The organism is Oryzomicrobium sp., assembly GCF_036820405.1.
Lineage (GTDB): Bacteria > Pseudomonadota > Gammaproteobacteria > Burkholderiales > Rhodocyclaceae > Oryzomicrobium.
In genome coordinates, this window is sequence record NZ_DAISLS010000008.1 from 1 (window position 1) to 54,462 (window position 54,462).

Annotated in this window: 60 protein-coding genes and 2 tRNA genes (1 of these 62 only partly in view); 13 read left to right on the forward strand and 49 right to left on the reverse strand. The window is 65.7% G+C overall.

What is annotated here, in order from left to right; all coding sequences use genetic code 11:
* Window positions 1–144: 144 nt before the first annotated feature.
* Window positions 145–1,236, reverse strand: a complete 1,092-nt coding sequence (locus V7Z98_RS08640) for a TRAP transporter substrate-binding protein (protein WP_293266207.1) — start codon at window positions 1,234–1,236, stop codon at window positions 145–147.
* Between the two features lie 196 nt (window positions 1,237–1,432).
* Window positions 1,433–2,824: a metalloprotease PmbA gene (pmbA, locus tag V7Z98_RS08645; protein WP_334157684.1), complete on the reverse strand. Its 1,392-nt coding sequence runs from the start codon at window positions 2,822–2,824 to the stop codon at window positions 1,433–1,435.
* 94 nt (window positions 2,825–2,918) lie between these two features.
* Between pmbA and yjgA the strand changes: the two genes are divergently transcribed.
* Together yjgA and mog are read left to right on the forward strand one after the other, a co-directional pair.
* Window positions 2,919–3,524: a ribosome biogenesis factor YjgA gene (gene yjgA, locus V7Z98_RS08650; RefSeq protein ID WP_334157685.1), complete on the forward strand. Its 606-nt coding sequence runs from the start codon at window positions 2,919–2,921 to the stop codon at window positions 3,522–3,524.
* A 13-nt stretch (window positions 3,525–3,537) separates the two neighbouring features.
* A complete protein-coding gene (gene mog / locus V7Z98_RS08655; RefSeq protein ID WP_334157686.1) occupies window positions 3,538–4,140 on the forward strand; it encodes a molybdopterin adenylyltransferase in 603 nt (200 codons plus the stop codon).
* Between the two features lie 42 nt (window positions 4,141–4,182).
* Here the strand turns inward: mog and V7Z98_RS08660 are convergent, their stop codons facing one another.
* Window positions 4,183–5,700 (reverse strand): hypothetical protein, encoded by a 1,518-nt coding sequence (locus V7Z98_RS08660; protein WP_334157687.1) that lies wholly within the window; start codon window positions 5,698–5,700, stop codon window positions 4,183–4,185.
* Window positions 5,701–5,828: 128 nt separating this feature from the next.
* Between V7Z98_RS08660 and V7Z98_RS08665 the strand changes: the two genes are divergently transcribed.
* From V7Z98_RS08665 to V7Z98_RS08675, 3 genes are read left to right on the forward strand one after another with little or no spacing between them, the layout of a single operon-like run.
* The gene (locus V7Z98_RS08665) at window positions 5,829–6,650 is read left to right on the forward strand and encodes a thymidylate synthase (protein ID WP_293266197.1); all 822 of its coding nucleotides are present in this window, start codon (window positions 5,829–5,831) and stop codon (window positions 6,648–6,650) included.
* A 36-nt stretch (window positions 6,651–6,686) separates the two neighbouring features.
* A complete protein-coding gene (pgi, locus tag V7Z98_RS08670) occupies window positions 6,687–8,363 on the forward strand; it encodes a glucose-6-phosphate isomerase (protein WP_334157688.1) in 1,677 nt (558 codons plus the stop codon).
* A gap of 51 nt (window positions 8,364–8,414) precedes the next feature.
* Complete coding sequence (locus V7Z98_RS08675; RefSeq protein ID WP_334157689.1) at window positions 8,415–8,909, forward strand: dihydrofolate reductase; 495 nt, start codon at window positions 8,415–8,417, stop codon at window positions 8,907–8,909.
* A gap of 640 nt (window positions 8,910–9,549) precedes the next feature.
* On the opposite strand, the gene kdpE is transcribed toward V7Z98_RS08675, so the two are convergent.
* From kdpE to kdpF, 6 genes are all read right to left on the reverse strand, one after another.
* Complete coding sequence (kdpE, locus tag V7Z98_RS08680) at window positions 9,550–10,233, reverse strand: two-component system response regulator KdpE (protein ID WP_293266191.1); 684 nt, start codon at window positions 10,231–10,233, stop codon at window positions 9,550–9,552.
* Window positions 10,233–13,085 carry a two-component system sensor histidine kinase KdpD gene (gene kdpD, locus V7Z98_RS08685; protein ID WP_334157690.1) on the reverse strand — a complete coding sequence of 951 codons (2,853 nt, stop codon included), beginning with the start codon at window positions 13,083–13,085 and terminating at the stop codon, window positions 10,233–10,235. Before kdpD ends, kdpE begins: the two co-directional genes overlap by 1 nt.
* Before the next feature lie 135 nt (window positions 13,086–13,220).
* Entirely contained in the window at window positions 13,221–13,859 is a 639-nt protein-coding gene (gene kdpC, locus V7Z98_RS08690) for a potassium-transporting ATPase subunit KdpC (RefSeq protein WP_293266187.1), read from the reverse strand.
* A gap of 13 nt (window positions 13,860–13,872) precedes the next feature.
* Window positions 13,873–15,960 carry a potassium-transporting ATPase subunit KdpB gene (gene kdpB / locus V7Z98_RS08695; protein ID WP_334157691.1) on the reverse strand — a complete coding sequence of 696 codons (2,088 nt, stop codon included), beginning with the start codon at window positions 15,958–15,960 and terminating at the stop codon, window positions 13,873–13,875.
* A 31-nt stretch (window positions 15,961–15,991) separates the two neighbouring features.
* Complete coding sequence (kdpA, locus tag V7Z98_RS08700) at window positions 15,992–17,782, reverse strand: potassium-transporting ATPase subunit KdpA (RefSeq protein ID WP_334157692.1); 1,791 nt, start codon at window positions 17,780–17,782, stop codon at window positions 15,992–15,994.
* Window positions 17,779–17,871 carry a K(+)-transporting ATPase subunit F gene (gene kdpF, locus V7Z98_RS08705; RefSeq protein ID WP_293266182.1) on the reverse strand — a complete coding sequence of 31 codons (93 nt, stop codon included), beginning with the start codon at window positions 17,869–17,871 and terminating at the stop codon, window positions 17,779–17,781. The genes kdpA and kdpF overlap by 4 nt, the downstream gene beginning before the upstream one ends.
* A gap of 479 nt (window positions 17,872–18,350) precedes the next feature.
* On the opposite strand from kdpF, the gene V7Z98_RS08710 reads away from it, so the two are divergent.
* Together V7Z98_RS08710 and infA (V7Z98_RS08715) are read left to right on the forward strand one after the other, a co-directional pair.
* Window positions 18,351–18,557, forward strand: coding sequence for a cold-shock protein (locus tag V7Z98_RS08710; protein ID WP_293266181.1), 207 nt, complete (start codon window positions 18,351–18,353; stop codon window positions 18,555–18,557).
* Between the two features lie 106 nt (window positions 18,558–18,663).
* On the forward strand, window positions 18,664–18,903 hold the full coding sequence (gene infA, locus V7Z98_RS08715; protein ID WP_293266179.1) for a translation initiation factor IF-1: 240 nt from the start codon (window positions 18,664–18,666) through the stop codon (window positions 18,901–18,903).
* Window positions 18,904–18,991: 88 nt separating this feature from the next.
* On the opposite strand, the gene nfsB is transcribed toward infA (V7Z98_RS08715), so the two are convergent.
* Window positions 18,992–19,645, reverse strand: a complete 654-nt coding sequence (gene nfsB, locus V7Z98_RS08720; protein ID WP_334157693.1) for an oxygen-insensitive NAD(P)H nitroreductase — start codon at window positions 19,643–19,645, stop codon at window positions 18,992–18,994.
* A 166-nt stretch (window positions 19,646–19,811) separates the two neighbouring features.
* Window positions 19,812–19,886: transfer RNA gene (locus V7Z98_RS08725), tRNA-Thr, on the reverse strand.
* Window positions 19,887–20,376: 490 nt separating this feature from the next.
* On the opposite strand from V7Z98_RS08725, the gene katG reads away from it, so the two are divergent.
* Window positions 20,377–22,551: a catalase/peroxidase HPI gene (katG, locus tag V7Z98_RS08730; RefSeq protein ID WP_334157694.1), complete on the forward strand. Its 2,175-nt coding sequence runs from the start codon at window positions 20,377–20,379 to the stop codon at window positions 22,549–22,551.
* A 124-nt stretch (window positions 22,552–22,675) separates the two neighbouring features.
* Here katG and V7Z98_RS08735 read toward each other — a convergent pair.
* From V7Z98_RS08735 to dnaE, 8 genes are all read right to left on the reverse strand, one after another.
* Window positions 22,676–22,751 (reverse strand) — tRNA-Phe (locus V7Z98_RS08735).
* A gap of 120 nt (window positions 22,752–22,871) precedes the next feature.
* Entirely contained in the window at window positions 22,872–24,323 is a 1,452-nt protein-coding gene (locus V7Z98_RS08740) for a putative nucleotidyltransferase substrate binding domain-containing protein (RefSeq protein WP_334157695.1), read from the reverse strand.
* Window positions 24,324–24,408: 85 nt separating this feature from the next.
* Window positions 24,409–26,118 carry a cation acetate symporter gene (locus tag V7Z98_RS08745; protein WP_293266171.1) on the reverse strand — a complete coding sequence of 570 codons (1,710 nt, stop codon included), beginning with the start codon at window positions 26,116–26,118 and terminating at the stop codon, window positions 24,409–24,411.
* Window positions 26,118–26,423, reverse strand: coding sequence for a DUF485 domain-containing protein (locus V7Z98_RS08750; protein ID WP_293266169.1), 306 nt, complete (start codon window positions 26,421–26,423; stop codon window positions 26,118–26,120). The genes V7Z98_RS08745 and V7Z98_RS08750 overlap by 1 nt, the downstream gene beginning before the upstream one ends.
* A 212-nt stretch (window positions 26,424–26,635) precedes the next feature.
* The gene (locus tag V7Z98_RS08755) at window positions 26,636–28,189 is read right to left on the reverse strand and encodes a sensor histidine kinase (protein WP_293266167.1); all 1,554 of its coding nucleotides are present in this window, start codon (window positions 28,187–28,189) and stop codon (window positions 26,636–26,638) included.
* Complete coding sequence (locus V7Z98_RS08760) at window positions 28,155–28,835, reverse strand: response regulator transcription factor (RefSeq protein WP_293266165.1); 681 nt, start codon at window positions 28,833–28,835, stop codon at window positions 28,155–28,157. The genes V7Z98_RS08755 and V7Z98_RS08760 overlap by 35 nt, the downstream gene beginning before the upstream one ends.
* 570 nt (window positions 28,836–29,405) lie before the next feature.
* Complete coding sequence (locus tag V7Z98_RS08765; protein ID WP_293266163.1) at window positions 29,406–29,873, reverse strand: WbuC family cupin fold metalloprotein; 468 nt, start codon at window positions 29,871–29,873, stop codon at window positions 29,406–29,408.
* Window positions 29,874–30,104: 231 nt separating this feature from the next.
* On the reverse strand, window positions 30,105–33,566 hold the full coding sequence (dnaE, locus tag V7Z98_RS08770; RefSeq protein ID WP_334157696.1) for a DNA polymerase III subunit alpha: 3,462 nt from the start codon (window positions 33,564–33,566) through the stop codon (window positions 30,105–30,107).
* Window positions 33,567–33,954: 388 nt separating this feature from the next.
* Here dnaE and V7Z98_RS08775 point away from each other — a divergent pair, with 388 nt between their 5' ends.
* From V7Z98_RS08775 to V7Z98_RS08795, 5 genes are all read left to right on the forward strand, one after another.
* On the forward strand, window positions 33,955–35,778 hold the full coding sequence (locus V7Z98_RS08775; RefSeq protein ID WP_334157697.1) for an ABCB family ABC transporter ATP-binding protein/permease: 1,824 nt from the start codon (window positions 33,955–33,957) through the stop codon (window positions 35,776–35,778).
* 214 nt (window positions 35,779–35,992) lie between these two features.
* Entirely contained in the window at window positions 35,993–36,904 is a 912-nt protein-coding gene (locus V7Z98_RS08780) for a glutamate/aspartate ABC transporter substrate-binding protein (protein WP_334157698.1), read from the forward strand.
* 85 nt (window positions 36,905–36,989) lie between these two features.
* Window positions 36,990–37,730, forward strand: a complete 741-nt coding sequence (locus V7Z98_RS08785) for an amino acid ABC transporter permease (protein ID WP_334157699.1) — start codon at window positions 36,990–36,992, stop codon at window positions 37,728–37,730.
* On the forward strand, window positions 37,727–38,404 hold the full coding sequence (gene gltK, locus V7Z98_RS08790) for a glutamate/aspartate ABC transporter permease GltK (RefSeq protein WP_293266153.1): 678 nt from the start codon (window positions 37,727–37,729) through the stop codon (window positions 38,402–38,404). Before V7Z98_RS08785 ends, gltK begins: the two co-directional genes overlap by 4 nt.
* The gene (locus V7Z98_RS08795) at window positions 38,401–39,129 is read left to right on the forward strand and encodes an amino acid ABC transporter ATP-binding protein (protein WP_334157700.1); all 729 of its coding nucleotides are present in this window, start codon (window positions 38,401–38,403) and stop codon (window positions 39,127–39,129) included. Before gltK ends, V7Z98_RS08795 begins: the two co-directional genes overlap by 4 nt.
* A 147-nt stretch (window positions 39,130–39,276) precedes the next feature.
* Here the strand turns inward: V7Z98_RS08795 and rplQ are convergent, their stop codons facing one another.
* The 30 genes from rplQ to tuf form a co-directional block, all read right to left on the reverse strand.
* A complete protein-coding gene (gene rplQ / locus V7Z98_RS08800; RefSeq protein WP_293266149.1) occupies window positions 39,277–39,678 on the reverse strand; it encodes a 50S ribosomal protein L17 in 402 nt (133 codons plus the stop codon).
* A 28-nt stretch (window positions 39,679–39,706) separates the two neighbouring features.
* Window positions 39,707–40,684, reverse strand: coding sequence for a DNA-directed RNA polymerase subunit alpha (locus V7Z98_RS08805; RefSeq protein ID WP_293266147.1), 978 nt, complete (start codon window positions 40,682–40,684; stop codon window positions 39,707–39,709).
* A gap of 36 nt (window positions 40,685–40,720) precedes the next feature.
* Entirely contained in the window at window positions 40,721–41,350 is a 630-nt protein-coding gene (gene rpsD / locus V7Z98_RS08810; RefSeq protein WP_293266145.1) for a 30S ribosomal protein S4, read from the reverse strand.
* Window positions 41,351–41,362: 12 nt separating this feature from the next.
* Window positions 41,363–41,752 carry a 30S ribosomal protein S11 gene (rpsK, locus tag V7Z98_RS08815; RefSeq protein WP_054621696.1) on the reverse strand — a complete coding sequence of 130 codons (390 nt, stop codon included), beginning with the start codon at window positions 41,750–41,752 and terminating at the stop codon, window positions 41,363–41,365.
* 13 nt (window positions 41,753–41,765) lie between these two features.
* Window positions 41,766–42,128, reverse strand: a complete 363-nt coding sequence (gene rpsM / locus V7Z98_RS08820) for a 30S ribosomal protein S13 (protein WP_293266141.1) — start codon at window positions 42,126–42,128, stop codon at window positions 41,766–41,768.
* Between the two features lie 69 nt (window positions 42,129–42,197).
* Window positions 42,198–42,311, reverse strand: coding sequence for a 50S ribosomal protein L36 (gene rpmJ / locus V7Z98_RS08825; protein WP_082397123.1), 114 nt, complete (start codon window positions 42,309–42,311; stop codon window positions 42,198–42,200).
* 100 nt (window positions 42,312–42,411) lie between these two features.
* On the reverse strand, window positions 42,412–42,630 hold the full coding sequence (gene infA, locus V7Z98_RS08830) for a translation initiation factor IF-1 (RefSeq protein WP_293266136.1): 219 nt from the start codon (window positions 42,628–42,630) through the stop codon (window positions 42,412–42,414).
* Window positions 42,631–42,640: 10 nt separating this feature from the next.
* Window positions 42,641–43,963 carry a preprotein translocase subunit SecY gene (gene secY / locus V7Z98_RS08835; RefSeq protein WP_293266134.1) on the reverse strand — a complete coding sequence of 441 codons (1,323 nt, stop codon included), beginning with the start codon at window positions 43,961–43,963 and terminating at the stop codon, window positions 42,641–42,643.
* Between the two features lie 32 nt (window positions 43,964–43,995).
* Window positions 43,996–44,430: a 50S ribosomal protein L15 gene (gene rplO / locus V7Z98_RS08840; RefSeq protein ID WP_293266132.1), complete on the reverse strand. Its 435-nt coding sequence runs from the start codon at window positions 44,428–44,430 to the stop codon at window positions 43,996–43,998.
* Between the two features lies 1 nt (window position 44,431).
* Window positions 44,432–44,614 (reverse strand): 50S ribosomal protein L30, encoded by a 183-nt coding sequence (gene rpmD, locus V7Z98_RS08845; protein WP_293266130.1) that lies wholly within the window; start codon window positions 44,612–44,614, stop codon window positions 44,432–44,434.
* Between the two features lie 3 nt (window positions 44,615–44,617).
* Window positions 44,618–45,142, reverse strand: a complete 525-nt coding sequence (rpsE, locus tag V7Z98_RS08850; protein WP_293266128.1) for a 30S ribosomal protein S5 — start codon at window positions 45,140–45,142, stop codon at window positions 44,618–44,620.
* Window positions 45,143–45,167: 25 nt separating this feature from the next.
* Window positions 45,168–45,521 (reverse strand): 50S ribosomal protein L18, encoded by a 354-nt coding sequence (gene rplR / locus V7Z98_RS08855; protein ID WP_293266209.1) that lies wholly within the window; start codon window positions 45,519–45,521, stop codon window positions 45,168–45,170.
* Between the two features lie 12 nt (window positions 45,522–45,533).
* Complete coding sequence (gene rplF, locus V7Z98_RS08860) at window positions 45,534–46,067, reverse strand: 50S ribosomal protein L6 (protein WP_293266126.1); 534 nt, start codon at window positions 46,065–46,067, stop codon at window positions 45,534–45,536.
* Window positions 46,068–46,076: 9 nt separating this feature from the next.
* On the reverse strand, window positions 46,077–46,472 hold the full coding sequence (rpsH, locus tag V7Z98_RS08865; RefSeq protein WP_334157701.1) for a 30S ribosomal protein S8: 396 nt from the start codon (window positions 46,470–46,472) through the stop codon (window positions 46,077–46,079).
* Between the two features lie 16 nt (window positions 46,473–46,488).
* The gene (gene rpsN, locus V7Z98_RS08870) at window positions 46,489–46,794 is read right to left on the reverse strand and encodes a 30S ribosomal protein S14 (RefSeq protein WP_334157702.1); all 306 of its coding nucleotides are present in this window, start codon (window positions 46,792–46,794) and stop codon (window positions 46,489–46,491) included.
* 7 nt (window positions 46,795–46,801) lie between these two features.
* The gene (gene rplE, locus V7Z98_RS08875) at window positions 46,802–47,341 is read right to left on the reverse strand and encodes a 50S ribosomal protein L5 (protein ID WP_334157703.1); all 540 of its coding nucleotides are present in this window, start codon (window positions 47,339–47,341) and stop codon (window positions 46,802–46,804) included.
* A gap of 9 nt (window positions 47,342–47,350) precedes the next feature.
* Entirely contained in the window at window positions 47,351–47,668 is a 318-nt protein-coding gene (gene rplX, locus V7Z98_RS08880; protein ID WP_293266118.1) for a 50S ribosomal protein L24, read from the reverse strand.
* 9 nt (window positions 47,669–47,677) lie between these two features.
* Window positions 47,678–48,046 carry a 50S ribosomal protein L14 gene (gene rplN, locus V7Z98_RS08885; RefSeq protein ID WP_293266116.1) on the reverse strand — a complete coding sequence of 123 codons (369 nt, stop codon included), beginning with the start codon at window positions 48,044–48,046 and terminating at the stop codon, window positions 47,678–47,680.
* Window positions 48,047–48,246: 200 nt separating this feature from the next.
* A complete protein-coding gene (gene rpsQ, locus V7Z98_RS08890; RefSeq protein WP_293266114.1) occupies window positions 48,247–48,516 on the reverse strand; it encodes a 30S ribosomal protein S17 in 270 nt (89 codons plus the stop codon).
* Window positions 48,513–48,707, reverse strand: coding sequence for a 50S ribosomal protein L29 (rpmC, locus tag V7Z98_RS08895; protein ID WP_054621711.1), 195 nt, complete (start codon window positions 48,705–48,707; stop codon window positions 48,513–48,515). Before rpmC ends, rpsQ begins: the two co-directional genes overlap by 4 nt.
* A gap of 2 nt (window positions 48,708–48,709) precedes the next feature.
* Complete coding sequence (gene rplP, locus V7Z98_RS08900) at window positions 48,710–49,123, reverse strand: 50S ribosomal protein L16 (RefSeq protein WP_054621712.1); 414 nt, start codon at window positions 49,121–49,123, stop codon at window positions 48,710–48,712.
* Window positions 49,124–49,915 (reverse strand): 30S ribosomal protein S3, encoded by a 792-nt coding sequence (gene rpsC / locus V7Z98_RS08905; RefSeq protein ID WP_293266110.1) that lies wholly within the window; start codon window positions 49,913–49,915, stop codon window positions 49,124–49,126.
* A gap of 9 nt (window positions 49,916–49,924) precedes the next feature.
* Window positions 49,925–50,254: a 50S ribosomal protein L22 gene (rplV, locus tag V7Z98_RS08910; protein WP_054621714.1), complete on the reverse strand. Its 330-nt coding sequence runs from the start codon at window positions 50,252–50,254 to the stop codon at window positions 49,925–49,927.
* A gap of 9 nt (window positions 50,255–50,263) precedes the next feature.
* A complete protein-coding gene (gene rpsS, locus V7Z98_RS08915; protein WP_293266108.1) occupies window positions 50,264–50,539 on the reverse strand; it encodes a 30S ribosomal protein S19 in 276 nt (91 codons plus the stop codon).
* 10 nt (window positions 50,540–50,549) lie between these two features.
* A complete protein-coding gene (gene rplB, locus V7Z98_RS08920; protein WP_293266106.1) occupies window positions 50,550–51,377 on the reverse strand; it encodes a 50S ribosomal protein L2 in 828 nt (275 codons plus the stop codon).
* A gap of 3 nt (window positions 51,378–51,380) precedes the next feature.
* Window positions 51,381–51,677, reverse strand: a complete 297-nt coding sequence (gene rplW, locus V7Z98_RS08925; RefSeq protein ID WP_082397125.1) for a 50S ribosomal protein L23 — start codon at window positions 51,675–51,677, stop codon at window positions 51,381–51,383.
* Window positions 51,674–52,294: a 50S ribosomal protein L4 gene (rplD, locus tag V7Z98_RS08930; protein ID WP_054621717.1), complete on the reverse strand. Its 621-nt coding sequence runs from the start codon at window positions 52,292–52,294 to the stop codon at window positions 51,674–51,676. The genes rplW and rplD overlap by 4 nt, the downstream gene beginning before the upstream one ends.
* A gap of 12 nt (window positions 52,295–52,306) precedes the next feature.
* Entirely contained in the window at window positions 52,307–52,951 is a 645-nt protein-coding gene (rplC, locus tag V7Z98_RS08935) for a 50S ribosomal protein L3 (protein WP_293266101.1), read from the reverse strand.
* Window positions 52,952–53,080: 129 nt separating this feature from the next.
* Complete coding sequence (gene rpsJ, locus V7Z98_RS08940; RefSeq protein WP_054621719.1) at window positions 53,081–53,392, reverse strand: 30S ribosomal protein S10; 312 nt, start codon at window positions 53,390–53,392, stop codon at window positions 53,081–53,083.
* 82 nt (window positions 53,393–53,474) lie between these two features.
* On the reverse strand, window positions 53,475–54,462 hold the 3' portion of the coding sequence (gene tuf / locus V7Z98_RS08945) for an elongation factor Tu (RefSeq protein ID WP_334157704.1). The gene runs 203 nt beyond the window's last position; the window shows 988 of its 1,191 coding nt (coding positions 204–1,191); its start codon lies beyond the right edge, outside the window; the stop codon is at window positions 53,475–53,477.

Consider the following 54,462-nt stretch of genomic DNA (forward strand, 5'->3'; position numbering starts at 1 on the left):
TCACCGCCCAAGCAGCGAGAGGGCGAATTATACGCACCAAATCCAGGACGTCAACACCTTTACCTCCACATGATAAAAAAAGACCCGGCAACACCGGGTCCAGGTACTTCTGTATGGAGGAGCGGGCACTGCCGCCCCGCCTTGTTACTTATTGTTGGCGTACATGAATTGCTCAAGGCTGGCCTCGGTGAGGCTGAACCAGGTGTGCTGGGTTTTGCGGTACTTGTCCCATTCGGTGAAGATCTTCTTCCACGCCGGGTTCTTACCCGCCTCTTCATGGTAAAGCTCGAATGCCGACTTGCGGGCGGCGGCCATCACGTCGTTGGGGTAGCGGCGAACCTTCACGCCCTGGCTGATCAGCTTGGCCAGCGCGATCGGGTTCTTATGGTCGTACTCGGCCTGCATGATGATGTTGGCCTCGTAGGCAGCCGCCTGGAAGGCTTCCTGGTAGACCTTGGGCAGTTTGTCCCATTCCTTCTTGTTAACGAAGAAGTGGATCGTGGGACCCGGCTCCCACCAGCCCGGGTAGTAATAGTTCTTGGCGACCTTGTAGAAGCCGAGCTTTTCGTCGTCGTAGGGACCGACCCACTCCGCCGCATCGATGGTGCCCTTTTCCAGGGCCGGATAGATGTCGCCGCCGGCGATCTGCTGGGGGATCGCACCAAGGCGGGAGAAGACTTCGCCGCCCAGGCCGGCGATGCGGATCTTCAAGCCCTTCACGTCGGCCATGCCGTTCACTTCCTTGCGGAACCAGCCGCCCATCTGGGCACCGGTGTTGCCGCCGGCAAAGGAGACGACGTTGTAGTTGGCATAGAAGTCGTCCAGAAGCTTCTGGCCGCCGCCATAGTAAAGCCAGGCGTTCTGCTGCCGGGACGTCAGGCCGAAGGGCACCGAGGTGCCGAAGCCGAAGGTCTTGTCCTTGCCCACATAGTAATAGGAGCAAGTATGGCAGAGCTCGACGGTGCCCTGCTGGACGGCATCCAGAGCCTGGAGGCCCGGAACGATTTCGCCGGCGGCGAAGACCTGGACGGTGAACTTGCCTTCGGTGAGCTTCTTCAGCCGGTCGGCCAGCACGTCGGCGCCGCCGTAGATGGTGTCGAGGCTCTTCGGGAAGCTCGACGTCAGGCGCCACTTGATAGTGGGCAGGGAATCAGCGATGGCAGGTGCTGCCACGGTGGCGGCGGCACCGGCGGCGGCGCCAACGGTCGCTTTCTTCAGAAAGTCTCTACGTTGCATGGGTGGGTCTCCTCCTGGTGGGAACTGTTTCGTTTCCGGACATGCCGGCAAACGGGCTTTGCGGGCCGCGAATTGCCAAACATGCAATCGATTATATCGGCTTTCGTTTTGCGGAAAAGCCCATGAATAAACGATCTCCAGCAGGAGACACGCGCCGGATGAATCAATCCGTAACGCGTTTCACCGCAAACCCAGCCTAGGCGCCCGCCACCGTCATCCGTTCGATCAGGATCGAGCCGCTCTGTTTCGAACCCCAGACGACCACATCTCTCCCAACCGAGACGATGCGCTGGAACATGTCGCGCAAGTTGCCGGCGATGGTGATCTCTTCCACCGGATGGACGATCTCGCCGTTTTCCACCCAATAGCCGGCCGCCCCGCGGGAATAATCGCCAGTCACGTAATTGACGCCGTGGCCGAGCAGTTCGGTGACCAGCAGGCCCCGACCCATCTGGCGGATCAGCCCCGGCAGATCGTGCTGGCCGGGCTGGATGATCAGGTTGTGGCTGCCCCCGGCGTTGCCGGTGGGGGCCAGGCCCAGCTTGCGGGCGGTATAGACCGACAGGAAGTAGCCGGACAGGATGCCGTCCTGGACCACCTCCCGGTCATGGGTCGGCAGGCCGTCGCTGTCGAACGGGCTGGAGGCCAGCCCCTTGGCCAGATGAGGGCGCTCGCTGATGCGGATGCCCGGGGCAAAGACCCGATGCCCCAGCTTGTCGAGCAGGAACGACGACTTGCGGTACAGGCTGCCGCCGGAAGCCGCGTGGGTGAAGTTGCCGAGCAGCCCGCAGGCAAGGGGCGCCTCGAAGATCACCGGCACCTCGCAGGTCTTGACCTTGCGGGCCCCCAGGCGGGCCAGGGCGCGGCGGGCAGCATAGTCGCCGATTTCTTCCGGTGCCGGGAAGGCCTCCGGGTCCCGGTGGGTCGAATACCAGTCGTCCCGCTGCATGCCCGACTTGTCCTGGGCGATCACCGAGCAGGCGATGTAGTGGCGCGAGGTCGGGTAGCCGCCGACGAAACCCAGGCTGTTGGCGCTGGCGAACTGGCCTTCCTGGACCGACACCGTGGCCCCCTCGGAATTCTTCACCTGGCCGCTGACGGCAAACGCCGCCTGCTCGCAGCGCCGGGCCAGATCGGCGGCGGCATCCACGTCGAGGCGCCAGGGGTAATAGAGTTGCGGGTCGCCCCGGCCGTCCGCCAGCAACTCGGCTTCGGGCAGGCCGGCACACGGGTCCTCGGCGGTGAAGCGGGCGATGGCTAGCGCCGCCTCCACGGTCTGGCGGATCGCCGTCGGCGAGTAGTCGCTGGTCGAAGCGTAGCCCTTGCGGGTGCCGCAATACACCGTGACACCGATGCCCTTGTCGCGGTTGTGCTCCAGGGTTTCGACCTCACCGCAGCGCACCGTCACCGACTGGCCGAAGCCCTCGGAAATGTCGGCCTCGGCCGCGCTGGCGCCCCCCTTCATGGCCACCGCCACCACATCGGCGGCCAGGGTCTTCAGGTCGTCGAGGGAATGGGAGAAGCGGGACGAAGCCTCGCCCCGGGAAACCGGGCGGGCGGGAGAACGCAAGGAACGCTTGGCAGCCATAGGAATTCGGTCAGGTGAGGCAAAGTCGCTATCATAGCAGTCCACTTTTCCAACCCAGCGGGGCGCCGCCCCGCGGCCAGCCCCACCTCAGTTCATGACCACCCGCCGCCGTCACCACGACAATCCCCTGTTCGTCGATCTGGACGCCCCGGACGACGATTACGAAGAGCCGCGCCGCCGCGCCTCCCGCACCAAACGCAAGCTGGAGGTGGAAGCGCTCCAGGCCCTGGGCGTGCGCCTGGTCGAGCTGCCGGCCGACCGGCTGGCCAAGGTGGAGATGCCCGACGGCCTGCGCGACGCGCTGCGCGAAGCCCAGCGCATTACCGACTTCGAGGGCCGGCGCCGCCAGTTGCAGTACATTGGCCGGCTGATGCGCGACGCGGACCCGGAACCCCTACAGGCCGCCATCGACGCCTTCGACGGCGTCTCGGCGGTCGAGAATGCCAAGCTGCACCGCCTGGAGCGCCTGCGCAGCGAGATCCTGGAAAACGAGCGCGCCCTGGAAGACGTGCTGGCCGCCCACCCGGGCGCCGACATCCAGTACCTGCGCCAGTTGCGCCGCAACGCCCTCAAGGAGCGGGAGCTGAACAAACCGCCCAAGGCCTTCCGCACCCTCTTCCAGGTACTCAAGGAACTGGAGGCGGCAGCGAGCGTCCCACCGGCAGAAGAGGCGCAAGACGACCTCGACGCCCCCCTCTGATCCGGAGCACGCCATGGCCCAGCACCACCACTCCCCCCTCAAGATCGGCCTGGTGTCCGTCAGCGACAGGGCATCCAGCGGCGTCTACGAAGACAAGGGTATTCCGGCCCTGCGCGACTGGCTGGCCGCGGCCCTGATCACCCCCTTCGAAACCGAGGTGCGCCTGATCCCCGACGAGCGCTCAGAAATCGAGGAAGCCCTGATCGACCTGGCCGACCGCTCCGGCTGCCAGTTGGTGCTGACCACCGGCGGCACCGGCCCATCGCCCCGGGACGTGACCCCCGAGGCCACCCTGGCCGTGGGCGACAAGGAAATGCCCGGTTTCGGCGAACAGATGCGCCGGATCAGCCTGGAATTCGTGCCCACCGCCATCCTCTCCCGCCAGGTGGCGGTGATCCGCGGCCGCAGCCTGATCCTCAACCTGCCCGGTCAGCCCAAGTCGATCAAGGAAACCCTGGAAGGCTTGAAGGACGAATCGGGCAAGCCCGTGGTGCCCGGCATCTTCGCCGCCGTGCCTTACTGCATCGACCTGATCGGCGGCCCCTATATCGAAACCCGGGACGAGGTGGTCAAGGCCTTCCGCCCCAAGTCGGCGCAAAAACCGCCGGCCGCGTAACCGCGCCGCCGATCCTGGCGGCTTGAGCGATTCTCAAACGGATCAAGCCGCCCGGTGGGCCCGGTAGCGGACCACCGCGTAGCCCCGGCCGGCCTCGTCCCGGCCTACCGGCTCGAGCACCACCCGGGCGCCCTGGATGACGGTTTCCAGGGCCTCGCCATCGGCAAAGGCGCCGGCGCGAACGACGAAGCGCGCCTCGTTGCCCCGGCTGCCGTCGCGCAACCACAGTGCCGGTTCGGGCACCACCACGCCATAGTGTTTCCCCCCCAGGGGCCGCAGGGCCACGGGCTTGACGTTGCGGCTCAGGGTCTGGACCCCGACGCTGGCCACGGTGTCGCTCTCGCGGCGGAAGCGGCGCACCACTCCGAGCAGCCAGGCACCGCCCTCCTCGGGCAACATGCCGACCAGGCTTCCCGCGCGCAATCCATCGTCCCAGCCGGATACCGAGGCGCCGCAGCCCCCCAGGCTGATGTCCTCCACCACCCAACTGGCAGCCCGGTCGAGCACCTCGTCGCTGGCGCCGGAAAACACCTGGCTGCATGCATCCCACCCCACCACCACGGCCATCCGGGCATGGACCCGGTGGCGCTGCTGGGCGCGCAGGGGCGGCACCGGCGCCCAATGCATCGCCAAGTGGCGCAACACCGGCAGCAGCCGTTCCACCCCGTTACCCGGCCCCAGGTCCAGGGCCGGCGGCAGGCGCCCCTGCTCGGCCTGGGCGGTGAAGGACTGCAACGCGGCCAGGGCATCGCCCGGGGAAAAGAAGCGCAGGGTCGGCGCCGCCGCCGGCTCCTGGGCCAGGCGGGTAGGCGGCAAGGGCTGGGCCAAATCCACCCAGTAAACACTATCGGCTCCCGATTCGCGGACGAAGCGAAAATGGGGCCGGAACCAGGCCCCCAGCCGGTCGGCCAGATCGACCTCGGCCGGATTCAGCCCGTCGGTGGCCGAGGTCGCCAGGATCAGGATGCGCAGGTACTCGGCCAGGGGCGAGGTCGCGCCGCCGTCGCCGTCCAGGCGCACCTCGCGCATCGCCACATCCTCCCGCTCGGCGATGCCGTAGGCCCAGCCGAGACGGCGCCAGGCGTCGCCGCCGATAGCGCCGTAGCGGTAGCGGGCCCAGCGGATCGCCGCCCCCTGGGCCTTGAGCAGACGCACCACCAGGGCCGGCAGGTGGGCGGCCAGGGCGCCCATGCCGGGCTGGGCCCGGCCGGTTTCGAGGCGTAGCAGGCAGGATTCGTAGCGGGCTACCAGCAGCCCGCGGAAATCGATATTGAGCAAGGCCAGGCGCCGCTCCTCGCCCCGGGACAGGGAGGAAGCGCCCAGATAGTCATGGGCCAGCTTGGTCAGATGGGGGCGGGCCGCATCGTCCAGGGCGCAGAGCACGTCGAACAGGGCATCGGGGCGCCACGCCTGGCTGTCGGCCAGGGATTCGAGCCAGCCGGCCAGAGCATCCAGGGCCTTGAAGGGATTGCCCGTATCCACCGCGGTGAGGGCCAAGCGCAACCCCGCCGGATCGGCGAGGGGGTGGTCGGCGGCAATTGCAGCGGACAACTCGGGCATGGAAATCTCCGCCCCGGCGGGCCGGGGGTGGTCTGTCGGAACGGCTGTTGGCGGGCCCGGCTCGGGAGGCATGGCCGGGCAGGGTACAATCTTGCCATTCATTATAGTGTCGCCCCGATTCCAGCCGCATGAAACCCTATCTCGACCTGATGCGCCACGTGCTCGAGCACGGCCAGAAGAAAACCGACCGCACCGGCACCGGCACCCTGTCGGTGTTCGGCTGGCAGATGCGCTTCAACCTGGCCGACGGCTTTCCCGTGGTCACCACCAAGAAGCTGCACCTGCGCTCCATCATCCACGAACTGCTGTGGTTCATCCAGGGCGACACCAACATCCGCTACCTCAAGGACAACGGCGTCTCGATCTGGGACGACTGGGCCGACGAGAACGGCGAACTGGGCCCGGTCTACGGCAAGCAGTGGCGCCGCTGGGAAACCGCCGACGGCCGCACCGTGGACCAGCTCGGCCAGCTGGTCGAAGCGCTGAAGAAGAACCCCGACTCCCGCCGCCACCTGGTGTCGGCCTGGAACCCGGGAGAGGTGGACCGCATGGCCCTGCCCCCCTGCCACGCCCTGTTCCAGTTCTACGTCGCCCCGGGCGACCCGGAGGCTGCCGATCCGCGCCCCAAGCTGTCGTGCCAGCTCTACCAGCGCAGCGCCGACATCTTCCTCGGGGTGCCCTTCAACATTGCTTCCTACGCCCTGCTCACCCACATGGTGGCCCAGGTGTGCGACTACGGCGTGGGCGATTTCGTGCACACCCTAGGGGACGCCCACCTCTATTCCAACCACCTGGAGCAGGCGCGCCTGCAACTGTCCCGGGAGCCCCGGCCCCTGCCGACCTTGCACCTCAATCCGGAGGTGCGCGATCTGTTCGCCTTCCGCTTCGAGGACATCCGCCTCGACGGCTACGATCCGCATCCCCACATTCCCGCGCCGGTGGCGGTGTAACCGCCGCCCCGATCGACCACAACACTGACGACCACCATGCCCGCTCAGGACGTCTGCCTCCTCCCGATTACCCACACTGCGGCCTGGCAGGCCCTGTCCGCCCACCGCGACGCCCTGCACGGACGGCATCTGCGCGATTTCTTCGCCGCCGAGCCGGAGCGCTTTTCCGCCATGTCCCATTCCCTGGGCGACCTGCTGGTGGATTTTTCCAAGCAGCGTATCGACGCCCGGGGCATGGCCCTGCTCGCCGACCTGGCGAGGGCTGCCGACGTTGAAGGCTGGCGGACCCGGCTGTTCGCTGGCGAGACGATCAACGCCAGCGAAAAGCGCGCCGTGCTGCACCCGGCCCTGCGCCACCTGGACCCGACGCCCTTCCCTTCCGCCGCCCTCGACGTGATGCCGGAGGTACGCCAGGTGCGCGACCAGATGCGCGACTTCGCCGAACGGGTGCGTGCCGGGCTGTGGCGCGGTTATACCGGCGAGGCGATCCGCCACGTGGTCAACATCGGCATCGGCGGCTCGGACCTGGGGCCGAAGATGGCGGTGCGCGCCCTGTCCGCCTTCGAGCATCCGGGGCTGCACCTGCACTTCGTCTCCAACCTGGACGGGGCCCAGCTCGCCCCGCTGCTGGAGACCCTGGACCCGCGGGCGACCCTGTTCATCGTCGCCAGCAAGACCTTCTCCACCCAGGAAACCCTGATCAACGCTCAGACCGCCCGGGAATGGCTGCTCTCGGCGGTGGGCAATACCGCCCACCACCAGGCGGCCCTGGCCCGGCACTTCGTCGCCGTCACCGCCGAGCCCGCCCGGGCCGCCGAATTCGGCATTCCCGGCGACAACGTCTTCGCCTTCTGGGATTGGGTCGGCGGACGGTACTCCCTGTGGTCGGCGGTGGGCCTGTCGGTGGCCCTGTCCATCGGCATGGGCGGCTTCGAGCGCCTGCTCTCGGGCGCCGCCGCCATGGACGCCCATTTCCGCGAGGCGCCCCTGGAACGCAACCTGCCAGTGCTGATGGCCCTGCTCGGCATCTGGAACACCAACTTCCTCGGCGCCGAAACCTCGGCGGTGCTGCCTTACAACGAGTCCCTGCGTTCCCTGCCCGCCTACCTCCAACAGCTGGAAATGGAGAGCAACGGCAAGGCCGTCTCCCGGGAAGGGCTGCCCCTGCCCTGCCGCACCAATCCCATCGTCTGGGGCGAAATCGGCGTCAACGGCCAGCACGCCTTCTTCCAGTTGCTGCACCAGGGCGGCTGGCTAGTGCCCTGCGACTTCATCGCTGCCGCCTCCAGCGACTACCCCCTGCCCGGCCACCACGCCCCCTTGCTGGCCAACTGCCTGGCCCAGAGCGCGGCCCTGGCCTTCGGCCGCAACGAGGCCGAGGCCCGCCACGAACTGGAGGCCGAGGGCCTGTCGGAAGACGAAATCCATACTCTGCTGCCCTTCAAGGTGTTCCACGGCAACCAGCCTTCCACCACCCTGCTGCTGCCCCGGCTGGACGCTTTCCACCTGGGCGCCCTGGTGGCCCTCTACGAGCACAAGGTGTTCGTCCAGGGCGTGGTGTGGGGCATCAACTCCTTCGACCAATGGGGCGTGGAACTGGGCAAGCGGGTCGCCTCCCGGGTACTGCCGGTGCTCGAAGGCGCCCCCGCCGACGACCTGGACGCCTCGACCCGGGGCCTGGTGGCCTACTGCCAGCGCCACGGCCACCGTTAAGCATCCCGAGGCCCCGACCGCCGCCCCGCCACTGTCTTTTCCGCCACGACCATGACCACCACCCTGATCGCCGCCGTCGCCGCCAACGGCATCATCGGCCGCAACAACGCCCTGCCCTGGCACCTGCCGGAGGACCTGAAGCACTTCAAGGCCGCCACCCTGGGCCACCCGGTGGTGATGGGGCGGAAGACCTGGGAATCCCTGGGCCGGCCCCTGCCCGGCCGGGAGAACGTGGTGGTGACCCGGGACGGCGCCTACGCCGCCCCCGGCGCCACGGTGCGCACCAGCCTGGAAGCGGCCCTGGCCCACGCCGCCGCCGCCCCCGGGGGAGACGAGGTGTTCCTGATCGGCGGCGCCGAGCTGTACCGTCAGGCCCTGGCCCAGAACCTGGTGGACCGGCTGGTGCTCACCGAGGTGGATCTGGCGCCGGAAGGCGACGCCCGCTTCCCGGCCTGGGAGCGCGACCAGTGGCGCGAAACGGACCGGCAGGCCCACACCGGCGCCAACGGCACCGCCTACGCCTTCGTCACCTACGAGCGCATCTGAGCCGGGCACCGGCCCATCCTCGGGAAGCCGCCACACGGCAGACGCAGGGAAGGCGGGACAGGCCGCCCCCTTACTCACCCGAGACCGGACACAACGTCACTCGTGCAACTGCGTCCACCAAGTTCGCCGCTGCTCCCCATTCGCCCCCTGCCTCCCAGCCAGCCGCTGCGATGGCCGCCTCGCGGAAAGCCGCGTCAATCCTTGCTCCCCAGCTAGGCGCCACGGAACGCAAGCACTGGCACGGCGTTCCAAGCCTACCCTCTGAAAGTCCGCGCCGCGCCTAGGATTTGAGGCATCGCATTTTTCACAGGCCGCCGGATCGCCCCCTGTTCGTTCCCCGCCGCCGGCGCGGCACTGCCCGTACCGCTGCGATGGCAGCCTCGCGGAAAGCCGCATCAATACTTGCTCTCCAACTAGGCGCCCCGCAATGCGAGCACTGGCGCGGCGTTCCAGGCATACCCTCTGAAAGTCCTCGCCCCGCCTAGGGTTTGGGGCAACGCGTTTTGTGCACAACGCCGGCCCGGCCCAACGGGTCAGAGCAGGGCGTAGCGATCGCCCATCCCACGCCGCTGGCCCTGCCCCTGCCGCGCGCCGAGCCAAACTGCCCGGCGCCACTCTGTGCGCCCCGCCCGGACGCCGCTCAATCCGGCTGGAAGCGGTAGCCCACCCCGGTCTCGGTGAGGAAGTGGCGCGGCCGGGCCGAATCGGCCTCCAGCTTCTTGCGCAGGTTGCCCATGTAGATGCGCAGGTAGTGGCCGTCCTCGGCGTGGCTCGGCCCCCACACTTCGCGCAGCAGCTGGCGCTGGGTCACCACCTTGCCGGCATGGGCCACCAGTTGGGTGAGCAGGCGGTATTCGATGGGGGTCAGGTGCACCTCGTCGCCGCTCCGGGTAACACGCCGCGCGGCCAGGTCCAAGGTCACGTCACCAAAACAGACCAGGGGCTCGCCGCCGGCAATGCGGCCGCGGCGCAGCAGGGCTCGGCTGCGGGCGAGCAACTCGGCCACGCCGAAGGGCTTGGTCAGGTAATCGTCGGCACCGGCGTCCAGGGCCGCCACCTTGTCCGCCTCCTGGCTGCGCGCCGACAGCACCAGCACCGGGGTAGCGGACCAGGCGCGCAACTCCTTGATCAGGGTCACCCCATCGCCGTCGGGCAGGCCCAGGTCGAGGATCACCAGGTCCGGCTTGCGCGTGCCGGCGTCGATCAGGCCCTGGCGCACCGTCTCGGCTTCGTGCACCTCGCAGCCGCCCTCTTCCAGGGCGGTGCGCACGAAGCGGCGGATGGTCTTTTCGTCTTCGACGAGGAGAACGACGGGAGTACTCATCAGGGCAATTCCATGGGCGGGGGAAGGAGCGCAGGGGTGACGCCAGCACCGGCTTCGGTTTCGGCTTCGCTCTCGTCGAGGCGCGGCGGCGTACCCAGGGGCAGGGCGAAGACGAAGCGGGCGCCGCCGGAGACTGCCTCTTCGCCGCCTTCCGGGGCGGGCAGGGTTTTATTTTCCGCCCAGATGCGCCCGCCGTGGGCTTCGACGATGGCCCGGCAGATGGCCAGGCCGAGGCCGACCCCGGGCACGTTGGATTCGGCGCGGCCGCGGCTGAACTTGGCGAACACCAGCTCCTCGGCCCCCGGCGCCAACCCGGGACCGTCGTCGCTGACCGCCACCTGGAGTTGCCGCCCCGCCACCCCGCCATCCACCACCTGGGCATTCACGGTCAGGGTGCTGCCCGGCGGGGTGTATTTGGCGCCGTTTTCCAGCAGGTTGCACAGCACCCGCTCGACCAGCACGCCGTCGCATTCCACCAGGGGAAGATCCGCCGGCAGATCGGTGACCACCCGGTGCCCGGCCAGGGCGTTCTCCCGGGCGGCCAGGGCGCTGCCGAGCAGTTCCTCCACGGCGTGCCACTGGCGGTTGAGTTGGACCTGGCCGGATTCGAGCCGGGCCATGTCGAGCAGGTTGTTTACCAGGGCGTTCATGCGCAGGGCCTCGTCGCGCAGGCTGGACGCCAGTTCCCGCTGGCGCGGGGTGAGGGACGCCCCTTCGCCGCCCTGGCCGGTGAGGGCCAGAGCCTCGGCGGTGCCCACCAGGGAGGTGAGCGGGGTGCGCAGGTCGTGGGAAAGGGCCGACAGCAGGGAGTTGCGCAGCCGTTCCGACTCCATGCTGACCAGGGCGTCCTGGGCCACGGCGATGTAATGGACCCGTTCCAGGGCGATGGCCACCAGGGCCGCCAGGGTTTCCAGCTGGCGCCGCTCCTCGGGAATCAGCAGCAGGCGCGCGCTTCCCGGCGGCGGCTCCAGGGCGAGCACCCCCCGGGTGCGCATGGGGGCCTTGAGGGGCAGGTAGAGGCGAGGCGCCGACGGCAGGGTATCGGTGCCCATGCCCGCCGGCAGGCCCTTGGCGAACACCCATTCGGCGATGCCCGGGTCCAGGCTGGCATCGTCCCCCAGGGCCAACCGGTCGGTGGCGTCCGGCAACAGCAGCCGGGCCGAGGCGCCGAAGGAGGCACGCACCGCCCGGTCGCAGATCTCGATGATCTGCTCGGGGGCGAAGGCCCCGGCCAGTTCCCGGGCGAGTTCGAACAGGGCCCGGGAACGCAGCTCGCGTCGGGCCGAAGCCGCCGCCTGGAAGCGCAGGTTGGCGGTGAGCTGGCCGGTGACCAGCCCCACCAGCAGCATCACCGCGAAGGTGAGCAGGTACTGGGCGTCGGTGACGGCGAAGGAATAGATGGGCGGGACGCAGAAGAAATCGTAGAACCCCACCGACAGTACCGCCGCCAGCACAGCCGGCCCCCGGCCGAACTTCATCGCTGCCACCAGCACGGTGAGCAGGAACAGCATGACGATGTTGGCCAGGTCCAGGTAGGGCAGCAGGGGGGTGGCGATGGCCGTGGTCAGGGCGCACAGCCCGGCGGTGGCCAGGTAGGGCAGGTAGGCCTGCATACCGTGGGGGCCAGCGCCGACCGCCTCGTCCTCGTCCAGGGGGCCGCGGCCGCGGATGCGCTGGTCGGCGTCGCTGCGCGGCACTTCGAGCACGTCCAGGTCGTCGCCGCGCCGGGCCAGGCGGCCGGCCATGGGCGGGCGCAGCAGGCCGGCCAGCCAGCCCCAGGGGCGGGCGGAGCGTTCCGCCCGGGGTGAGCGCCCCACCACCACCTTGGCCAGGTTGTGGCGTCGGGCGTAATCCACCAGGGCCGCGGCGGCGTCCTGGCCGGGCAGGGTGGCGGTCTGGGCGCCCAGTTCCTGGGCCAGGGCCAGCACCGCCAGAATTCGCGCCCGCTCCCGCTCGCCGAGGCGTTGCAGGCGCGGCGTCTCCACGTACACCGCGTGCCATGGCACTTCCAGCCGGGCCGCCAGGCGGGCGGCGGTGCGCACCACCTTTTCGTCCCCCGGGGCAGGGCCCACCGCCACCAACAGGGAATCCCGGGTGCGCCACACCGTTTCCACCGACTGGTCGCGGCGCCAGGCGCGCATCTCCCCGTCCACCCGGTCGGCGGTGCGGCGCAGGGCCAGTTCGCGCAGGGCAATCAGGTTGCCCTTGCGGAAGAAGTTCTGGATCGCCCGCTCGGCCTGGCGGGGCAGGTACACCTTGCCTTCCTGCAAGCGCTTGAGCAGTTCGTCCGGCGGCAGGTCCACCAGCACCACCTCGTCGGCCTGGTCGAACACCCGGTCGGGCACCGTCTCCCACACCCGCACCCCGGTGATGCCGCCGACCACGTCGTTGAGGGATTCCAGGTGCTGCACGTTCACCGTGGTGAACACGTCGATGCCGGCGGCGAGCAATTCCTCCACGTCCTGCCAGCGCTTCTGGTGGCGCGAGCCCGGGGCGTTGGTGTGGGCCAGCTCGTCCATCAGGATCAGGGCGGGATGGCGCTCCAGGGCGCCGTCCAGGTCGAACTCGCGCAGGCGATGGCCCCGGTAGTCCTGCTCCCGGGGCGGCAGCACCGGCAAGCCGTCGAGCAGGGCGGCGGTTTCACCACGGCCGTGGGTTTCCACCACCCCCACCAGCACATCCTGGCCCTGCTCGCGCAGCGCCCGGGCCGTGGCCAGCATGGCGTAGGTCTTGCCGACGCCGGCATTGGCGCCGAAGAAGACCTTGAGCTTGCCCCGGGCGGCCTGGGCATCGGCCTGCTGGAGCTGTTCGAGCAGGGCGTCGGGGTCGGGGCGTGCAGAGGGATCGGCCATGGGTGGAGTATGAAGGATCAAGTCTTGTTGAGTTACCCCCGGCCGGCCAACCTGACCAAGGCGGCCAAGGAGCGGCGGCCGGGCGGCGGCGCCGCGAGGCGGCCCGGGGATGGCGGGGCTTGCGCCCCCGCCGGGTCAGCGGTGCAGGGCGTCGAGGGCCAGGTTGAGCTGGAGCACGTTCACCCGGGGCTCGCCGAGCAGCCCCCAGGTGCGCCCTTCGGTATGGCGCTCGATCAGGGCCTCCACCTCGCTCTGACCGAGGCCCCGGACCCGGGCCACCCGGGCGGCCTGGTAGAGGGCCGCCTCCGGCGAGATATGCGGGTCCAGGCCGCTGCCCGAGGCGGTCACCAGGTCTTGGGGAATGGGGGCGTTGTTGCCCGGATCAGCGGCCTTGAGCGCCGCCACCCGGGCGGCTACGGCCTCGACCTGGGCCGGGTTGGTGGGCCCCAGGTTGCTGCCGCCGGAGGCCAGGGCGTTGTCCGGCTGGGGCGCGGTGGCCGAGGGCCGGCCCCAGAAGTAGCGGGGCGAGGAGAAGGGCTGGCCGATCAGGGCCGAACCCACAGCCTTGCCGTCCTTGGCCGCGATCAGGCTGCCGTGGGCCTGGTAGGGGAAGGCCACCGCGGCGATGCCGGTGACCGCCAGGGGATAGGCCAGGCCGGTTAGGGCCGAGAGCAGCACGAAGAGGGACAGGGCGGGCCGCCATAGGCCGGCGGTTTCCCGGGGGGCGGAGGTCTGGGCCGCGCCGGCGGCCGGGGTGAGGGTGGGCGAATTCATGGCCGACTCCGGATTAGGCGAACAGGTTGAGGATGGGGCCGAGCAGCAGGTCGATCAGCTTGATGCCGATGAAGGGCACGATCAGGCCGCCGACGCCGTAGATGAGCAGGTTGCGCTTGAGCAGCGCCGCCGCCCCCAGGGCGCGGTAGTGGACGCCCTTCAAGGCCAGGGGGATCAGGGCGACGATGACCAGGGCGTTGAAGATGACCGCCGAGAGGATGGCCGAGGTGGGGCTGTTGAGGCGCATCACGTCGAGGGTGGCCAGTTGGGGATAGGTGGTAGCGAAGGCCGCCGGGATGATGGCGAAGTACTTGGCCACGTCGTTGGCCACCGAGAAGGTGGTGAGCGCCCCCCGGGTCATCAGCATCTGCTTGCCGATCTCGACGATCTCGATCAGCTTGGTCGGATTGGAGTCCAGGTCCACCATGTTGCCGGCTTCCTTGGCAGCCTGGGTGCCGGTGTTCATGGCCACCGCCACGTCCGCCTGGGCCAGGGCCGGGGCGTCGTTGGTGCCGTCGCCGGTCATGGCCACCAGGCGGCCCTCGCCCTGGGTCTGGCGGATCAGGGCCAGCTTGGCTTCGGGCGTGGCTTCGGCGAGGAAGTCGTCCACCCCGGCCTCGGCGGCGATGGCGGCGGCGGTGAGCCGGTTGTCGCCGGTGATCATCACCGTCTTGATGCCCATGCGGCGCAGCTCGGCGAAGCGCTCCTTGATGCCGCCCTTGACGATGTCCTTGAGGGCGACCACCCCCAGTACCTTGACGTCGTCGCTCACCACCAGGGGCGTGCCACCGCTACGGGCCACCTCGTCCACCTGGCGCTGCACCCCGGCGGGGAAAGCGGCTCCCTGGGATTCGACGTGGCGGCGGATGGCGTCCGCCGCGCCCTTGCGCAGTTGGCGGGGCTTTTCTAGGTTGCCCAGGTTGACGCCACTCATGCGGGTCTGGGCGGTGAAGGGGACGAAGCTCGCTTCCAGGGCGTGCAGGTCCCGCTCGCGCAGGTTGAAGCGCTCCTTGGCCAGCACCACGATGGAACGCCCTTCCGGCGTCTCGTCGGCCAGGGAGGCCAGTTGCGCCACATCCGCCAACTCCCGCTCGGTGACGCCCTCGGCGGGCACGAAGGCCGAGGCCTGGCGGTTGCCCAGGGTGATGGTGCCGGTCTTGTCGAGCAGCAGCACGTCTACGTCGCCGGCGGCTTCCACCGCCCGGCCCGAGGTGGCGATCACGTTGGCCTGCATCATGCGGCTCATGCCGGCCACGCCCACGGCCGAGAGCAGGCCGCCGATGGTGGTGGGGATCAGGCAGACCAGCAGGGCCACCAGCACGGTCACCGTCACTGGCGAGCCCAGGCCGGCGGCCGCCACCGAGAACAGGGAGAAGGGCAGCAGGGTGGCCACCGCCAGCAGGAAGACCAGGGTCAGGGCCACCAGCAGGATGGTCAGGGCGATCTCGTTGGGGGTCTTCTGCCGCTTGGCGCCTTCGACCATGGCGATCATGCGGTCGAGGAAGGCTTCGCCCGGGTTGGTGGTGACGCGCACCACCAGCCAGTCGGACAGCACCCGGGTGCCGCCAGTGACGGCCGAGAAATCCCCGCCGGATTCCCGGATCACCGGGGCCGACTCACCGGTGATGGCCGACTCGTCCACCGAGGCCACACCTTCGATCACCTCGCCGTCGGCGGGCACGAATTCGCCGGCGGTGACCAGCACCACGTCGCCGCGGCGCAGGTCCTCGGCGGGCACAGTGTAGGTGGCGGCACCGAACTGGGGCTTTTGCAACTTCTTCGCCCAGGTGGTCTTCTTGAGCCCCTTCAGGGCGGCGGCCTGGGCCTGGCTGCGGCCTTCGGCCAGGCTCTCGGCGAAGTTGGCGAAGAGCACGGTGAACCACAGCCACAGGGACACGGCGAGGATGAAGCCGGCCGGGGCCTCACCCTCACCGGTGATGGCCTGGGCAAACAGCAGGGAAGTGAGGATGCTGCCGACGTAGACCACGAACATCACCGGGTTTTTCATCTGCACCCGGGGCGACAGCTTGGCGAAGGCGCCCTTGATCGCCGGGCCGAGCAGGGCGCGGTCGAACAGGGGCAGCGGAGCGGAATGTTTCATGTGGGTTCTCCCGGAAGGCGCGCCGAGGGGCTCAGTGCGCCGGGAACAGGATCAGGTGTTCGGCGATCGGCCCCAGGGCCAGGGACGGCAGGTAGGTCAGGGCGCCGACGATCAGTACCGTGGCCCCCAGCAGGACCACGAACAGGGTGCCGTGGGTGGGCAGGGTGCCGGCCCCTTCGCGGATGCGCTTCTTGGCCGCCAGGGAGCCGGCCACCGCCAGCACCGGCAGGATCACGCCGAAGCGGCCGAAGGCCATGGCGACGGCGGTGAGCAGGTTCCAGAAGGGGGTGTTGGCGGACAGGCCGGCGAAGGCGCTGCCGTTGTTGTTGGCCGCCGAGACCAGGGCGTAGAGCACCTCGGAGAAGCCGTGGGCGCCCGGGTTGAGGATGCCGGCCCGGCCGGCCTCGGTCATCACCGCCGCCGCGGTGCCGGCCAGCACCAGGAAGGGGGTGATCAGGATGGCCACGGAGATCATCTTCATCTCCCAGGATTCGATCTTCTTGCCCAGGTATTCCGGGGTGCGCCCCACCATCAGCCCGGCCAGGAAGACCGCCAGGATGGCGAACACCAGCATGCTGTAGAGGCCGGTGCCGACCCCACCGAAGACCACCTCGCCGAGCTGCATCAGCAACATCGGCACCAGGCCGCCCAGGGGGGTGAGGGAATCGTGCATGGCGTTGACCGCGCCGCAGGAGGCGCCGGTGGTGATGGCGACGAACAGGCTGGTGGCGTTGATGCCGAAGCGCACCTCCTTGCCTTCCAGGTTGCCCACGGCGGTGGCGCCCTGGGCCGTCAGGTAGCCCGGGGTCTGGCTCTCGGCGGCGGTGACGGCGACCACGGCGATGACGAACAGCAGGGTCATGGTGGCCAGCACCGTCCAGCCCTGGCGCCGGTCGCCAACCATCTGGCCGAAGGAAAAGCACAGGGCTGCCGGAATGAGGAAGATGGCCAGCATCTCCACCAGATTGGTGAAGGGCGTCGGGTTCTCGTAGGGGTGGGCCGAGTTGGCGTTGAAGAAGCCGCCGCCGTTGGTGCCCGCCATCTTGATCGCTTCCTGGGAGGCCACCGGCCCCATGGGCAGGCGCTGCTCCCGGGTGGTGGCCTCTTCCATCGCCGGCTTGCCGTCGGCGCCGAGCACCGGCTGGCCGGCCGCATCGACCTTGGGCTGGCTGAAGGTGACCGGCTCCACCAAGGGCACCGTCTTGTAGCCGTCCAGGTTCTGGATCACGCCGCCGCCGGCCAGCAGCAGGGCGACGACGAAGGACACCGGCAGCAGCACATAAGCCGTGCCGCGCCCCAGGTCCACCCAAAAATTGCCGATGGTCTGGGCCGAGTGCCGGGCCAGACCGCGGATCAGGGCCATCACCACCGCCAGGCCGGTGGCGGCGGAAAAGAAGTTCTGCACCGCCAGGGCGAGCATCTGGGTCAGGTAGCTCATCGTGCTTTCGCCGCTGTAGCCCTGCCAGTTGGTATTGGTGACGAAGGAGACGGCGGTGTTGAGGGCCGAATCCCAGGTCATGGCGCCGAACCCCTCCGGGTTGAAGGGCAGTGCCCCTTGCAGCAGTTGCAGGGCGAACACGGCGGCAAAGCCCAGGGCGTTGAACAACAACACCGCCAGGGCATAGCGCTTCCAGCCCATCTCCTGGGCCGGATCAATGCCACACAGGCGGTATATGCGGGCCTCCAGGGCGGCCCCGAAGCGGATGCGGCCGTCGAAGACCCGGGCGATGTAGCCGCCCAGGGGCCAGGCCAGCGCCAGCAGCAGGACCAGATAGACGATCAACTGCCCGGCGGCCAGCACGGACGGGGAAAGGCCGTTCATGAGAAGTCCTCCGCACGGAACAGCGCGATCAGCAGGTACACGGCCAAGCCGAGCGCCACCAGGCCGACCGTCAGATATAAAGCGTTCATACGCACCTCGATGCTTGCAAACGGGTTGAAAAGCGCGGCGGGAACACCCGGAGAACCAAGGCGCCCCCATGCTTTCAATACGGTCTACAACCTAATGACGGCCGGGAAAAAATGCTGTTAATAGACCCGGATGCGATATAAAGACAGCGTAAAGATGACTTTGCTCCCCGCCCTATCCGGCGCCCCCCGGGGGGCCTCCGCCGCTTCGGCCCGGCGGCCGTCGCCGAGTCCACGCCCTCCGGTCGACGGGTGGGTCAGCCCCGCTGGGCCAGGTGCCCAAAAGCACCCCGCGAAAAATAATGTTTGCCAATCCTCCGGCAAGACGCCATACTCGCAAGTTCGGGATTTACAAGTAGCAACGGCAGCACCTAGTTTTGCAGTACCTATTTCTGCGACTCCAGTTAGCCGGCAGTTCTCCTTGATCTCGTGTTCCGGGGAATCCTCCCCTCTTCATTTCTTCTTCAAGGAAGCTATTCATCATGGCAACTGGTACCGTCAAGTGGTTCAACGACGCCAAAGGCTTTGGTTTCATCTCCCCCGACAACGGCGGTGAGGATCTCTTCGCCCACTTCTCCGCGATCCAATCCCAAGGTTTCAAGACCCTGACTGAGAACCAAAAGGTCACCTTCGACGTGACCACCGGCCCGAAGGGCCTGCAGGCGACCAACATTCGCCCGATCGAGTAATCAGGCTAAACACCTGGTTGCACGAAAAAAGCCCGGTTCGCCGGGCTTTTTTTATATACGTCACTATTTCTCCTCCGGGCCGGCCGGAGACGCAGGAAGCTAGACCATGGCCAAGGAAGAACTCATCGAAATGCAGGGCGTCGTCGCCGAAGTGCTGCCGGACACCCGCTTTCGCGTCAATCTGGAAAACGGCGTCGAAGTGATCGCCTACGTCTCGGGCAAGATGCGCAAGCACCGCATCCGCATCCTGGAAGGCGACCGGGTCACCCTGGAAATGTCGCCCTACGACCTGACCAAAGCCCGCATCAGTTTCCGCCACAAAGGCGAACCCCCGAGCCACTCCTGATTTGGGAAGACGGGGCGGCACAGCCCCCCGCAAAATGCAAACGCCCGCCGGAAACCGGCGGGCGTTGTCGTTTATGGCGTCCCGGCAATCAGAGGCTGGTGAATAGAGTCGACTCGGGCAGGCGCGACTTGGGCAGCTTGGCATTGAAGTCGCCCTCGCCCCGGTAGCCCAGGGCCACCAGCACCAGGCTGGTCAGGCCCTGCTCTGCCAGGCCGAGTTCGGCGTCCAGGATCGCGGCGTCGAAGCCCTCCATTGGGCAGGCGTCAATCTCCAGGGCTCCAGCTCCCAGGAGCAGGGTGCCCAAGGCCAGATAAACCTGGCGCTCGACCCAGGTCGCTTCATCCTTCAGCTCGGTCTGGTGCAGGTTGACGTAGAAGCGCCGGCTCTTGTCCTGGGTAGCCATGGCGTCGGGCGTGGCGAAGCGGCCGTCGCGCTGCTCCTGGGCCAACACCGCGCTCAGGTGGGCGTCGTCCAAGGTCTTGCGCCCGCACAGCACCACCACGTGGGACGCGTTGAGCACTTTCGGGCCATTGTAGGCAAAACCGCCCTGGGTGCCCTTGGCGATGCGCGCCTTGCCTTCCGGCGTGCTGGCGATGACGAAGTGCCAGGGCTGGGAATTGACCGACGAAGGGCTGTTGCGCAGCAGGGTGCGCAACTGCTCGATCTTGTCCTGGGGAATCGTCTTGGCGGGATCGAAGGCCTTGGTGGTATAGCGGGCTTGGGAAATTCGTGCGATGTCCATGGGGAGTCCTTGGTGGAAACGTGCTGCCCGGAGGCAGTGACCCGGGAATGCTAGCAGCCCCGCACGGCCGCCGGTAGCGGCACCGCCACCGCCACCGCCTTTTCGGCCCACAAAAGCAAAACGCCGACCGTGGCCGGTCGGCGTTTCAGGTGTCCGAAAGTGTCGATGGTGCCCATGGGCAGGATTGAACTGCCGACCTCTCCCTTACCAAGGGAGTGCTCTGCCACTGAGCTACATGGGCGACCGCGGCGCGCCCGATCCGGATGTCGCCGGTTCGAGCTTTCACGTCGCTAAGGGCTTGCAACAAAAAGCCCAGCGGAAGCTGGGCTGGCTGGAGCCCGTCGGTGGCCAGAAGCGCTATCGCGTACTTCGGCTCACCAATGCGAGGCGCGCATACTACCCCAGCGGCCCCGGCGCCGCAAGCAGGCACGGGCCTTCCGGGGTGCGGCGAGACGCCTCGTAAACAGTGGCGACAAACCCGCCCACACGCAATCGCGACAACAAGCTGCAATCAAACTTAACAACTCAATTAGTTTTATCAATCAAGCTCATCAATCCGCATGCGGGGAACATGCCGCCTTCTTCTGCTAACCTGAGCAGGCAATGACCGATATCGGCGGCAAAGTACGCCTCGCCCAGGTCGCACGGACACGGGCACCGCACCGCTCGAAACGAAGCCAACGGTGGCGACGGAAAACGACCATCAACCTCGTTACGGAAGGAGAAGGGATATGGAAGGCAATACGCTCACGAACGCAGGCCGCTGTCCTGTAGTGCACGGCGGCAACACGACGGCAGGCGCGTCGAACGCTGCTTGGTGGCCCAAGGCGCTCAACCTCGACATCCTGCACCAGCACGACACCAAGACCGACCCGTTGGGCGCCGGTTTCAACTACCGGGACGAGGTCAAGAAGCTCGACGTGGCCGCGCTCAAGCAAGACCTGAAGGCGCTGATGACCGACAGCCAGGAATGGTGGCCGGCGGACTGGGGCCACTACGGCGGCCTGATGATCCGTATGGCTTGGCACGCGGCGGGCTCCTACCGCATCGCCGACGGCCGGGGCGGCGCCGGTACGGGCAACCAGCGCTTCGCCCCGCTCAACTCCTGGCCGGACAACGCCAACCTGGACAAGGCCCGCCGCCTGCTCTGGCCGATCAAGAAGAAATACGGCAACAAACTGAGCTGGGCCGATCTGATCGTGCTGGCCGGCAACATGGCCTACGAGTCGATGGGCTTCAAGACTTTCGGCTTCGGCTTTGGCCGGGAAGACATCTGGCATCCCGAAAAGGATGTCTACTGGGGCTCCGAAAAGGAATGGCTGGCCCCCACCGGCAGCGAGGGCAGCCGCTATTCCGGCGAGCGCGACCTGGAAAACCCGTTGGCCGCCGTGATGATGGGCCTGATCTACGTAAACCCCGAGGGCGTGGACGGCAAGCCCGACCCGCTCAAGACCGCCCGGGACATCCGCGTCACCTTCGCCCGCATGGCGATGAACGATGAAGAGACCGTGGCGCTGACTGCCGGCGGCCACACCGTGGGCAAAACCCACGGCAACGGCAGCGCCGCCAACCTGGGCCCGGCGCCCGAAGGGGCCGAGCTGGAAGAACAGGGCCTAGGCTGGATGAACCACGCCACCCGGGGCGTCGGCCGCGACACGGTGACCAGCGGCATCGAAGGCGCCTGGACCACCCATCCCACCCGCTGGGACAATGGCTACTTCGACATGCTGTTCGGCCACGACTGGTGGCTGCAGAAGTCCCCGGCCGGCGCCTGGCAATGGGAGCCCGTGGCGATCAAGGAAGAAGACATGCCGGTGGACGTGGAGGACCCGACGATCCGCCGCAAGCCGATCATGACCGACGCCGACATGGCGATGAAGTTCGACCCGGAATACCGCAAGATCGCCGAGCGCTTCCGCGACGACCCGGCCTACTTCTCGGAGGTCTTCGCCCGGGCCTGGTTCAAGCTGACCCACCGGGACATGGGCCCCAAGGCCCGCTACATCGGCCCGGACGTGCCCCAGGAAGACCTGATCTGGCAGGACCCGGTTCCCGCCGGCCGCAGCGACTACGACGTGGCGGCAGTTAAGGCCAAGATCGCCGCCAGCGGCCTCTCCATCGCCGAAATGGTAGCCACCGCCTGGGACAGCGCCCGCACCTTCCGCGGCTCGGACAAGCGCGGCGGCGCCAACGGTGCGCGCATCCGCCTGGCCCCGCAAAAGGACTGGGAAGGCAACGAACCGGCCCGGCTGGCCAAGGCCCTGGCAGCGTATGAAAAGATCGCCGCCGAGACCGGCGCCAGCGTGGCCGACGTGATCGTGCTGGCCGGCAACGTCGGCATCGAGCAGGCCGCCAAGGCGGCGGGCGTCGACGTGGCGGTGCCGTTTGCCCCGGGCCGGGGCGATGCCACGGCGGCCATGACCGACGCCGAGTCCTTCGAGGTGCTCGAACCCCTGGCCGACGGCTTCCGCAACTGGCAGAAGCAGCATTACGCGGTCACTCCGGAAGAAATGCTGCTCGACCGGGCCCAACTGATGCGGCTGACCGCCTGCGAGATGACCGTCCTGGTCGGCGGCCTGCGCGTGCTCGGCACCAACCACGGCGGCACCCGCCACGGCGTGTTCACCGACCGGGTCGGCGCCCTGACCAACGACTTCTTCGTCAATCTGACCGACATGGCCTACACCTGGAAGCCGGCCGGCCGGAATCTGTACGAAATTCGTGAGCGCAAGAGTGGCGCCGTGAAGTGGACGGCCACCCGGGTCGACCTGGTGTTCGGCTCCAACTCGGTGCTGCGTGCCTACGCCGAGGTCTATGCCCAGGACGACAACCGGGAGAAGTTCGTCCGCGACTTCGTCGCCGCCTGGACCAAGGTCATGAACGCGGACCGCTTCGATCTGGCCTGACCAGCCCTGTGGCACGGCTACCGCAGCGATACGGTGGCCGTGCCGCAAGACGCAACAGGAGAAACGAAAAGAGTAAACGCAAAAAAGCCAGTCGCGAGGACTGGCTTTTTTGCATCGAATCTTGTGGTGGCCAGGGACGGAATCGAACCGCCGACACGCGGATTTTCAATCCGCTGCTCTACCAACTGAGCTACCTGGCCGTCAAAGAAGGCCGCATTATAGGCAAGGGTCACGCGACTGTCAAAGAGTTTCCGCGCACCCGTTGCCCAGGCCTGGGACCGGCTGGAGCGGTACCACGCCGCCGCCCCGGCCGGGTTCCGTCACAGCCCCAGCACGTCCATGCGGTAGTGCTGGCGCAGCCACGATTTGAAGTTTTCAACGCTCTGGAAGGTGGCGGTGAGCAGGTCGGCCTCCAGCCGGTTGAGGGCCTGGGGATCCAAATGATTGCGGTCGTCGCCCCCGGCCTCGGCGGTGGCCAGGCCAGCCTCCAGGCGTAACCGGGTCAGCACCAGGAAAGCCTCCTCCAGTTCGGCGGCGAAGGCGGCGGACAGTACCCGGCGGTCGCGCAGCACGGCTAGGCGCTCCAGGCTGCCGGTGACCGGGATGCGCTCTTCCAGGGCCAGGGCGCGCAGGCCATGCACCAGGGGAAAGACCCCGCCCTTCTTCAGGTCGATGCGGCCCTTGTGCTCGCCCTCCCGGGCGCCCACCAGGCGGTTGAACCAGCCCAAGGCACTGGGAAAGCGCACCGCTCCCTGGGCGAAGCGGGCCATGAAGGTGGCGTTGCCGGCGCACAGGTCGAACATCAGGGTCCGGGCTGCGTCGAGGAGCGAGGCATCCCCGGCCAGGGCATGGCCGTCGAGCAGGATCGCCAGGTTAAGCAGGTTGGCCTCGGACGGCGCCGCCACCCAGTCGTGAACCTTGTGGCGCAGCTCTTCGACGGTCATCACCCATTCCGGGTTGCGTACCATGATGTCGCCCGGGCACTCCGGATAGCCCAGCTCCAGCAATGCGGCGCTGACGGTCCGGCCCAGGGCCAGGGCTTCGTCCCGGCAGGACGCATCGCGCAGGATGAAGGCGTTGTCCTGGTCGGTGGGCAATATCTGCTCGCCGCGCCCTTCGCTACCCAGGGCGACGAAGCACACCTGCCGCGCCAGTTCCGGCGGAGCGAGCAAGTCGAAGACCCGGGCGAAGACCTGGCCGGTGAGCTGACTCGCCTCCCGGGCGATGTGGTCCACCCGCACCTGCTCGGCGGCCAGGGCGGCGATCAGCCGCAGCAGGCTGGCGTGGGCCGGGGCCAGATCGCGGACGTGGGCCGCCGCTTCGATCTGCAAGCTGACGGCATCGGCATGGCTGGCCAGGTGGCGCAGGATCTCGCCGGCTTCGAGCACCCCCAGGGGCTGGCCGCCCTCTTCCACCAGCAACCGTTCGAACCCGTGGCGGTTGAAGAGCAGCAGGGCGTCGAGCAGGGAACGTTCGCCATCCACGGCCATGGCCGGGAAGGTGGCCACCTCGGCCAGGGGCGTCTCCGGTGCACGGTCGCCGGCCAGTACCGCCCGGCGCAGGTCGGTGCCGGTGGCGATGCCCAGGGCGCCGCCGTCCTCGGCCGCGACCAGCACGAAGGCCACGCCCTGCTGGTCCATCAGCCGCGCCCCCTGGCGCAGCGTATGGCTGGCGGGAACGGTCAGGGGCGGGCGCAGCCGGGCTTCGCGCACCGGCAGCATGAGCAGGGTGCGGATGCTGGCTCGGGTGGAGCCGGGAGCGGTTGTCGTCATGTTCTTGTCCCTGAAGAAAAAAACCCCGGGACGCAGCCCGGGGTTGAAGTGGTTCGACCGAAGTCGATGTCGGAATTGTGCGTCGTTAGTGCGCGGAGGCCGCAGCGGCACCGTAGCCGGTTTCGGAGCGGACTTCCTGGGCGTCGTAGGACTCCCGTTCCTTCTGGGCCTGGGCGCTGGAGTCGAGGATCGAGAACAGCCAGATCCCGACGAAGCCCACGGTCATGGAGAACAGGGCCGGCGAAGCGTAGGGGAAGAGCTCCTTGGCGTTGCCGAACACGTCCACCCACACAGCCTTGGAGACGATGGTCAGGGCGACCGCGGTGATCAGGCCGAGGAAGCCCCCGATGAAGGCGCCGCGGGTGGTGCAACCCTTCCACAGCACGGACAGGAACAGCACCGGGAAGTTGGCCGAGGCGGCGATGGCGAAGGCCAGGGCAACCATGAAGGCCACGTTCTGCTTCTCGAAGGCGATACCGAGAATCACCGCCACCACGCCGAGCACCAGGGTGGTGATCTTGGACACGCGAATTTCGGAACCTTCGGGGGCGTGGCCCTTGCAGAACACCGAGGCGTACAGGTCGTGGGACACGGCGGAGGCGCCGGACAGGGTCAGGCCGGACACCACGGCGAGGATGGTGGCGAAGGCCACGGCGGAGATGAAGCCGAGGAACACGTCACCGCCCACGGCCTTGGCCAGGTGGACCGCCGCCATGTTGCCGCCACCCTTCAGCACGCCCTTGGCATCCAGGAAGTCGGGGTTGGTACCCACGAGCACGATGGCGCCGAAGCCGATGAAGAAGATGATGATGTAGAAGTAGCCGATCCAGGTGCAGGCCCAGGCCACGGACTTACGGGCTTCCTTGGCATCGGGCACGGTGAAGAAGCGCATCAGGATGTGGGGCAGACCGGCGGTACCGAACATCAGCGCCATGCCGAAGGAGATGGCGGAGATGGGGTCCTTGATGAAGTTGCCCGGGGCCATGATGGAGAAGCCCACCTTGGCGGCCTCTTCGGCGGACTTGCCGGCGGCCAGCGCCTTCTCGGTCTTGATCTGCACGGCCTTGGCGAACAGGGCTTCGGGAGAGAAGCCGAACTGGGCCAGGACCATGAAGGCCATGAAGGTCACGCCGGAGAGCAGCAGCACGGCCTTGATGATCTGCACCCAGGTGGTGGCGATCATGCCGCCGAAGGTGACGTAGAGGATCATCAGGATGCCGACCATGATCACCGCGGTGGAGTAGTCGAGGCCGAACAGCAGCTTGATCAGCTGGCCGGCGCCTACCATCTGGGCGATCAGGTAGAAGGCCACGGTCACCAGGGTCCCGGTGGCGGCCAGCGCCCGGATCGGGGTCTGGGAGAAGCGGTAGGCGGCAACGTCGGCGAAGGTGAACTTGCCCAGGTTGCGCAGCCGCTCGGCCATCAGGAACATGATGATGGGCCAGCCCACCAGGAAGCCGATCGAGTAGATCAGGCCGTCGTAGCCGTTGGCGAACACGGCGGCGGAAATACCCAGGAACGAGGCCGCGGACATGTAGTCGCCGGCGATCGCCAGACCGTTCTGGAAGCCGGTGATGCCACCGCCGGCGGTGTAGAAGTCAGACGTGGTCTTGGTGCGCTTGGCCGCCCAGTAGGTGATGCCCAGGGTACCGATCACGAAGGCGACGAACATGCCGATGGCCAGCCAGTTGGTGGCCTGTTTCTCGATCGCGCCTTCCAGGGCGCCCGCGGCCAGGGCCACGGAGCTGCCGCCGAGCAGGACGGCGGAAAGGAGGATTTGGGTGAGGCGGCTCATTACTTCACCTCCTTGAGAATTTCATCGGTGAGGCTGTCGAACTCCGCGTTCGCCCGCCGCACGTAGTAGATGGTAATGGCGATGGTGAACACGATCAGACCGAAGCCGACGGGGATGCCGAGGGTGGTGACGCCCTCGCCCACGCGCTGGGCGAACAGTTCCTTATCGAACGCGATCACGCCGACGTAGCCGTAGTAGGCGATCAGCATGATGACGGTGAGCACCCAGCCAAACGCGTTGCGCTTGGACTTGAGCTGGTGATACTTGGGATTCGCCTGAATCTTGGCGACCAGATCGTCCCGCATATGACTCCTCCTTTGGATTTCTCGATGCCACACCCGCCCGGGATGGACAGGAATGTCGGTAATCTAGGAGGGAAACCTTACGTTTCACTTACGCGCAACGAATTGTTTACTGTGCAACTGCAGCAAAAACCGGCCGGCCGGGAGCGATCGCCCCGCACCAACCCACTGCCGGCCCGCTGTGGGAAACCGGCGTTGCACCTATCGTCGCGGCGTCACGCCAGGCCCGCCATGATCGGGCTGGGGGGTGCCGGCTCTTCCGGGGGATGGTAGAGGGGGAAGGATACCGCCGCCACGGTACCCTTTTCCAGGGGATTGGGCACCAGACTGGCGGTGGCGTCGTGCAGGGCGGCAATCTCGCGCACGATGGGCAGGCCCAGGCCGCTGCCCTTGCTGTCCACCACCCCGCCGGTGACTTCCTCACTGCGGTAGAAGCGCTCGAACACCAGTTCGCACTCCTCGGGGCGGATGCCGATACCGTTATCCTCGACCTCAAGCACGGCCCGGTCGCTACCGCTGCCCTCCCCCAGCTCGCGCCGCATCCGGCAGGTCACCCGGCCGTGGGCCGGGGTGTAGCGCAGGGCGTTGTCGAGCAGGTTGTTGATCAGCTCACGCAGCCAGAAGGGGTAGCCGCGCACCGCCACCGGCTCGCCGGCATCCTCGAAGCCAAGGTCGATCTGCTTGTCCAGGGCGGCGAACACCCACTCGCTGGCGCACTCCTTGAGCAGTTGATTGAGGTCCACCACCACCAGGTCCGCGTCGCCGGTCACCCCTTCGGCCCGGGCCAGGGCCAGCAGCTGGTTCACCAGGTGGGAGGCCCGATCCACGCTGATGTCGATCTGCCCCAGGGCGTGGCGCACCTGCTCGGCGTCGTTCTCGCGTAGGGCCAGCTGCACCTGGGCCTTCAATCCGGCCAGGGGGGTGCGCAACTGGTGGGCGGCATCGGCGATGAAGCGAGTCTGCACCTCCAGGTTGCGCTGCACCCGCTCCATCATGGCGTTGAAGGCGTCGATCAGGGGGCGCAACTCTTCCGGCACCCGGCGGTTGGGGATCGGCGACAGGTCGTCCTCGGGCCGGGCCTCGATGCGCTCGCGCAGCCAGGTGAGGGGCCGCAGCCCCTGGGACAGGCCGAACCAGACCAACACCACCGCCAGGGGAATGATGACGAACTGGGGCAGGATGACGCTGGCGATGATCTTGTTGGCCAGCTGGGAACGCTTTTCCAAGGTCTCGCCCACCTCGACGATCAGCCAGCGGTCCTTGGCCACCGCCGGGTCGCCCATGATCGAGTAAGCCACGCGCAGGTCCTGGCCGCCGATTTCGGTGTCGCGGAACTGGATTTCGCCCAGTTCCCCGACCAGGGTGGCCGGATCGTCGGGCATGGGTAGTTCCGGGTCGCCGACGATGCGCTGGCCCTGGCGGGTGATGACATGGAAGTAGACGCTGTCCACCTCGTCGGCGCGCAGGATGGCCCGGGCCGAAAGGGGCAGATTCACCACCGGCTTGCCGTCCACGAACTTGATCTGGCGGGTGACCACGTTCACGTGCTCGCGCAGCGACTGGTCGTAGGGGTAGGCCGCCACCGTGTTGGCGAAGTAGTGGGTGATGGCGATCGACACCGGCCAGACGAACAGGAGCGGCGCCAGCATCCAGTCCAGGATCTCGCCGAACAGGGAGCGCTGGCCGCCCCCGCCGCGCCGCTTGCCGCCCCCCGCCTCCGGCGCGGCGTCCGCCTCAGCGGACGCGGGAGTCGTCCTGGGGTTTTTCAAGGCAGTAGCCCAGGCCACGGACCGTGGCGATGCGCACGCCCGGTTCGAGCTTCTTGCGCAGGCGGTGGATGTAGACCTCGATGGCGTTGTGCGACACCTCTTCGCCCCAGCCGCACAGGTGATCCACCAGCTGGTCCTTGGACACCAGCCGGCCGACCCGGGAGAGGAGGATTTCCAGCAGGCCCAGCTCCCGGGCCGACAGGTCCAGGCTGGTGCCATTCAGCTGGGCCACCCGGCCCACCTGGTCGTAGCTCAGGGCGCCACACTGGATGAGCGGCGCGGTGCCCGAGGAACGTCGGGTCAGGGCGCGCACCCGGGCTTCCAGCTCTTGCAGGTCGAAGGGCTTGCCCATGTAGTCGTCGGCCCCCAGGTCCAGGCCCTTGACCCGGTCGGTGGTGCCGTCCAGGGCGGTCAGGATCAGGACCGGCACGGCGCTCTGGCGGCCGCGCAGACGCTTGAGCACTTCCAGGCCGGGCAGCCGGGGCAGGCCCAGGTCGAGGATCACCAGGTCGTAGGTGTTGGCCACCAGGGCGTTGTCCGCGTCCAGCCCGTTGGCCGCCACGTCCACGGCGTAGCCGGCGGCCTTGAGGGAACGGACCAGTCCGTCGGCGATGATCTTGTCGTCTTCTGCTACGAGGATGCGCATGGAAACCTGGAGAGGAGGTGCGGGCGAAACAATGGAACGGGTGGAGCGGGCGGCGGCAAGGCTGGGAAAGCGTCCGTGCGCGGCGGTAAGCACCGGCCGCCCGCATGGCGTAAGCATGGCGTAAGGGCTTGAGCGTAGCCTGACCGGCGCTGTTCTCCTTTTATGGTCTTGGGGTCGGCGGCCTGGCTAGGGTCGTCGCCTGGGGAGCGGATGGAGCGGTTCGCCTGGCGAACTCCCCTATCTGGAAAAGGCGGTTTTCCGCCATCACCACGCTCCCCGCCGTTTTTTCCCCGGCTCGCGAGTATTCATCTCGCCCCCCAGCCGGTCGGCCCGGCCATCATCCCCCTTATTATCCCTGCTGTCTGTGGGCCTTTTCACGCCCGGCCCGTCGTTGCCGGTGCAGCCCCATTCATGTTGCGGAATGGCCGCATCGGCCCGCCGGAGCGTTCTTCGCGCTTTTTCCACGCCCCCCGCAAATTGCCGGCGGGATATTGCGATTGAGTGTAGCAAATTGCCCCGCTCCCGGTTGCCGCGCTGCAACACGGCGCCCCGGTCGCGCAGCGTGCTGGATCAGGCGAAATACCCGGCCAAGCGTTGTTGGTAGGCGGCCGCACCGGGGTCGCCCTCGGCCGGCGCCCAGGCGGCCTTTTCGTCCGGCCGGATCGGCACGTATGGGCCGGCCTTGGCCTCGAAGAAGACGGTGCCCGGCACCAGCCCCAGCACCGAATGCCAGGTGCCCGCCGGCAGGTCCACGCCCACCGCCGCCCCGCCGGGGGTCAGGCGATGGGTCGCGGCCACCGCTCCCGCGTCGTCGAACAACACCAGCCCCAGTTCGCCGCGCACCACCACGATGGTCTCGGCCTTGTCTCCGTCCAGGTGGCGGTGGGGCATGACGTAGGAGCCGGGCTCGATGGCGTTGAGCAGCCGGTGGGCGGGGAAGTCGTCCGCCGGGTGGAAGTTGCGGTTCTTGCGCCCCCGAGGAGCCTGGCGGGCTTCGGCGGACAGGGCGTCGAGCAGGGTCTGGTCGATCAGGGTCATGGCGGTGGCGGATCAGGGGATCAGGGGATCAGAAAAAAAGCCGGGGGCGGCCGGGTCGTCGAAGCGGGGACAGGGCCGCAAGCATCGGGATAGGGCGAGCCCGCGCCCAGCTTGGTTCTACACGGCCGCTGCTTCAAGCTCCGCGCCAGTCCTCGCTCTCCAGGCAGGCACCTCGGAAAGCCAATACTGGCGCGGGGTTTGGTAATTAGATAAACGCCAAAAACGGCAGACTCAATCGCCGGCGTAGGCCACCGTCACGCCGTCGTCCCCCAGCCAGCGGCGGAACTCGGCGAGCAGGGGTTCTTCCAGGCGCACCCGGGACGTTTCGCCCAGGATCAGCTCGCAGCTGGCGGCGTCGTTGCGGTAGCGCACCCGCACCGGGCAGGGGCCGGGCACGTAGGGGGCGAGCAGGGCGCGCAGCTTCTTGGCGTCGGCCTGGCCGTTCATGGACAGGGCCAGGTAGCGGGCAAATTCGCTGCGGGCGTCGGCCAGGGTCATCAGCCGCTCGGCGACGAAGCGGATGCCGTCGCGGAAGTCGTCGCGGCTGACCTTGCCCTCGACGATCAGCAGTTCGTCTACCTTGAGCTTGTTCCGGCTGGCGTCGAACAGTTCGGAGAAGACCGTGACCTCCACCTGCTTGGTGCCGTCGTCGAGCAGGATCAGGGCCATCTTGCCGCGCTGGCTCATGCGCGTGCGCACGTCGGCGACGATGCCGGCGGCCATCTGGAGGTCCCGGGCCGGCTCCAGCTGGGACAGGGATTTTTTGACGAAGCGGCGGGCCTCGTGTTTGACCGAGTCGAACAGGTGGCCCGAGTAGAAGAAGCCCAGGGCGATCTTCTCTTCGGTGAGGCGCTGCTTCTCGTCCCAGGGGGCGGCCGGGCGCACGTAGTCGGGGGCGTGCTCGGTGGCCTCGCCGCTGGCGGCGAACATGTCGAACAGGCCGCCCTGGTGGGCCGAGGCGGCGGCCTGCTCGGCGGCCTCCATGGCCACGCCGACGGAGGCCAGCAGCAGCGCCCGGTCGCCGCCTTCCGGGGCGATCGAATCGAAGGCGCCGGCCCGCACCAGGGCCTCGATGGTGCGGCGGTTGACCAGGCGCTTGTCCACCCGGCGGCAGAAGTCGAACAGGTCGGTGAACGGCCCATCCGCCGCCCGGGCGGCGAGGATGCAATCCACCGCCTGCTGGCCGGTGCCCTTCACCGCGCCCAGGCCGTAGCGGATGGTTTTGGCGTCCACCGGCACGAAGCGGTAGTCGGAATGGTTCACGTCCGGCGGCAGTACAGTGATGCCGTTGGCCACCGTGTCTTCGTAGAAGATTTTCACGGTGTCGGTGTTGTCCATGTCCGAGGACATGGTGGCGGCCATGAAGGCGGCGCAGTGGTGGGCCTTGAGCCAGGCGGTGTGATAGGTGACCACCGCGTAGGCGGCGGTGTGCGACTTGTTGAAGCCGTACTCCGCGAACTTGGTCATCAGGTCGAACAGCTGTTCGGCCAGGGCCGGGTCGTAGCCTTTCTTCTTGGCGCCCTCGGCGATGGTCTCCCGGTGCTTGGCCATTTCCTCGGGCTTCTTCTTGCCCATGGCCCGGCGCAGCATGTCGGCGCCGCCCAGGGTGTAGCCGCCGATGATCTGGGAGATCTGCATCACCTGTTCCTGGTACACGATGACGCCGTAGGTGGGCGACAGGCTGGCTTCCAGGTCCGGGTGGAAATAGTCGATGGCCTGCTGGCCCTTCTTACGCAGGATGAAGTCGTCCACCATCCCCGAGCCGAGCGGGCCGGGGCGGTACAGGGCGAGCACGGCGATGATGTCTTCGAAACGGTCGGGGCCGAGCTTCTTCAACAGCTTCTTCATCCCGTCCGATTCCACCTGGAAGATCGCCGTGGTGTTGGCTTCCTTCAGGATGCGGTAGGCGGCCGGGTCGGTGAAGGGCAGGGCCGCCAGGTCCGGGCGGGTGCCGGTGAGCCGGGCCACGTAGTCCAGGGCCAGCTCGATAATGGTCAAGTTGCGCAGGCCCAGGAAGTCGAACTTCACCAGACCGACCTTTTCCACGTCGTCCTTGTCGTACTGGGACACCACCGACTCGCCGCCGGGCTGGCAGTAGAGGGGGCAGAAGTCGGTGAGCTTGCCCGGGGCGATCAGCACGCCGCCGGCGTGCATGCCGACGTTGCGCGACAGGTTCTCCAGCTTGCCGGCCAGGGCGAACAGTTCGCTGACCTCTTCTTCCTGCTCGATCCGCTCCTTCAGTTGCGGTTCGGCCTCGATGGCCTCCCGGAGCCCCAGGGGCTTGTTCTGCTCCACCGGGATCAGCTTGGACAGCTGGTCGCAGAAGTTGTAGGGCATGTCGAGCACGCGCCCCACGTCGCGGATCACCGCCTTCGACGACATGGTGCCGAAGGTGGCGATCTGGGACACGGCGTCGGCGCCGTATTTGCCGCGCACATACTCGATCACCCGCCAGCGGTTGTCCTGGCAGAAGTCGATGTCGAAGTCGGGCATCGACACCCGCTCCGGGTTGAGGAAGCGCTCGAACAGCAGGGCGTAGGCGAGCGGGTCCAGGTCGGTGATCTTGAGCGAGTAGGCCACCAGGGAGCCGGCGCCGGAACCCCGGCCCGGGCCCACCGGCACACCGTTGTTCTTGGCCCACTGGATGAAGTCGGCCACGATCAGGAAGTAGCCGGGGAAGCCCATCTGCACGATGGTGTCGCACTCGAACTTGAGCCGTTCCTCGTAGCGCGGCCGCTGCCGTTCCCGCTCCTCCGGGTCCGGATAGAGGTGGGCGAGGCGCTCTTCCAGCCCCTTTTTGGCCTCGTCGATCAGGAAGTCATCGAGGGTCATGCCCTCGGGGGTGGGGAAGAGGGGCAGGTAGTTCTTGCCCAGGGTCAGCGACAGGTTGCAGCGCTTGGCGATCTCCACCGTATTGGCCAGGGCCTCGGGCAGGTCCTTGAAGCGCTCGGCCATGTCCTCCTGGGTGAGGAAGTACTGCTGCTCCGTATAGGGCCGGGGGCGCCGGGTGTCGGCCAACACGTAGCCCTCGGCGATGCACACCCGGGCCTCGTGGGCGAGGAAATCGTCCGGAGAGAGGAACTGGATCGGGTGGGTGGCCACCAGGGGCAGTCCGGTTTCCGCCGCCAGATCGGCGGTAGCCGAAACCAGCAACTCCTGCTGGGGCTGGCCGTAGCGCTGCACTTCCAGGTAGAAGGCGTCCGGGAACAACGCGACCCAGCGCTCGGCACGCCTCTTCGCTTCGTCCCTGTTGCCCGCCAACAGGGATTCGCCCACGTCGCCCAGGTGGGCCGACGACAGGGCGATCAGCCCGTCGCAGCCGATTTCGGCGAACCACTCGCGCTGGACTTCGGCCCGGTCGCGCCGGCTCGGCTCCAGGTAGGCCCGGGAAAGCAGTTCGCACAGTTGCAGGTAGCCGGCGTGGCTGCGCACCAGCAGCAGCAGCCGGCTGGGCCGGTCCGGCTCCTGGGGGTTGGCGATCCACACGTCCGCGCCGGCGATCGGCTTGACCCCCTTGCCCCGCGCCGCCAGATAGAACTTGACCAGCCCGAAGCCGTTGGCCAGGTCGGTGAGCGCCAGGGCCGGCATACCGTCGCCGGCGGCCTTGGCTACGGCGTCGTCGAGGCGGACGATGCCGTCGGTGATGGAATACTCGCTGTGGAGACGGAGGTGGATGAAGCGCGGGTCGGTCATGGGGGCGATTTTACTCCACCCCTCGGACCCATTCCTTCCATCTCGTCCTTTCACCGTCGGCTCACCTTGCCTGGCCCGTTCCGTGTCATGCCCCGTGCCGATGATGCTTCCGGCCGCCTCGCCAAACCCCGCGCCAGGCGCGGAGTTTCAGCAGGGCATCGCCAAGAGCGAGAACTGGCGCGGACTTGTGTGGTGCCTCCGCGCCCCCCCGCCCTGCCCTCATCCCGCCCTCGGTTGGCCGCCCTTGCCGCAGCGAGACGAAAGCGGGGCGGGCGGGGCATACTGCGCTTGACGCCCCTCCCCGGGCACCGCCCGTCTGCGCCGTCCGCCGCCTGCTTAAGCTTGCCCGTGCCGGCCGCCCTTTCCGCCGTTCCAGCCCTATCGCCCCATGCGCCGCTCCCATTCCGCCCACCCGGCTCCCGCCGGCCCCGCCCCCGAATTGCACGTGCTCGCCACCCTGCGCACCCTGCTGCCCTACGTCTGGCAGTACCGGGGCCGGGTGGCCCTGGCCATGGCCTGCCTGATCGCCGCCAAGTTCGCCAACGTCGGCACGCCGATCATCTTCAAGCACATGATCGACGACCTGTCCGGCCCCCAGCAGGCCCTGGCCCTGCCGGTGCTGCTGTTGCTGCTGTACGGCCTGCTACGCTTTTCCACCGCCCTGTTCACCGAACTGCGCGAGATGCTGTTCACCCGGGTGACCCAGCGCATGGTGCGTTCCATCGCCTTGCAGGTGTTCAGCCACCTGCACTCCCTGTCGCTGCGCTTCCACCTGGAGCGGGAGACCGGCGGCGTGTCCCGGGACATCGAGCGGGGCACCCGTTCCATCGGCAGCCTGATCAGCTACCTGCTCTACAGCATCCTGCCCACCCTGGTGGAGCTAGCCCTGGTGATGAGCATCCTGTTCGTCAAATACGACGTGGGGTTCGTGCTCATCACCCTGGTGTCGCTGGCCGCCTACATCGTGTTCACCGTGGTGGTGTCCAACCGGCGCATCGCCATCCGCCGGGCGGTGAACGAGTCGGACTCGGCCGCCAACAGCAAGGCCATCGACAGCCTGCTCAACTTCGAGACGGTGAAGTACTTCAACAACGAGCAGTACGAGGCCAGCCGTTACGACAGCGCCCTGCAAAAGTGGGAGGGCGCTGCGGTGAAGAGCCAGCTATCCCTGTCGGCCCTCAACCTGGGCCAGCAGGCGATCATCGCCCTGGGGGTGACCGCCATAATGTGGCGCGCCGCCAACGGCGTGGCCGAGGGGCGCATGACCGTGGGCGACCTAGTGCTGGTCAATGCCTTCCTGATCCAGCTGTACATGCCGCTCAACTTCCTCGGCATCGTTTACCGGGAGATCCGCACCGCCCTGACTGACATCGAGCGCATGTTCAAGCTGCTCGGCGAGAACCGGGAGATCGCCGACCGCCCCGACGCCCGGGACCTGCCCAGCGGCCCCCTGGAGGTGCGCTTCGAGAACGTGCACTTCCACTACGACGCCAAGCGGCCGATCCTGCACGGGGTGTCGTTCACCGTGCCGGCCGGCCACAAGGTAGCGGTGGTGGGCCATTCCGGCGCCGGCAAGAGCACCCTGTCGCGCCTGCTGTTCCGCTTCTACGATGTGACCGGCGGCGCCGTACGGGTCAACGGCCTGGACATTCGCGACTTCCGCCAGGAAAGCCTGCGCGGCGCCATCGGCATCGTCCCCCAGGACACGGTGCTGTTCAACGACACCCTGCTCTACAACCTGCGCTACGGCCGGCCCGAGGCCAGCCGCGAGGAGATCGTCGCCGCAGCGCGCACCGCCCAGCTGCATGAGTTCATCGAGAGCCTGCCGGACAAGTACGAAACCCGGGTGGGGGAGCGGGGCCTCAAGCTTTCCGGCGGCGAAAAGCAGCGGGTGGCCATTGCCCGGGCGCTGCTGAAGCAGCCGCGCATCCTGATTTTCGACGAGGCCACCTCGGCCCTGGACAGCAAGACCGAGCAGGCCATCGGCGAGAGCCTGCGCGCCGCGGCCCGGGGCCACACCACCCTGGTGATCGCCCACCGCCTGTCCACCGTGATGGACGCCGACGAAATCCTGGTGCTCGACGGGGGACGTATCGTCGAGCGCGGCAGTCACGCCCAGTTGCTCGCCGCCGACGGGGCCTACGCCCAGCTGTGGGCTTTGCAGCAGCGTGAGGAAGGCAGCCAGGCCGACGGCGCCATGGCCCTCGCCTGAGCGCCCGTCGTTTGGTGCGGCGCGGTACGACGGGCGCGCCGTAACTGGTTAGAATCGCCGGAATTCCTGGAATCGCCGCATCCTTGGGCCATCATGGAAGAATGGCAGGCAGCACCGGCCCGCGTTTCGGGGCGAGAGGGCAGAAGGTTCTGCAACTTTTTGCCCCTTGCCCGCTCATTTGTCGAAGAACATTCAATAACGAGAGGAAACCCAGATGAACAAGATCGCAACGTCCCTCGCCCTCACATTCGGCCTGTCCGCCCTGGCGGTTTCGGCCACGGCCGTGGCGGCCCCCCAGGACCTGGGCCCGACCCTGAAGAAGATCAAGGAAACCAACGCCATCACCCTGGGGCACCGGGAATCTTCCATCCCCTTCTCCTACTACGACGACAAGCAGCAGGTGATCGGCTACTCCCAGGAACTGATGCTGAAGGCGGTGGATGCGGTCAAGGCCGAGCTGAAGGCCCCCAACCTGCAGGTCAAGATGATGCCGGTGACCTCTGCCAACCGCATCACCCTGGTGCAGAACGGCACGGTGGACATCGAGTGCGGCTCCACCACCAACAACAGCGAGCGGGCCAAGCAGGTGTCCTTCTCGACCACCATCTTCATCATCGGCACCCGGCTGATGACCAAGAACACTTCGGGCATCAAGGACTTCCCCGACCTGGCCGGCAAGAACGTGGTGACCACCGCCGGCACCACCTCCGAGCGTCTGCTGCGCAAGATGAACGAAGAGAAGCAGATGAAGATGAACATCATCAGCGCCAAGGACCACGGCGAGGCCTTCCTCACCCTGGAAACCGGCCGCGCCGTCGGCTTCATGATGGACGACGCCCTGCTCTACGGCGAAATGGCCAAGGCCAAGCGCCCGGCCGACTGGGTGGTGGTGGGTACGCCCCAGTCTTTTGAAGCCTACGGCTGCATGCTGCGCAAGGACGACCCTCAGTTCAAGAAGCTGGTGGACGCGGCCCTGACCAAGGCCATGACCTCGGGCGAGGCGGAGAAGATCTACGCCAAGTGGTTCCTCAACCCGATCCCGCCCAAGGGGCTGAACCTGAACTTCCCCCTGTCCGACGCCATGAAGGCGCTCTACAAGGCGCCCAACGACAAGCCCTTCGAATAAGCGCGAGGCGCGTCACCACGGCGCATGGAGACGGAAGGGCCTGCGCCCTTCCGTTTTTCTTTCAATCCCCTGAAAGTCGATTCCCATGAGTTACAACTGGAACTGGCCGGTCTTCCTGCAGACGGTGCCGTCCGGCGAGACCACCTACCTGGGCTGGCTGGGGGTGGGCCTGCAATGGACCGTCACCCTCTCCCTCTCGGCCTGGGTCATCGCCCTCCTGGTCGGTGGGCTGATCGGGGTGCTGCGCACCGTGCCGAGCAAGCCCCTGTCCTTCCTCGCCACCTGCCACGTCGAACTGTTCCGCAACGTGCCCCTGCTGGTGCAATTGTTCGTCTGGTACTTCGTCGTGCCCGAATTGCTGCCCTTCGGCTGGGGCGACGCCTTCAAGCAGATGAATCCGCTGTCCCAGCAGTTCCTGGCGGCGGTGCTGTGCCTGGGGCTGTTCACCTCGGCCCGGGTGGCCGAGCAGGTGCGCGCCGGCATCCTCTCCCTGCCCAAGGGGCAGCAGAACGCCGGCCTGGCCCTGGGCTTCACCCTGCCCCAGACCTACCGCTACGTGATCCTGCCGATGGCCTTCCGCATCGTCATCCCGCCCCTCACCTCCGAGTTCCTCAACATCTTCAAGAACTCGGCGGTGGCCACCACCATCGGCCTGATCGAACTGTCGCGTCAGGCCCAGCAGCTGGTGGACTACACGGCCCAGCCCTATGAGGCGTTCATCGCCGTCACCCTGCTGTACATGCTGATCAACGTCACGGTGATGTTCCTGATGCGCCGCCTGGAAAAGAACGTCCAGGTGCCGGGCTTCATCGGAGGTGGCAAATGAACTACGACTTCGACTGGAGTTCGATCCCCGGCGCCCTGCCCCTGCTCGCCAAGGGCATGGCGGTGACCCTGGAGATCACCCTCACCGCCATCGTCATCGGCATCCTCTGGGGCACGGTACTGGCCGTGGCGCGGCTGTCGTCCAACCGGACGGTGGCCTTTCTCGCCGCCGGCTACGTAAACCTGTTCCGCTCGGTGCCCTTGGTGATGGTGATCCTGTGGTTCTACCTGATCGTGCCGCAGCTGCTGAAGAGCATTTTCGGCGAGGGGCTGTCCGACATCCGCTTCGTCTCGGCCCTGGTGGCCTTCACCCTGTTCGAGGCAGCCTACTATTCGGAGATCATCCGCGCCGGCATCCAGAGCGTGTCCAAGGGGCAGGTCAATGCCGGCCTGGCCCTGGGCTTAACCCCGGGCCAGACGATGCGGCTGATCGTGCTGCCCCAGGCTTTCCGCAACATGGTGCCCCTGCTGCTCACCCAGGCGATCATCCTGTTCCAGGACACCTCCCTGGTGTACGTCATCGGTCTGGCCGACTTCTTCGGCACCGCCCAGAAGATCGGCGACCGGGACGGGCGCATCGTCGAGCTGCTGCTGTTCGCCGGGGCCGTCTACTTCGTGCTCTGCTTCAGCCTTTCCCAATTCGTCAAACGCTTCCACAAGAGGATCGGTCAATGATCTCCATCCGCAACGTTTCCAAGTGGTACGGTCAGTTCCAGGTGCTGACCGATTGTTCGACCGAGATCCGCAAGGGCGAGGTGGTGGTGGTGTGCGGCCCCTCCGGCTCGGGCAAGTCCACCCTGATCAAGTGCGTCAATGGGCTGGAGCCGTTCCAGCAGGGCGACATCGTGGTCAACGGCACCTCCATCGCCGATCCCAAGACCAACCTGCCCAAGCTGCGTGCCCACGTGGGGATGGTCTTCCAGCACTTCGAGCTGTTCCCGCACATGACCATCACCGAGAACCTGACCATCGCCCAGGTCAAGGTCCTGGGCCGATCCAGGGACGAGGCCCGCGCCAAGGGCCTCAAGTTTCTCGAACGGGTCGGCCTCAAGGCCCATGCCGAAAAGAATCCCGGCCAGCTCTCCGGCGGTCAGCAGCAGCGCGTGGCCATCGCCCGGGCCCTGGCCATGGACCCGATCTGCATGTTGTTCGACGAACCGACCTCGGCCCTCGACCCGGAGATGATCAACGAGGTGCTCGACGTCATGGTCGAGCTGGCCCAGGAAGGGATGACCATGATGTGCGTGACCCACGAGATGGGCTTTGCTCGCAAAGTGGCAAACCGGGTGATCTTCATGGACCAGGGACGGATCGTCGAAGATGCCGGCAAGGAGGAGTTCTTCGGCACACCGCGCTCGGAGCGGGCCCAGCAGTTCCTCTCCAAGATCCTTCAGCACTGAGGCACTGCCGCCACGGTGGGGAAGCCCGCCGTGGCGGCCTGCGAGCGCCGATGCGGCAAGCAACGGCGGTGCAACAGGCAGAATGGCAAAGAAAAAAGCCAGGCAGAACGCCTGGCTTTTTTCTTGATGCTTGTGGGCAGAGAAGGCTTAGGCCTGCTCGACCACTTCGCCTTCCACGGCTTCGCCGCCTTCGGGACGATCCAGCAGTTCGACGTAGGCCATCGGCGCATTGTCGCCGGGGCGGAAGCCGCACTTCAGGATGCGCAGGTAGCCGCCGGGGCGGGTCTGGAAGCGGGGGCCCAGCTCGTCGAAGACCTTCACCACCATCTCGCGGTCGCGCAGGCGGTTGAAGGCCAGGCGGCGATTGGACAGGCTCGGGGTCTTGCCCAGGGTGATGATCGGCTCGACCACCCGGCGCAGTTCCTTGGCCTTCGGCAGGGTGGTGCGGATGGCTTCGTGACGCAGCAGGGCGTTGGTCAGGTTGCGCAGCAGCGCCTGGCGGTGCGCGCTGGTACGGTTCAGTTTGCGAAGACCGTTACGGTGACGCATGGTTGAGTTCCTTTATCGATGCGCTGGGTCAGACCTTCTCGAGGCCGGCCGGAGGCCAGTTCTCGAGCTTCATGCCCAGGGTGAGGCCGCGGGCGGCCAGCACTTCTTTGATCTCGTTAAGCGACTTGCGACCCAGATTCGGGGTCTTGAGCAGCTCGTTCTCGGTACGCTGGATGAGATCACCGATGTAGTAGATGTTCTCGGCCTTGAGGCAGTTGGCGGACCGGACGGTCAGCTCCAGGTCGTCCACCGGGCGCAGCAGGATGGGGTCCACCTGCATCGGCTTGGCGGCTTCCACCGGGGCGGGGGTGCCTTCCAGATCAGCGAACACCGACAGTTGCTCGACCAGAATGCGGGCCGCGTTGCGGATCGCTTCTTCCGGATCGATGGCACCGTTGGTCTCGATGTCGATCACCAGCTTGTCCAGGTCGGTACGCTGTTCCACACGGGCGCTCTCGACGCTGTAGGCGACGCGGCGCACCGGGCTGAAAGAAGCGTCGAGCACCAGGTTGCCGATGCTCTTCGAACCGTCCGGGGACTGGCGCATGGTACCGGGGACATAGCCGCGGCCCTTTTGCACCTTCATCTGCAGGTTGAGCTTGCCGCCGGCGGAGATATGGGCGACCACGTGATCCGGGTTGATGATTTCCACGTCGTGGGAAATCTCGATATCACGGGCGCGCACCACACCCTCACCCTCTTTCTTCAGGGTGAGGACCGCCTCTTCGCCACGGTGCAGCTTGAACACCACACCCTTGAGGTTGAGGAGGATGTCCACGACATCCTCCTGCACACCGTCAATGGTGGAGTACTCGTGCAGCACGCCGTCGATGCTCACCTCGGTGGGAGCATAGCCGGGCATGGACGACAGCAGGATGCGGCGCAGCGCGTTACCAAGGGTGTGGCCGTAGCCGCGTTCAAACGGCTCCATGACCACCCGCGCCTGGACCGGCGAGAGGTTCTGCACATCGATGATGCGCGGTTTCAGAAGTCCACTGCTTTGCATTGGCTGTCCTTTGGCTGCTCGTCGAACCTACTCGGATTACTTCGAGTACAGTTCGATGACGAGGCTCTCGTTGATGGTGGAGGGCAGTTCGCTGCGTTGCGGGCGAGCCTTGAAGGTGCCCTTGCCAGCCTTGACGTCCACTTCGAGCCACTCGGGGAAGCCGCGGGATTCGGCAGCCGCCATCGCAGCCTTGACACGCAGGTGGCCCTTGGTCTTTTCAGCCAGTTCCACGACGTCGCCCGGGCGAACGATGAAGGAGGGAATGTTCACGCGCTTGCCGTTCACCAGCACGCCGTTGTGACGCACCACCTGGCGGGACTCGGAGCGGGAAGCACCGAAGCCCATGCGGTAGGCCACGTTGTCGAGACGGGATTCGAGCAGTTGCAGCAGGTTTTCGCCGGTCTGGCCCTTTTTGGCAGCGGCGCTCGCGAAGGTGCGGCGGAACTGGCCTTCCAAGACGCCGTAGATGCGGCGGATCTTCTGCTTTTCACGCAGGTGCACGCCGTAGTCGGACAGACGGGCACCAGACTTCTGGCCGTGCTGACCGGGCGCGTAGGAACGACGCTCGATGGCGCACTTGTCGGTGAAGCACTTTTCGCCCTTGAGGAAAAGCTTTTCACCTTCGCGGCGGCACTGACGGCACTTCGGATCAAGATTTCTTGCCACGGCAAACTCCTGTTAGATGCGGCGCTTTTTCGGCGGACGGCAGCCGTTATGCGGAACCGGAGTCACATCGGTGATCGCGGTGATCTTCATGCCCAGCGCGTTGAGCGCACGGACAGAAGATTCGCGGCCAGGGCCGGGGCCCTTGATGCGCACTTCCAGGTTCTTCACGCCGCACTCGACCGCGACGCGGCCAGCCGCATCGGCAGCGACCTGGGCAGCGAACGGGGTGCTCTTACGGGAGCCCTTGAAGCCGGCACCACCAGCGGTCGCCCAGGACAGAGCGTTGCCCTGGCGGTCGGTGATGGTGATGATGGTGTTGTTGAAAGAGGCGTGGATGTGGGCGATGCCCTCAGCAACGTTCTTTTTGACTTTTTTGCGAACTTTGGCGGCAGTTTTGGCCATGATTCGTCCCTACTTATTTCTTGCCAGCGATGGGCTTACGCGGGCCCTTGCGGGTCCGAGCGTTGGTACGGGTCCGCTGACCGCGGCACGGCAGGCCACGGCGGTGGCGCACGCCACGGTAGCAGCCCAAGTCCATCAGGCGCTTGATGCTCATGGTCACTTCACGGCGGAGATCACCCTCAACCGAGAACTTGCCCACCTCGTCACGCAGCCGCTCCATCTCGGCCTCGGACAGATCCTTAACCTTGGAAGAACGGTTGACGCCAGCCGCGTCGCAGATTTGCTGCGCGCGGGTACGGCCAATGCCAAAAATCGCGGTCAGCGCGATCTCAGCATGCTTATGGGCCGGAATGTTAACCCCTGCAATACGGGCCATGGATTCACCCTAGAAAGCGAAACTACTGATTATATTTCACAATCGCCTTGCGTATCAACGCAAATGCGATCAGCCCTGGCGCTGCTTATGCCGAGGATCGCTGCAGATCACCCGAACCACGCCGTGGCGACGGATGATTTTGCAGTTACGGCAGATACGCTTAACCGAAGCCAGCACTTTCATGATCAACTCCTAATCGTCGATGACTTGCGACGCAGCCAGTCGCTTGCCACCTAAGTTACCGCGTAGAGATTCTTTACCAATGGGAGCTTGCGCTCCCAACTCATTTGGTCCGGAAGACGATCCGAGCCTTGGACAAGTCGTACGGTGTGAGCTGAACCGTCACCTTGTCGCCGGGAAGGATGCGGATGTAGTGCATACGCATCTTTCCCGAAATGAAACCGAGTACCATGTGCCCGTTTTCCAGCTTCACCCGAAATGTTGCGTTGGGGAGGTTCTCAACTACCTCGCCCTGCATTTCGATAACGTCTTCCTTGGCCATTTTTGTTCAGTTATTTCGCAGCCAGACCGCCTTTGAAGTTAGCCTTCTTGAGCAGACTCTCATACTGATGAGACATGATGAAGGCCTGAACCTGGGACATAAAGTCCATGGTCACCACCACGATGATCAGCAGCGAGGTGCCGCCGAAGTAGAACGGCACGTTCCACTTCAGGATCAGGAACTCGGGCAGCAGGCACACCAGGGTGATGTAAGCAGCCCCAATCAGGGTCAACCGCATCAGGATCTTGTCGATGTAGCGGGCGGTATGGTCACCGGGGCGAATGCCGGGGACGAAGGCGCCGCTCTTCTTCAGGTTGTCGGCGGTCTCCTTGGAGTTGAAGACCAGGGCCGTGTAGAAGAAACAGAAGAACACGATGGCGGCTGCATACAACATGACGTACAGCGGCTGGCCAGGGCTCAGGGTAGCGGCCACGTCCTTGAGCCAGCGCGCCTTGTCACCGGAACCGAACCAGCCAGCCACGGTGGCCGGGAAGAGGATGATCGACGAGGCGAAGATCGGCGGAATCACACCAGCCATGTTGAGCTTGAGCGGCAGGTGGGAGCTCTGGCCTCCGTAGATCTTGTTGCCAACTTGGCGCTTGGCGTAATTCACCAGGATCTTGCGCTGGCCGCGTTCGACGAACACCACGAAGGCGGTCACGGCACCGACCAGCAGCACGATGAAGATCGCGGTGATCGGATGCATGGCACCGGTGCGCACCAGTTCGAGCAGGCCGCCGATCGAATTCGGCAGGCCGGCGGCGATACCGGCGAAAATGATGATCGAGATGCCGTTGCCCAGACCGCGCTCGGTAATCTGCTCGCCGAGCCACATCAGGAACATGGTGCCGGTAACCAAGGTGGTCACGGCGGTGAGGCGGAACATGAAGCCCGGGTCGATGACCAGACCGGGCTGCGCCTCAAGGGCCACGGCAATGCCCAGACCCTGGAACAGGGCAAGCAGCACGGTGCCGTAGCGGGTGTACTGGGTGATCTTACGCCGGCCGGCCTCGCCTTCCTTCTTGAGGGCTTCGAGCTGCGGGCTGGCGACGCTCATCAGTTGCATGATGATCGATGCCGAGATGTACGGCATGATCCCCAGTGCAAAAATCGTAAAGCGCGACAGGGCGCCCCCGGAGAACATGTTGAACATGCCCAGGATGCCGCCCTGCTGCGAGCGGAAAAGATCGGACAGCGCGTTGGGGTCGATGCCCGGAACGGGGATGTGCGCCCCGATCCGGTAGACCACCAGCGCGCCGAGCAAGAACCACAGCCGCCGCTTCAAATCGGCAAACTTACCACCTTGCTTGATGAGCGGATTGTTCGAAGCCACCGTCCGACTTTCCTATAAAAACGAGTAACGAATTACTCGGCAATGCTGCCGCCGGCAGCTTCGATGGCCGCCTTGGCACCCTTGGTGGCGCCGATACCCTTCAGCACGACCTTGCGGGACAGCGCGCCGGAGAGAATCACCTTGACGGACAGGGCGTGGATGTCCACGAGGCCGGACTGCTTCAGGGTCAGCAGGTCGATTTCATCAACCGGCAGAGCCTGAAGGTCGGACAGGCGGATTTCCACGTTGCGTGCGTTGGTCAGGGACTTGAAGCCACGCTTGGGCAGGCGACGCTGCAGCGGCATCTGACCGCCTTCGAAGCCAACCTTGTGGAAGCCACCGGCACGGGACTTCTGACCCTTGTGACCGCGAGTCGCGGTCTTGCCGAGGCCGGAGCCGATACCGCGGCCGACACGCTTGGGAGCATGCTTGGCGCCGACGGCGGGCTTGATGGTATTCAGTTCCATATCAACCCTCGTACTTCAGCAGGTACGCGACCTTGTTGATCATGCCGCGGTTGGCCGGGGTATCGATCACTTCAACCGTGTGGTTGATGCGACGCAGGCCGAGGCCGCGCACAGTGGCGCGGTGCGACTGCTTGGTGCCGATCAGGCTCTTGATGAGCGTGACCTTGATTTTGTTGTCAGCCATGACTTACCCCAGAATCTCTTCAACGGATTTGCCACGCTTGGCGGCGATCTCGGACGGGGTGCTCATGGAGAGCAGGCCGTTGATCGTCGCGCGGACAATGTTGTAAGGGTTGGTGGAGCCGTGGGCCTTGGCCACGATGTTGGTCACGCCCATCACTTCGAAGACGGCACGCATGGCGCCGCCGGCGATGATGCCGGTACCTTCGGGAGCGGGCATCATCAGCACCTTGGAGGCGCCGTGCTCGCCGACGACCGGGTGGTGCAGGGTGCCGCTCTTCAGAGACACCTTGGCCATCTTGCGGCGGGCTTCTTCCATCGCCTTCTGCACGGCGACGGGCACTTCGCGGGACTTGCCCTTGCCCATGCCGATACCACCATCGCCGTCGCCGACCACGGTCAGGGCAGCGAAGCCCATGATCCGACCGCCCTTGACGACCTTGGTGACGCGATTGATGGAGACCATCTTCTCGCGAAGACCGTCGTCACGCTCGTCAGCCTGCTGAACTCGTTTGCTTTGCGGTTTAGCCATTTTTAACCTCTACTCGTACCGGGCCTTAGAACTGCAGGCCGTTTTCACGGGCAGCATCGGCCAGGGCCTTGACGCGGCCGTGGTACTTGAAGCCGGAACGGTCGAAGGAAACGGTTTCGACACCGGCCTTCTTCGCGCGCTCGGCGATCAGCTTGCCAATCAGGGTGGCAGCCTGAACGCTGCCGCCGTGGGAGAGGTCCTTGCGGACTTCGGGCTCGAGGCTCGAAGCCGCGGCCAGAACCTTGGAACCGCAAGGGGAGATCACCTGGGCGTAGATGTGACTGTTGGTGCGATGCACCGACAGACGCACGGCTTTGAGCTCGGCAATCTTGGCCCGGGTTTTGCGGGCCCTGCGCAGTCGCGCCTGCTTCTTGTCGATCATGATTAGCCCTTACTTCTTCTTCGTTTCCTTGAGCACGACCACTTCGTCGGCGTAGCGCACGCCCTTGCCCTTGTAGGGTTCGGGGGAGCGGTAGGCGCGGACTTCAGCCGCCACCTGGCCGACGACCTGCTTGTCGATGCCCTTGATCACGATTTCCGTCTGGGACGGGGTTTCGACCTTGATGCCAGCCGGCATCTTGTGCGCCACCGGATGAGAGAACCCCAGGGAGAGGTTCAGGGTCTCGCCCTGAGCCTGGGCACGGTAGCCCACGCCCACCAAGGTCAGCTTGCGCTCAAACCCCTTGGAGACGCCGGTCACCATATTGTTCACCAGGGCGCGGGTGGTGCCGGAGAGGGCGCCGGCATTGATGGCGCCTTCGTTCGGCTTCACCAGCAGCTGGCCACCTTCTTGTTCAACACGCACGGCGGGGTTGACCGCAATCTTCAAGGAGCCCAGAGGCCCCTTCACGGTCACGTCCTGGCCGGCCAGGGTGACTTCAACACCCTGGGGCAGCGTAATCGGATTCTTACCAACGCGGGACATGTTGACTCCTTACGCCACGACGCACAGCACTTCGCCGCCAACCTTGGCAGCCCGCGCCTTGCGGTCGGTCATGACACCCTTGGGGGTGGACACGATGGCCACGCCCAGGCCGTTCAGGACGCGGGGAATGTCCTGGGAGCCCTTGTAGACGCGCAGGCCGGGGCGGGAGACGCGCTCGATGCGCTCAATCACCGGGCGGCCGGCGTAGTACTTCAGGCCAATCTGCAGCACGGGCTTCTCGGCTTCGCCGCGCACGGCGAAATTGTCGATATAGCCTTCGTCCTTCAGCACTTGTGCAATCGCCACTTTCAGCTTGGAGGAAGGCATTTCAACTTCGGCCTTCTCTGCCATCTGGGCGTTGCGGATGCGGGTCAGCATGTCCGCGATCGGATCGCTCATCGCCATTTACAAATCCTCCTGCTTACCAGCTGGCCTTGGTCATGCCCGGGATTTCCCCCTTGAAGGCAATCTCGCGGATCTTGTTGCGGCACAGACCGAACTTGCGGAACACGCCACGGGGACGACCAGTCATCTGGCAACGATTCACCAGACGCACCGGGCTCGTGTTGCGGGGCAGCGTCTGAAGCTTCAGTCGGGCTTCGAAACGCTCGGCATCGCTCAGGGTCGCGTTGTCGATGATCGCCTGGAGCGCTTCACGCTTCTTGGCAAACTTGGCAACGAGGGTGCGACGCTTGTCTTCGCGGTTGATCAGGGCTTTCTTCGCCATAATCGCCTCAATTCTTGAACGGGAACTTAAAGGCCACGAGGAGCGCACGGGCTTCCTCATCGGTCTTCGCCGTGGTGGTGATGCTGATGTTCATCCCGCGGAGCGCGTCGATCTTGTCGTACTCGATCTCGGGGAAGATGATCTGCTCTTTCACACCCATGTTGTAGTTGCCACGGCCGTCGAAGCCCTTGCCGGAGATACCGCGGAAGTCGCGGACGCGGGGCAGAGCCACGGTCACCAGACGATCCAGGAACTCGAACATGCGGGGACCGCGCAGGGTCACCATGCAACCCAGAGGGTAGCCGTCGCGAATCTTGAAGCCGGCGATGGACGTGCGGGCCTTGGTCACCACCGGCTTCTGACCGGCAATCTTGACCATATCGCCAACGGCGTTGTCCAGAACCTTCTTGTCGGCCACAGCCTCACCCACACCCATGTTCAGGGTGATCTTGGTGATGCGGGGCACTTCCATGACGGACTTGTAACCGAACTGCTTGGTCAGCTCGGAAACGACGGTCGTCTTGTAAAAATCAGCCAAACGCGCCATGTCTGTTCCTTAAGCGTCCACGACCTCGCCGGTCGCCTTGAACACGCGCACCATGCGGCCGTCTTCCAGCTTCTTGATGCCGACACGGCCACCCTTGCTGGTCTTCGGGTTGAAGAGCGCGACGTTGGAAATGTGGATGGGCATGTCCTTTTCGACGATGCCACCGACTTCGCCGCGGATCGGATTGGGACGAACGTGCTTCTTGGCACGATTCACACCCTCAACCACCACGTGGTCGGCGTCGAGGCGACGCAGAACGGCGCCACGCTTGCCCTTGTCCTTGCCGGTCAGAACGATGACTTCGTCACCCTTGCGAATCTTTTCCATGGCGCCTCCTTAGAGCACTTCGGGGGCCAGGGACACGATCTTCATGAACCGCTCGCTACGCAGTTCGCGAGTGACCGGTCCGAAGATGCGGGTGCCGATGGGCTCCAGCTTGTTATTGAGGAGCACGGCGGCATTGCCGTCGAACTTGACAAGGGAGCCGTCCGGACGGCGCACGCCCTTGGCAGTGCGAACGACGACGGCGTTATAGACGTCACCCTTTTTCACACGACCACGGGGAGCAGCATCCTTGATGCTGACCTTGATGATGTCACCAATGCCGGCATACCGGCGCTTGGATCCACCCAACACCTTGATACACATGACCGAACGCGCACCGGTGTTGTCGGCGACATCCAGAATCGTCTGCATCTGAATCATTGATTAACTCCAACTTATCCCGCGAAGACCGCGGTCAGTCTTGGATCCCGTATATGGGGAAGATCCCTTCGGGGCAGGCACCAGATAGGCACCCAGACTTGCGATCCCCTCGGGGTCGAGGCAAATGCAACGGTGCCCGGAAGACCGGGCACCGCAGAAAAGAAGTCGAATATAGCAGGACTTCTAGATACGCGCAAGCGTTAGGCCACAACTGCCTTTTCAAGCAGCTTGGTCACACGCCAGGCTTTGGTACGGGACAGCGGACGGCACTCCTCGATCTGGACCAGATCGCCGGCTTGCGCCTCGTTGTTCTCGTTGTGCGCGTGGTACTTCTTGGACAGCTGGATCACCTTGCCGTACTTCGGGTGGTTCACACGACGCTCGACCAGGACGGTGACCGTCTTGTCCATCTTGTCGCTCACCACGCGGCCGATCAGCGTCCGCTTAATGCTGCTGGTGGTCTCGGTCATTGCTGCACCGCCTTTTCACGAAGAATGGTACGGACACGGGCGATGTCGCGACGAACCTTGCCGATCTGACTGGTGTTCGCCAGCTGCTGCGTCGCCTTCTGCATACGAAGGGAGAACTGAGCCTTGAGGAGCTCAACGAGCTCCTTGTTCAGTTCCTCAACGCTTTTCGCTTTGAGTTCATTGGCTTTCATGATTATCCCAACTGACGGGTCACGAAGGTCGTCGCGATGGGGAGCTTGGCCGCGGCGAGCTTGAAGGCTTCGCGGGCCAGCTCGACGCTGACGCCATCCATTTCATAGAGGACCTTGCCCGGCTGGATCTCGGCCACCCAGTACTCCGGGTTACCCTTACCGTTACCCATACGGACTTCGGCAGGCTTCTTGGAGATGGGCTTGTCCGGGAACACGCGGATCCAGATGCGGCCGCCGCGCTTGATGTGCCGGGTCATGGCACGACGAGCGGCTTCGATCTGGCGGGCGGTCAGACGACCGCGGCCGATGGCCTTCAGGCCGAATTCACCGAAGGACACCTTGGCGCCACGAGTCGCCAGGCCGGTATTGCGGCCCTTGTGTTCCTTGCGGTACTTGCGACGTGCGGGTTGCAGCATTTACGCACCTGCCTTTCTGACACGCTTGGCCGGAGCCTTGGCGTCACCCTCACCCTCGGCCTTGGCCGGACGGGAACGGGGCTTGCCTTCGCCGTCACCGGGGCGACCGCGCCGGGCAGGGCGCTTCTCTTCGCCTTCGGGGGAAGCGGCGGGCTGCTCGTTGCGGCCCATGTTTTCACCCTTGTACACCCAAACCTTGATACCAATCACGCCGTAGGTGGTGTGGGCTTCGGAAGTACCGTAGTCGATGTCGGCGCGCAGGGTGTGCAGGGGCACACGACCTTCGCGATACCACTCGGTACGAGCGATTTCAGCACCGTTGAGACGGCCGGAGCTCATGATCTTGATGCCCTGGGCGCCCAGACGCATGGCGTTCTGCATCGCGCGCTTCATGGCGCGGCGGAACATGATGCGCTTTTCCAGCTGCTGAGCGATAGAGTCGGCGATCAGCTTCGCATCGATTTCCGGCTTGCGGATTTCTTCGATGGAAACGTGCACCGGCACACCGAGAATGCCCTGCAGACCCGAACGGAGCTGATCGATCTCCTCGCCCTTCTTGCCGATGACCACGCCCGGACGGGCGGAATAAACGGTCACACGGGCGTTCTTGGCGGGGCGCTCGATCACAACGCGGCCAACGGACGCGTGGGCAAGCTTCTTTTTCAGATACTCACGGACTTCCGCATCCTCGTTCAGCATGGACGCGAAATTCTGGTTATTCGCGTACCAGCGGGAGGACCAGTCGCGGGTCACCGCGAGGCGGAAGCCGGTCGGATGAATCTTCTGTCCCATAGCCTATCCTCAGTTGCCGACGGTCAGGAAAATGTGGCAAGTCGGCTTGAGAATCCGGTTGCCACGACCCTTCGCACGAGCCGTCCAGCGCTTGAGCGTTGCAGCCTGCTCGACGTACACGGTCTTCACCTTCAGCTCGTCAATGTCGGCACCATCATTGTGCTCAGCATTGGCAATGGCCGATTCGAGGACCTTCTTCATGATTTCCGCGCCCTTCTTCGGGCAGAAAGCCAGGACGTTGAGCGCCTGGTCGACCCGCTTGCCGCGGATCAGGTCAGCCACGAGGCGACCCTTCTGGGCCGAGAGGCGGACGCCGCGCAATACAGCACGAGTTTCCATATCCACTCCTTAACGCTTGGCTTTCTTGCCCGCGGTGTGACCCTTGAAGGTACGGGTCAGCGCGAACTCGCCCAGCTTGTGACCAACCATGTTCTCGGTGACGAACACCGGGATGTGTTGCCGGCCGTTGTGGACGGCAATGGTCAGGCCGATGAAGTCGGGCAGGATGGTCGAGCGGCGGGACCAGGTCTTGATCGGCCGCTTGTCGTTACCCGTGCGAGCCGACTCTACCTTCTTCCAGAGGTGCGCGTCGACGAACGGGCCTTTCTTGAGAGAACGTGCCATTCTTTACCTCTTAGCGTTTGTGACGACGCTGCACGATCATGGAAGTCGTGCGCTTGTTGCTGCGGGTGCGGTAACCCTTGGCCGGGGTACCCCAGGGGCTGACGGGAACACGACCCTCGCCGGTGCGGCCTTCGCCGCCACCGTGCGGGTGGTCCACCGGGTTCATGGCAACGCCGCGAACCGTCGGACGGACACCACGCCAGCGGGTGGCACCAGCTTTACCCAGCTTGCGCAGGTTGTTTTCCTCGTTGCCCACTTCGCCGATGGTGGCGCGGCACTCGATGTGCACGCGGCGGATTTCACCGGAGCGCAGGCGCAGCTGGGCGTAGGAGCCTTCACGGGCAAGCAGTTGCACGGAGGTACCGGCGGCGCGAGCCAGCTGGGCACCCTTGCCGGGCAGCATTTCCACGCAGTGAATGGTGGAGCCCACGGGGATGTTGCGGATGGGCAGGGTGTTACCAACCTTGATCGGAGCCTCGGAACCGCTCAGCAGCTGCTGGCCAACCACCAGACCCTTGGGGGCCACGATGTAGCGACGCTCGCCGTCGGCGTAGCACAGCAGGGCGATGTGGGCGGAACGGTTGGGGTCGTACTCCAGACGCTCAACCTTGGCGGGAATACCGTCCTTGTTGCGCTTGAAGTCGATCACGCGGTACTGCTGCTTGTGACCGCCACCTTTATGGCGAACGGTGACGTGACCGTTGTTGTTACGACCCGAACCGCGAACCTGCTTTTCGAGCAGAGAGGCAACGGGGCGGCCCTTGTACAGCTCGGGGCTCACCACCTTGACGACCGCGCGGCGACCGGCGGACGTGGGTTTGACTTTCATCAGTGCCATGACTTACTCCCCGGCCACGAAATTGATTTCCTGGCCCGGCTTCAGGCAAACGAAGGCTTTCTTCCAGCCCTTGCGACGACCCAGCCCGTGGCGGGTGCGCTTGACCTTGCCCTTGACGTTCGCAACTTGCACGGACTCGACCTGCACCTTGAAGAGCAGTTCGACGGCAGCCTTGATCTCCGGCTTGGTGGCGTCAGAGGCCACGCGGAAGATCACCTGCTCGTTCTTGTCGGCCACATAGGTCGCCTTCTCAGAGATCTGGGGCGCCAGCAGCACTTGCATCAGACGTTCCTGATTCATCCCCACATCTCCTCAAACTTGGCCACGGCGCTCTTGGTGAGCAGGACCTTGGGGAAACGCACCAGGGACACCGGATCGGCTTCCTGCGGCTCGAGCACGAGCACGTTGAACAGGTTGCGCGAAGCCAGGAAGAGATTCTCATCCAGGTTGTCGGTGATCACCAGCACGGACTCCAGACCGAGGTTCTTCAGCTTTTCGACGAAGAGCTTGGTCTTGGGGGCGTCGACAGCAATGTCGTCCACCACGGCCAGACGATCTTCGCGGGCCAACTGGGAGAAGATCGCGGCCATACCGGCGCGGAACATCTTCTTGTTGACCTTCTGGCTGAAGTTTTCTTCCGGGGAGTTCGGGAAAATCTTACCGCCCCCGCGCCACAACGGGCTGGAGGACATACCGGCGCGAGCGCGACCGGTACCCTTCTGCTTCCAGGGCTTGCGGGTGGTGTGCTTGACGTTGGCGCGATCCTTCTGGGCGCGATTGCCGGAGCGGGCGTTGGCCTGGTAGGCCACGACCAGCTGGTGAATCAGCGCTTCGTTGTATTCGCGACCGAACAGGATATCGGAGGCCTGCAGACGGCTTGCCTCTTGACCCTTATCGTTGATGACTTTCAGTTCCATTGTCGCCCTCGCTTAGGAGCCAGCCTTGACCGCAGGCCGAACGATCACGTCCGAACCCTTGGAGCCCGGCACAGCGCCCTTGACCAGCAGCAGCTGGCGCTCGGCATCCACGCGAACCACTTCAAGGTTCTGCATGGTGCGCTGAACGGCGCCCAGATGGCCGGCCATCCGCTTGCCCGGGAACACGCGACCGGGGTCCTGCGCCATACCGATGGAGCCGGGGGCACGGGTGGTCACGGAGTTACCGTGGGATGCGCGGTTGGAGCTGAAGTTGTGACGCTTGATCGCGCCTTGGAAACCCTTACCCTGGGTGGTACCGGTCACATCGACCAGCTGCCCAGCGGCAAAGAGGGTCACGGCGATTTGGTCGCCGGGCTTCAGATTGGCGAGGTCCGCGGGAGTTACAGCGAACTCCTTGAGGACGTGACCAGCCTCAACCCCAGCCTTGGCCAGGTGGCCGGCAAGGGGCTTGACCACGCGCGAAGCGCGGCGCTGGCCGAAAGTCACCTGGACCGCGGCATAGCCGTCGGTTTCAGGGGTCTTGATCTGGGAGACGCGATTGTTCGACACATCAAGCACCGTCACCGGGATGGTTGCACCATCATCGGCAAAGATGCGAGTCATGCCGACCTTGCGCCCGACAAGGCCTAGACTCATGGTTTTTCTCCTGACGCCGGCTACGGTTGGCCGGCGAGCATTCAAGTCAAACCGGGCGAATCCCGAAGGAAACGCCCGCCGAAAAGCTGCGGATTATAACTGCAATTAATCCGCCAGCGCAAACTCTTGTTACTGCAGCTTGATTTCCACGTCGACGCCAGCCGGCAGATCCAGCTTCATCAGCGCATCGACCGTCTTGTCGGTCGGGTCGATGATGTCCATCAGGCGTTGATGGGTGCGGATTTCGAACTGGTCGCGGGACGTCTTGTTGACGTGCGGGGAACGCAGGATGTCAAAACGCTGCTTGCGGGTGGGCAGGGGCACAGGGCCACGCACCACGGCGCCGGTCCGCTTGGCGGTCTCGACGATTTCCTGAGCGGACTGATCGATCAGGCGGTAGTCGAAAGCCTTGAGGCGGATACGGATTTTCTGGTTTTGCATGATTGTTCCTAAAGAGCGAATCAAAGAGCAGGGAAAGAACTGAGCCGGCGGAGTACGCCGGCTCAGTCAGATCAGGCCGAGATTACTCGATGATCTTGGAGACGACGCCGGCGCCGACGGTGCGGCCGCCTTCGCGGATGGCGAAGCGCAGACCTTCTTCCATGGCGATCGGGCAGATCAGCTTCACGGTCATCTGGATGTTGTCGCCCGGCATCACCATCTCGGTGCCTTCCGGCAGGCTGATGGCACCGGTCACGTCCGTGGTCCGGAAGTAGAACTGGGGACGGTAGTTGTTGAAGAACGGGGTGTGACGGCCACCTTCGTCCTTGGACAGAACGTACACTTCACCGGTGAAGTGGGTGTGCGGGGTGATGGAGCCCGGCTTGGCCAGCACTTGGCCGCGCTCGACTTCTTCACGCTTGGTGCCGCGCAGCAGCACGCCGACGTTGTCACCGGCCTGACCTTGGTCCAGCAGCTTGCGGAACATTTCCACGCCGGTGCAGGTGGTCTTGACAGTGGGCTTGATGCCGACGATTTCGATTTCTTCGCCAACCTTGACGATGCCGCGCTCGACACGGCCGGTCACCACGGTGCCGCGGCCGGAGATGGAGAACACGTCTTCGATGGGCAACAGGAAGGGCTTGTCCACAGCGCGCTCAGGCGTCGGGATGTAGCTATCCAGGGCGTCGGCCAGGGCCAGGATGGCGGGCTCGCCGATTTCGGACTGGTCGCCTTCCAGGGCCTTCAGGGCGGAGCCCTTGACGATGGGGATGTCGTCGCCCGGGAAGTCGTACTTGGACAGCAGGTCGCGCACTTCCATTTCCACCAGCTCGAGGAGCTCGGCGTCGTCGACCATGTCGCACTTGTTCAGGAAGACGATGATGTAGGGCACGCCGACCTGACGGGCCAGCAGGATGTGTTCGCGGGTCTGCGGCATGGGGCCGTCAGCAGCGGAACAGACCAGGATGGCGCCGTCCATCTGGGCGGCACCGGTAATCATGTTCTTCACGTAGTCGGCGTGACCCGGGCAGTCCACGTGGGCGTAGTGACGGGTCGCGGTTTCGTACTCG

Bases quoted from the DNA above. Each gene is read 5' to 3' on its own strand.
- V7Z98_RS08640 (WP_293266207.1), bottom strand. From the start codon at position 1,236: ATGCAACGTAGAGACTTTCTGAAGAAAGCGACCGTTGGCGCCGCCGCC.
- pmbA (WP_334157684.1), bottom strand. From the start codon at position 2,824: ATGGCTGCCAAGCGTTCCTTGCGTTCTCCCGCCCGCCCGGTTTCCCGG.
- yjgA (WP_334157685.1), top strand. From the start codon at position 2,919: ATGACCACCCGCCGCCGTCACCACGACAATCCCCTGTTCGTCGATCTG.
- mog (WP_334157686.1), top strand. From the start codon at position 3,538: ATGGCCCAGCACCACCACTCCCCCCTCAAGATCGGCCTGGTGTCCGTC.
- V7Z98_RS08660 (WP_334157687.1), bottom strand. From the start codon at position 5,700: ATGCCCGAGTTGTCCGCTGCAATTGCCGCCGACCACCCCCTCGCCGAT.
- V7Z98_RS08665 (WP_293266197.1), top strand. From the start codon at position 5,829: ATGAAACCCTATCTCGACCTGATGCGCCACGTGCTCGAGCACGGCCAG.
- pgi (WP_334157688.1), top strand. From the start codon at position 6,687: ATGCCCGCTCAGGACGTCTGCCTCCTCCCGATTACCCACACTGCGGCC.
- V7Z98_RS08675 (WP_334157689.1), top strand. From the start codon at position 8,415: ATGACCACCACCCTGATCGCCGCCGTCGCCGCCAACGGCATCATCGGC.
- kdpE (WP_293266191.1), bottom strand. From the start codon at position 10,233: ATGAGTACTCCCGTCGTTCTCCTCGTCGAAGACGAAAAGACCATCCGC.
- kdpD (WP_334157690.1), bottom strand. From the start codon at position 13,085: ATGGCCGATCCCTCTGCACGCCCCGACCCCGACGCCCTGCTCGAACAG.
- kdpC (WP_293266187.1), bottom strand. From the start codon at position 13,859: ATGAATTCGCCCACCCTCACCCCGGCCGCCGGCGCGGCCCAGACCTCC.
- kdpB (WP_334157691.1), bottom strand. From the start codon at position 15,960: ATGAAACATTCCGCTCCGCTGCCCCTGTTCGACCGCGCCCTGCTCGGC.
- kdpA (WP_334157692.1), bottom strand. From the start codon at position 17,782: ATGAACGGCCTTTCCCCGTCCGTGCTGGCCGCCGGGCAGTTGATCGTC.
- kdpF (WP_293266182.1), bottom strand. From the start codon at position 17,871: ATGAACGCTTTATATCTGACGGTCGGCCTGGTGGCGCTCGGCTTGGCC.
- V7Z98_RS08710 (WP_293266181.1), top strand. From the start codon at position 18,351: ATGGCAACTGGTACCGTCAAGTGGTTCAACGACGCCAAAGGCTTTGGT.
- infA (WP_293266179.1), top strand. From the start codon at position 18,664: ATGGCCAAGGAAGAACTCATCGAAATGCAGGGCGTCGTCGCCGAAGTG.
- nfsB (WP_334157693.1), bottom strand. From the start codon at position 19,645: ATGGACATCGCACGAATTTCCCAAGCCCGCTATACCACCAAGGCCTTC.
- katG (WP_334157694.1), top strand. From the start codon at position 20,377: ATGGAAGGCAATACGCTCACGAACGCAGGCCGCTGTCCTGTAGTGCAC.
- V7Z98_RS08740 (WP_334157695.1), bottom strand. From the start codon at position 24,323: ATGACGACAACCGCTCCCGGCTCCACCCGAGCCAGCATCCGCACCCTG.
- V7Z98_RS08745 (WP_293266171.1), bottom strand. From the start codon at position 26,118: ATGAGCCGCCTCACCCAAATCCTCCTTTCCGCCGTCCTGCTCGGCGGC.
- V7Z98_RS08750 (WP_293266169.1), bottom strand. From the start codon at position 26,423: ATGCGGGACGATCTGGTCGCCAAGATTCAGGCGAATCCCAAGTATCAC.
- V7Z98_RS08760 (WP_293266165.1), bottom strand. From the start codon at position 28,835: ATGCGCATCCTCGTAGCAGAAGACGACAAGATCATCGCCGACGGACTG.
- V7Z98_RS08765 (WP_293266163.1), bottom strand. From the start codon at position 29,873: ATGACCCTGATCGACCAGACCCTGCTCGACGCCCTGTCCGCCGAAGCC.
- dnaE (WP_334157696.1), bottom strand. From the start codon at position 33,566: ATGACCGACCCGCGCTTCATCCACCTCCGTCTCCACAGCGAGTATTCC.
- V7Z98_RS08775 (WP_334157697.1), top strand. From the start codon at position 33,955: ATGCGCCGCTCCCATTCCGCCCACCCGGCTCCCGCCGGCCCCGCCCCC.
- V7Z98_RS08780 (WP_334157698.1), top strand. From the start codon at position 35,993: ATGAACAAGATCGCAACGTCCCTCGCCCTCACATTCGGCCTGTCCGCC.
- V7Z98_RS08785 (WP_334157699.1), top strand. From the start codon at position 36,990: ATGAGTTACAACTGGAACTGGCCGGTCTTCCTGCAGACGGTGCCGTCC.
- gltK (WP_293266153.1), top strand. From the start codon at position 37,727: ATGAACTACGACTTCGACTGGAGTTCGATCCCCGGCGCCCTGCCCCTG.
- V7Z98_RS08795 (WP_334157700.1), top strand. From the start codon at position 38,401: ATGATCTCCATCCGCAACGTTTCCAAGTGGTACGGTCAGTTCCAGGTG.
- rplQ (WP_293266149.1), bottom strand. From the start codon at position 39,678: ATGCGTCACCGTAACGGTCTTCGCAAACTGAACCGTACCAGCGCGCAC.
- V7Z98_RS08805 (WP_293266147.1), bottom strand. From the start codon at position 40,684: ATGCAAAGCAGTGGACTTCTGAAACCGCGCATCATCGATGTGCAGAAC.
- rpsK (WP_054621696.1), bottom strand. From the start codon at position 41,752: ATGGCCAAAACTGCCGCCAAAGTTCGCAAAAAAGTCAAAAAGAACGTT.
- rpsM (WP_293266141.1), bottom strand. From the start codon at position 42,128: ATGGCCCGTATTGCAGGGGTTAACATTCCGGCCCATAAGCATGCTGAG.
- rpmJ (WP_082397123.1), bottom strand. From the start codon at position 42,311: ATGAAAGTGCTGGCTTCGGTTAAGCGTATCTGCCGTAACTGCAAAATC.
- infA (WP_293266136.1), bottom strand. From the start codon at position 42,630: ATGGCCAAGGAAGACGTTATCGAAATGCAGGGCGAGGTAGTTGAGAAC.
- rplO (WP_293266132.1), bottom strand. From the start codon at position 44,430: ATGGAACTGAATACCATCAAGCCCGCCGTCGGCGCCAAGCATGCTCCC.
- rpmD (WP_293266130.1), bottom strand. From the start codon at position 44,614: ATGGCTGACAACAAAATCAAGGTCACGCTCATCAAGAGCCTGATCGGC.
- rpsE (WP_293266128.1), bottom strand. From the start codon at position 45,142: ATGGCTAAACCGCAAAGCAAACGAGTTCAGCAGGCTGACGAGCGTGAC.
- rplF (WP_293266126.1), bottom strand. From the start codon at position 46,067: ATGTCCCGCGTTGGTAAGAATCCGATTACGCTGCCCCAGGGTGTTGAA.
- rpsH (WP_334157701.1), bottom strand. From the start codon at position 46,472: ATGGCGATGAGCGATCCGATCGCGGACATGCTGACCCGCATCCGCAAC.
- rpsN (WP_334157702.1), bottom strand. From the start codon at position 46,794: ATGGCGAAGAAAGCCCTGATCAACCGCGAAGACAAGCGTCGCACCCTC.
- rplE (WP_334157703.1), bottom strand. From the start codon at position 47,341: ATGGCGCGTTTGGCTGATTTTTACAAGACGACCGTCGTTTCCGAGCTG.
- rplX (WP_293266118.1), bottom strand. From the start codon at position 47,668: ATGGAAAAGATTCGCAAGGGTGACGAAGTCATCGTTCTGACCGGCAAG.
- rplN (WP_293266116.1), bottom strand. From the start codon at position 48,046: ATGATTCAGATGCAGACGATTCTGGATGTCGCCGACAACACCGGTGCG.
- rpsQ (WP_293266114.1), bottom strand. From the start codon at position 48,516: ATGACCGAGACCACCAGCAGCATTAAGCGGACGCTGATCGGCCGCGTG.
- rpmC (WP_054621711.1), bottom strand. From the start codon at position 48,707: ATGAAAGCCAATGAACTCAAAGCGAAAAGCGTTGAGGAACTGAACAAG.
- rplP (WP_054621712.1), bottom strand. From the start codon at position 49,123: ATGCTGCAACCCGCACGTCGCAAGTACCGCAAGGAACACAAGGGCCGC.
- rpsC (WP_293266110.1), bottom strand. From the start codon at position 49,915: ATGGGACAGAAGATTCATCCGACCGGCTTCCGCCTCGCGGTGACCCGC.
- rplV (WP_054621714.1), bottom strand. From the start codon at position 50,254: ATGGAAACTCGTGCTGTATTGCGCGGCGTCCGCCTCTCGGCCCAGAAG.
- rpsS (WP_293266108.1), bottom strand. From the start codon at position 50,539: ATGGCACGTTCTCTCAAGAAAGGCCCGTTCGTCGACGCGCACCTCTGG.
- rplB (WP_293266106.1), bottom strand. From the start codon at position 51,377: ATGGCACTGATGAAAGTCAAACCCACGTCCGCCGGTCGCCGCGCGGTC.
- rplW (WP_082397125.1), bottom strand. From the start codon at position 51,677: ATGAATCAGGAACGTCTGATGCAAGTGCTGCTGGCGCCCCAGATCTCT.
- rplD (WP_054621717.1), bottom strand. From the start codon at position 52,294: ATGGAACTGAAAGTCATCAACGATAAGGGTCAAGAGGCAAGCCGTCTG.
- rplC (WP_293266101.1), bottom strand. From the start codon at position 52,951: ATGAGTCTAGGCCTTGTCGGGCGCAAGGTCGGCATGACTCGCATCTTT.
- rpsJ (WP_054621719.1), bottom strand. From the start codon at position 53,392: ATGCAAAACCAGAAAATCCGTATCCGCCTCAAGGCTTTCGACTACCGC.